The sequence below is a fragment of the Actinoplanes sp. G11-F43 genome, assembly GCF_050589265.1.
In the GTDB taxonomy this organism is placed as follows: Bacteria; Actinomycetota; Actinomycetes; order Mycobacteriales; family Micromonosporaceae; genus Actinoplanes.
Genome location: NZ_JBNZCE010000013.1, coordinates 152640 through 193325, shown reverse-complemented (window position 1 = coordinate 193325; position 40686 = coordinate 152640). Strand labels below are relative to the sequence as shown.

General features: G+C 72.1%; 45 protein-coding genes (1 of these 45 cut by a window edge). 20 read left to right on the top strand and 25 right to left on the bottom strand.

Annotation, left to right across the window (positions count from 1 at the left end):
* Positions 1 to 59 precede the first annotated feature (59 nt).
* Positions 60 to 725, bottom strand: coding sequence for a PilZ domain-containing protein (locus ACQ0O7_RS15320; protein ID WP_430782714.1), 666 nt, complete (start codon positions 723 to 725; stop codon positions 60 to 62).
* A 177-nt stretch (positions 726 to 902) separates the two neighbouring features.
* Here ACQ0O7_RS15320 and ACQ0O7_RS15315 point away from each other — a divergent pair, with 177 nt between their 5' ends.
* From ACQ0O7_RS15315 to ACQ0O7_RS15300, 4 genes are all read left to right on the top strand, one after another.
* Positions 903 to 1493: a transglycosylase domain-containing protein gene (locus tag ACQ0O7_RS15315; protein WP_430782713.1), complete on the top strand. Its 591-nt coding sequence runs from the start codon at positions 903 to 905 to the stop codon at positions 1491 to 1493.
* Between the two features lie 91 nt (positions 1494 to 1584).
* Positions 1585 to 2103 (top strand): SigE family RNA polymerase sigma factor, encoded by a 519-nt coding sequence (locus tag ACQ0O7_RS15310; protein WP_430782712.1) that lies wholly within the window; start codon positions 1585 to 1587, stop codon positions 2101 to 2103.
* Positions 2100 to 2954, top strand: coding sequence for a hypothetical protein (locus tag ACQ0O7_RS15305; protein ID WP_430782711.1), 855 nt, complete (start codon positions 2100 to 2102; stop codon positions 2952 to 2954). Before ACQ0O7_RS15310 ends, ACQ0O7_RS15305 begins: the two co-directional genes overlap by 4 nt.
* Entirely contained in the window at positions 2951 to 4000 is a 1050-nt protein-coding gene (locus ACQ0O7_RS15300) for an amidoligase family protein (RefSeq protein WP_430782710.1), read from the top strand. Before ACQ0O7_RS15305 ends, ACQ0O7_RS15300 begins: the two co-directional genes overlap by 4 nt.
* A 38-nt stretch (positions 4001 to 4038) precedes the next feature.
* Here ACQ0O7_RS15300 and ACQ0O7_RS15295 read toward each other — a convergent pair whose 3' ends face one another.
* The gene (locus tag ACQ0O7_RS15295; protein WP_430782709.1) at positions 4039 to 4809 is read right to left on the bottom strand and encodes an alpha/beta fold hydrolase; all 771 of its coding nucleotides are present in this window, start codon (positions 4807 to 4809) and stop codon (positions 4039 to 4041) included.
* A 167-nt stretch (positions 4810 to 4976) separates the two neighbouring features.
* Here ACQ0O7_RS15295 and ACQ0O7_RS15290 point away from each other — a divergent pair, with 167 nt between their 5' ends.
* On the top strand, positions 4977 to 5942 hold the full coding sequence (locus ACQ0O7_RS15290) for a LysR family transcriptional regulator (RefSeq protein WP_430782708.1): 966 nt from the start codon (positions 4977 to 4979) through the stop codon (positions 5940 to 5942).
* Here ACQ0O7_RS15290 and ACQ0O7_RS15285 read toward each other — a convergent pair.
* Positions 5926 to 6765 (bottom strand): TetR/AcrR family transcriptional regulator, encoded by an 840-nt coding sequence (locus ACQ0O7_RS15285; RefSeq protein WP_430782707.1) that lies wholly within the window; start codon positions 6763 to 6765, stop codon positions 5926 to 5928. The two genes, ACQ0O7_RS15290 and ACQ0O7_RS15285, sit on opposite strands and share 17 nt — an antisense overlap.
* Before the next feature lie 62 nt (positions 6766 to 6827).
* Between ACQ0O7_RS15285 and ACQ0O7_RS15280 the strand changes: the two genes are divergently transcribed.
* Positions 6828 to 7298, top strand: a complete 471-nt coding sequence (locus ACQ0O7_RS15280; protein WP_430782706.1) for a nitroreductase/quinone reductase family protein — start codon at positions 6828 to 6830, stop codon at positions 7296 to 7298.
* An 89-nt stretch (positions 7299 to 7387) separates the two neighbouring features.
* Here the strand turns inward: ACQ0O7_RS15280 and ACQ0O7_RS15275 are convergent, their stop codons facing one another.
* From ACQ0O7_RS15275 to ACQ0O7_RS15240, 8 genes are all read right to left on the bottom strand, one after another.
* Positions 7388 to 8593 (bottom strand): vWA domain-containing protein, encoded by a 1206-nt coding sequence (locus ACQ0O7_RS15275; protein ID WP_430782705.1) that lies wholly within the window; start codon positions 8591 to 8593, stop codon positions 7388 to 7390.
* On the bottom strand, positions 8580 to 9686 hold the full coding sequence (locus ACQ0O7_RS15270) for an SRPBCC family protein (protein ID WP_430782704.1): 1107 nt from the start codon (positions 9684 to 9686) through the stop codon (positions 8580 to 8582). The genes ACQ0O7_RS15275 and ACQ0O7_RS15270 overlap by 14 nt, the downstream gene beginning before the upstream one ends.
* On the bottom strand, positions 9683 to 10558 hold the full coding sequence (locus tag ACQ0O7_RS15265) for an AAA family ATPase (RefSeq protein ID WP_430782703.1): 876 nt from the start codon (positions 10556 to 10558) through the stop codon (positions 9683 to 9685). The genes ACQ0O7_RS15270 and ACQ0O7_RS15265 overlap by 4 nt, the downstream gene beginning before the upstream one ends.
* Positions 10545 to 11123, bottom strand: coding sequence for a nucleotidyltransferase family protein (locus ACQ0O7_RS15260; RefSeq protein WP_430782702.1), 579 nt, complete (start codon positions 11121 to 11123; stop codon positions 10545 to 10547). The genes ACQ0O7_RS15265 and ACQ0O7_RS15260 overlap by 14 nt, the downstream gene beginning before the upstream one ends.
* On the bottom strand, positions 11120 to 12076 hold the full coding sequence (locus ACQ0O7_RS15255; protein ID WP_430782701.1) for an XdhC family protein: 957 nt from the start codon (positions 12074 to 12076) through the stop codon (positions 11120 to 11122). Before ACQ0O7_RS15255 ends, ACQ0O7_RS15260 begins: the two co-directional genes overlap by 4 nt.
* 70 nt (positions 12077 to 12146) lie before the next feature.
* Positions 12147 to 14540, bottom strand: a complete 2394-nt coding sequence (locus ACQ0O7_RS15250) for an aerobic carbon-monoxide dehydrogenase large subunit (protein WP_430782700.1) — start codon at positions 14538 to 14540, stop codon at positions 12147 to 12149.
* Positions 14537 to 15028, bottom strand: coding sequence for a (2Fe-2S)-binding protein (locus ACQ0O7_RS15245; RefSeq protein ID WP_430782699.1), 492 nt, complete (start codon positions 15026 to 15028; stop codon positions 14537 to 14539). The genes ACQ0O7_RS15250 and ACQ0O7_RS15245 overlap by 4 nt, the downstream gene beginning before the upstream one ends.
* A gap of 2 nt (positions 15029 to 15030) precedes the next feature.
* The gene (locus tag ACQ0O7_RS15240) at positions 15031 to 15897 is read right to left on the bottom strand and encodes an FAD binding domain-containing protein (RefSeq protein WP_430782698.1); all 867 of its coding nucleotides are present in this window, start codon (positions 15895 to 15897) and stop codon (positions 15031 to 15033) included.
* A 126-nt stretch (positions 15898 to 16023) separates the two neighbouring features.
* Here ACQ0O7_RS15240 and ACQ0O7_RS15235 point away from each other — a divergent pair, with 126 nt between their 5' ends.
* On the top strand, positions 16024 to 17070 hold the full coding sequence (locus ACQ0O7_RS15235) for an XdhC family protein (RefSeq protein ID WP_430782697.1): 1047 nt from the start codon (positions 16024 to 16026) through the stop codon (positions 17068 to 17070).
* 39 nt (positions 17071 to 17109) lie between these two features.
* Here the strand turns inward: ACQ0O7_RS15235 and ACQ0O7_RS15230 are convergent, their stop codons facing one another.
* The 8 genes from ACQ0O7_RS15230 to ACQ0O7_RS15195 form a co-directional block, all read right to left on the bottom strand.
* Positions 17110 to 18006, bottom strand: a complete 897-nt coding sequence (locus ACQ0O7_RS15230) for an aminoglycoside phosphotransferase family protein (RefSeq protein ID WP_430782696.1) — start codon at positions 18004 to 18006, stop codon at positions 17110 to 17112.
* Positions 18007 to 18159: 153 nt separating this feature from the next.
* Complete coding sequence (locus tag ACQ0O7_RS15225) at positions 18160 to 18342, bottom strand: hypothetical protein (RefSeq protein WP_430782695.1); 183 nt, start codon at positions 18340 to 18342, stop codon at positions 18160 to 18162.
* Positions 18343 to 18434: 92 nt separating this feature from the next.
* Positions 18435 to 19253 (bottom strand): alpha/beta hydrolase, encoded by an 819-nt coding sequence (locus ACQ0O7_RS15220; protein WP_430782694.1) that lies wholly within the window; start codon positions 19251 to 19253, stop codon positions 18435 to 18437.
* A 2-nt stretch (positions 19254 to 19255) separates the two neighbouring features.
* Positions 19256 to 19468 carry a hypothetical protein gene (locus ACQ0O7_RS15215; protein WP_430782693.1) on the bottom strand — a complete coding sequence of 71 codons (213 nt, stop codon included), beginning with the start codon at positions 19466 to 19468 and terminating at the stop codon, positions 19256 to 19258.
* A 246-nt stretch (positions 19469 to 19714) separates the two neighbouring features.
* Entirely contained in the window at positions 19715 to 20536 is an 822-nt protein-coding gene (locus tag ACQ0O7_RS15210; RefSeq protein ID WP_430782692.1) for a DUF998 domain-containing protein, read from the bottom strand.
* Positions 20537 to 20556: 20 nt separating this feature from the next.
* Complete coding sequence (locus ACQ0O7_RS15205) at positions 20557 to 20928, bottom strand: immunity 22 family protein (RefSeq protein ID WP_430782691.1); 372 nt, start codon at positions 20926 to 20928, stop codon at positions 20557 to 20559.
* A gap of 5 nt (positions 20929 to 20933) precedes the next feature.
* A complete protein-coding gene (locus ACQ0O7_RS15200; RefSeq protein ID WP_430782690.1) occupies positions 20934 to 21719 on the bottom strand; it encodes an alpha/beta fold hydrolase in 786 nt (261 codons plus the stop codon).
* A 116-nt stretch (positions 21720 to 21835) separates the two neighbouring features.
* Entirely contained in the window at positions 21836 to 22132 is a 297-nt protein-coding gene (locus tag ACQ0O7_RS15195; RefSeq protein WP_092546110.1) for a metal-sensitive transcriptional regulator, read from the bottom strand.
* A gap of 81 nt (positions 22133 to 22213) precedes the next feature.
* Here ACQ0O7_RS15195 and ACQ0O7_RS15190 point away from each other — a divergent pair, with 81 nt between their 5' ends.
* From ACQ0O7_RS15190 to ACQ0O7_RS15180, 3 genes are read left to right on the top strand one after another with little or no spacing between them, the layout of a single operon-like run.
* The gene (locus ACQ0O7_RS15190) at positions 22214 to 22426 is read left to right on the top strand and encodes a heavy-metal-associated domain-containing protein (RefSeq protein ID WP_430782689.1); all 213 of its coding nucleotides are present in this window, start codon (positions 22214 to 22216) and stop codon (positions 22424 to 22426) included.
* Positions 22423 to 23343 (top strand): hypothetical protein, encoded by a 921-nt coding sequence (locus tag ACQ0O7_RS15185; RefSeq protein ID WP_430782688.1) that lies wholly within the window; start codon positions 22423 to 22425, stop codon positions 23341 to 23343. The genes ACQ0O7_RS15190 and ACQ0O7_RS15185 overlap by 4 nt, the downstream gene beginning before the upstream one ends.
* Positions 23344 to 23353: 10 nt before the next feature.
* A complete protein-coding gene (locus ACQ0O7_RS15180) occupies positions 23354 to 25537 on the top strand; it encodes a heavy metal translocating P-type ATPase (RefSeq protein ID WP_430782687.1) in 2184 nt (727 codons plus the stop codon).
* 51 nt (positions 25538 to 25588) lie between these two features.
* Here the strand turns inward: ACQ0O7_RS15180 and ACQ0O7_RS15175 are convergent, their stop codons facing one another.
* A complete protein-coding gene (locus tag ACQ0O7_RS15175) occupies positions 25589 to 26332 on the bottom strand; it encodes an AraC family transcriptional regulator (RefSeq protein WP_430782686.1) in 744 nt (247 codons plus the stop codon).
* 97 nt (positions 26333 to 26429) lie between these two features.
* Here ACQ0O7_RS15175 and ACQ0O7_RS15170 point away from each other — a divergent pair, with 97 nt between their 5' ends.
* The 7 genes from ACQ0O7_RS15170 to ACQ0O7_RS15140 are packed head-to-tail and all read left to right on the top strand — an operon-like array spanning position 26430 to position 34514.
* Positions 26430 to 27497: an ABC transporter substrate-binding protein gene (locus tag ACQ0O7_RS15170; protein ID WP_430782685.1), complete on the top strand. Its 1068-nt coding sequence runs from the start codon at positions 26430 to 26432 to the stop codon at positions 27495 to 27497.
* Between the two features lie 2 nt (positions 27498 to 27499).
* Complete coding sequence (locus ACQ0O7_RS15165; RefSeq protein ID WP_430782684.1) at positions 27500 to 28489, top strand: FecCD family ABC transporter permease; 990 nt, start codon at positions 27500 to 27502, stop codon at positions 28487 to 28489.
* Positions 28486 to 29544: a FecCD family ABC transporter permease gene (locus ACQ0O7_RS15160; RefSeq protein ID WP_430782683.1), complete on the top strand. Its 1059-nt coding sequence runs from the start codon at positions 28486 to 28488 to the stop codon at positions 29542 to 29544. Before ACQ0O7_RS15165 ends, ACQ0O7_RS15160 begins: the two co-directional genes overlap by 4 nt.
* A complete protein-coding gene (locus ACQ0O7_RS15155; protein ID WP_430782682.1) occupies positions 29541 to 30374 on the top strand; it encodes an ABC transporter ATP-binding protein in 834 nt (277 codons plus the stop codon). The genes ACQ0O7_RS15160 and ACQ0O7_RS15155 overlap by 4 nt, the downstream gene beginning before the upstream one ends.
* A complete protein-coding gene (locus ACQ0O7_RS15150) occupies positions 30361 to 31206 on the top strand; it encodes a siderophore-interacting protein (RefSeq protein WP_430782681.1) in 846 nt (281 codons plus the stop codon). Before ACQ0O7_RS15155 ends, ACQ0O7_RS15150 begins: the two co-directional genes overlap by 14 nt.
* Positions 31196 to 32782, top strand: a complete 1587-nt coding sequence (locus ACQ0O7_RS15145) for an ABC transporter transmembrane domain-containing protein (protein ID WP_430782680.1) — start codon at positions 31196 to 31198, stop codon at positions 32780 to 32782. The genes ACQ0O7_RS15150 and ACQ0O7_RS15145 overlap by 11 nt, the downstream gene beginning before the upstream one ends.
* Positions 32775 to 34514 carry an ABC transporter ATP-binding protein gene (locus tag ACQ0O7_RS15140; protein ID WP_430782679.1) on the top strand — a complete coding sequence of 580 codons (1740 nt, stop codon included), beginning with the start codon at positions 32775 to 32777 and terminating at the stop codon, positions 34512 to 34514. Before ACQ0O7_RS15145 ends, ACQ0O7_RS15140 begins: the two co-directional genes overlap by 8 nt.
* A 37-nt stretch (positions 34515 to 34551) precedes the next feature.
* Here the strand turns inward: ACQ0O7_RS15140 and tuf are convergent, their stop codons facing one another.
* From tuf to ACQ0O7_RS15125, 3 genes are all read right to left on the bottom strand, one after another.
* The gene (gene tuf, locus ACQ0O7_RS15135) at positions 34552 to 35742 is read right to left on the bottom strand and encodes an elongation factor Tu (protein ID WP_430782718.1); all 1191 of its coding nucleotides are present in this window, start codon (positions 35740 to 35742) and stop codon (positions 34552 to 34554) included.
* A gap of 350 nt (positions 35743 to 36092) precedes the next feature.
* On the bottom strand, positions 36093 to 36683 hold the full coding sequence (locus ACQ0O7_RS15130) for a redoxin domain-containing protein (RefSeq protein ID WP_430782678.1): 591 nt from the start codon (positions 36681 to 36683) through the stop codon (positions 36093 to 36095).
* 60 nt (positions 36684 to 36743) lie between these two features.
* Positions 36744 to 37097 carry a nuclear transport factor 2 family protein gene (locus ACQ0O7_RS15125; RefSeq protein ID WP_430782677.1) on the bottom strand — a complete coding sequence of 118 codons (354 nt, stop codon included), beginning with the start codon at positions 37095 to 37097 and terminating at the stop codon, positions 36744 to 36746.
* A 249-nt stretch (positions 37098 to 37346) separates the two neighbouring features.
* On the opposite strand from ACQ0O7_RS15125, the gene ACQ0O7_RS15120 reads away from it, so the two are divergent.
* Complete coding sequence (locus tag ACQ0O7_RS15120) at positions 37347 to 37979, top strand: DUF4360 domain-containing protein (RefSeq protein ID WP_430782676.1); 633 nt, start codon at positions 37347 to 37349, stop codon at positions 37977 to 37979.
* Between the two features lie 4 nt (positions 37980 to 37983).
* Here the strand turns inward: ACQ0O7_RS15120 and ACQ0O7_RS15115 are convergent, their stop codons facing one another.
* Both ACQ0O7_RS15115 and ACQ0O7_RS15110 read right to left on the bottom strand, forming a co-directional pair.
* A complete protein-coding gene (locus tag ACQ0O7_RS15115; protein ID WP_430782675.1) occupies positions 37984 to 38637 on the bottom strand; it encodes a response regulator transcription factor in 654 nt (217 codons plus the stop codon).
* Complete coding sequence (locus ACQ0O7_RS15110; protein WP_430782674.1) at positions 38634 to 39482, bottom strand: sensor histidine kinase; 849 nt, start codon at positions 39480 to 39482, stop codon at positions 38634 to 38636. The genes ACQ0O7_RS15115 and ACQ0O7_RS15110 overlap by 4 nt, the downstream gene beginning before the upstream one ends.
* A gap of 97 nt (positions 39483 to 39579) precedes the next feature.
* Between ACQ0O7_RS15110 and ACQ0O7_RS15105 the strand changes: the two genes are divergently transcribed.
* On the top strand, positions 39580 to 40290 hold the full coding sequence (locus tag ACQ0O7_RS15105) for an ABC transporter ATP-binding protein (RefSeq protein ID WP_430782673.1): 711 nt from the start codon (positions 39580 to 39582) through the stop codon (positions 40288 to 40290).
* On the top strand, positions 40287 to 40686 hold the 5' portion of the coding sequence (locus ACQ0O7_RS15100; RefSeq protein WP_430782672.1) for a hypothetical protein. The gene runs 347 nt beyond the window's last position; the window shows 400 of its 747 coding nt (coding positions 1–400); its start codon is at positions 40287 to 40289; its stop codon lies beyond the right edge, outside the window. The genes ACQ0O7_RS15105 and ACQ0O7_RS15100 overlap by 4 nt, the downstream gene beginning before the upstream one ends.

Below are 40686 nucleotides of genomic sequence, written 5' to 3'. Positions count from 1 at the left end.
CGTGTGGAGCGTTCCGGTGCGATTCGCACCGGAACGCTCCCCAGGGATGTGCGCGCGGCTCAGCCGGCCCGGCGGGTGCGGCGGCGTTCGCCGATCTCCCAGGCCAGGATGTACTGCCGGATGACCTGCGCCATCTCCTCCCCGGTACCGAACGTCAGGATCAGGTGCTGCCCCGGATCCCCGTGCGGCGCCTCCCGCACATCCAGGACGATCCCGCTCAGCTTCGCCTCCGCGGTACCCAGCCACACCGTGGCCTCCACCCGGTCACCCTGCCGCAACGAGGTCACCTCGTCGATCCAGCAGCGCAACCCGCCCTCACTGATGTCGAGCAGCACCCCTTCGGCGGGCTGCCCCTCCACCTCGGCCTCCAGGCGGACCACCGCGCCGGCGCCGCCCCGGACGTACTCCCGGCGGTTGTCGTGCCGGGCCGCACCGACCGGCACCAGCGTCCACCGCATCGGGGCGCTGCCGGACACCGCGACCAGCCGCACCGGCAGGATCACCCGGGTCCGCGGCGGCGCCCAGAACACCTCGAACTCCCGCCCCGGCTCGAACACCGACACGTCGGTGGTCTCCAGCGGCGCCGCGACGGTGAGCGTGTTCCCGTCGACGGCCTCGAGCCGAGAGCGAAGATTGACACCGTCCCCCAGTACGAGGAAGACCGCCGCACCGATCTCCGGCAACTCGGTCGCGGCCGTCCCTCCCTCCAGCCCGGGGACGGACATCAAACCAGCTGCACCGTTGATCATCATTCACCTCTGTGACACGCCGTTCAGGCAGTTCGGACTGGCCTTTGTATCGGCATCCCGGCACCCGACATGAAGGTCCCGCCGAACCTGTTCCGCCCCGTCTTCACACCCGGCCCGCTACCGGCGCGGGCGCCTGCCACCTACGGTGTGCCGATGACCATCACCGAACAAGCCGCCCCAGCCCGCCGCGGTCGCCGGATCGTCCTGGGTGTCGCGGCCGTCGTGATCCTCGGGGCCGGTGCAGCGATCGCGGCCACCACCTATTACGACAGCGTGGCGCTGGTGGAGAGCACCGTCAGCCACCCGGCCGTCGTGGTCGCGGACCTGCCGAGGCCGGTTTCCGACGCCTTCGTCGCAGCCGTCGACCCGGACTTCTACGAGTCCAACGACTCACTGCTCACCCGGCGGTACGTGGCGATCGAGGCGGACACCGGCGAGCAGAGCGGCCCCCGCATCTGGGTGATGGCCCGTAAAGCCGAGAGCACGTACGCCAAGACCGAGATCCTGGACCGCTACCTGAACCGGGCCGACTTCGGCGGCGCGATCGGCCTGGCCACCGCCGCCCAGGCCCGTTTCCAGAAGCCGGCCGCCCAGCTCACCGTCGCCGAGGCGGCCGTGCTCGCGGCCCTCCTGCACCCGGACGCCCCGAGCCCGCGGGCCGGCTGGGAGCAGATCCTGGACACCATGGCCGACAAGGGCTGGCTGACCGTCACCGACCGCAACGCGCTCACCTACCCCGGCTGAGATGTTCCGGAGCCGGGCCTGGTGGAACCGGCTCCGGAAATTTTCCGTGAATCGAGTGCACAACTCCGGCTCGGGATGCGTCGATGAGGTTGTGACCTTCGAGCAATTCGCGTTGGCCCGCCTGCCCAGCCTGCTGCGTTACGCGGTGGTTCTCACCGGTGACCGGGAGCTGGCGCAGGACGTGGTCCAGGAGGTGCTGGCCCGTGCCCAGGTCCGGTGGAAACGGATCAGCGACGCTGATTCCCCGGAGGCGTACGTCCGCCGCATGGTGCTCAACGAGTACCTGTCGTGGCGGCGCAGCTGGGCGGTCCGGCACGTGCACGCAGCCGGAGAACGGCTGATCGAGCTGGACGACGCCCGGGGCGGCAGCCGCGACCACGCCGACGGTGTGGTCGAGGCCGACGCCCTGTGGCATCGCCTGGCGACTCTCGGGCGCAAACAGCGGGCCGTGCTGGTGTTGCGGTACTACGAGCAGCTCGACGACGAACAGATCGCCGACCTGCTCGGGTGCGCCACCGCCACGGTGCGCAGTCACGCGTCGAGGGCACTGAAGACCCTCCGGCTCAATCACGAGTCGGAGCTACGAGTCCATGCACAGGAGAGGTCGTGACCGAGCACCAGGACCGGCTGCGCGAAGCCTTCACCAAATACGAGAACGACACGCCGGATCCCGCTGCGGTCTACGCCCGCGTCGAGGAGCTGGCCCGGAAGCACACCTGGCGCCGTCGTGGCGCCCAGGCCGCGGGCGGGGTGGCGCTCAGCGCCGGCCTGATCGCGGGCGTCACCCAGCTCCCGGCGATCCTGCCGGGCGGCCCGGTGGCCCCGGCCACCGCTCCGGCGTTCGAGGCGGCCGCGCCCGCCGCGACCCCGGGCGCACGGGCCACCATCCCGCCGGACACCGTGCTCACCGAGGCGCAGATCTCGGCGGGCATCGACGCCTTCTTCGAGGCGGGCTTCGGCTACGACAACGCCGTCGAACTGGCGGACCTGTGGAAGCTCGACTCCCGGCAGGTCGGCCAGATCAAGGGGATCGCCGGGCACAAGCTGCTGGCCGGGGAGACCCTGCCGGTGCAGCCGGTGCCGAACAGCGACAGCGGCGGCGAGGCGGAGCCGGTCGACCCGGAGGCGCAGAAGCAGATCTCCGAGTACTTCTACGCCGGGTACGGCTGGGAGGAGGCCGAGAAGCTGGCCGAGATCTGGAACCTCGCCGATCCGGGCGAGGCCAAGTACGAGGCCGGCAAGCGCCTGCTCGCCGGTGAGGAACTGCCGGTCAAGGTGTCGAAGGAGCAGGCCGCGGAGGGCAAGAAGAGCCGCGGGCTGGACAAGTTCTTCGAGGCCGGATACGACTACGAGGACGCCGTCGAGCTGGCCGGGATCTGGAAGCTCGACAGCCCCTACGACGCCAAGGTCGAGGGTGGCGTGCGGCTGCTCGACGGCAAGAAACTGCCGATCAAGCCGTGACCGCGTTGCGCCGGCGGATCGGCTTCGAGATCGAGCTGATGGCCCCGCCCGGGGTCAGCCGGCGCACCCTGGCCGAGGACCTGGCCGGACGCTGTGGGGGCAGCGTCCGGCCGGTCTGGCACCACGACAGCGAGCCGTCCCTGGTCCCCGGGCTGGGCCGGTTCCTGCACCTCACCCAGGGTTTCGAGGTGCTCCGCCGGGACGGCACCCCGCTCTGCACCCTGGTCGACGACGTGACGCTGATGGACGGGCTGGACCGGACCGCCCCGGCGATCCCCGGCTGGTTCCGGATCCTCACCGACGACGGCCGGCTGCTGCGGTTGATCGCCGCGCACAGCGATCCGGCCGGACGGCTGGACGACGTCCTGGATCCGGTCGCCCGCCTGTGGGACACCACGCCGTCGCGGCACGGCCCGGTCCGGCGGCTCGATGACGCGGCGGGCGCCACCATCGCTCTGGCCGCACCGGTCGGCGGGGAGCGGGAACGGCCCTGCGAGATCGTCACCCCACCACTGTCCGGCGACCACCACGAGGCTCTCGCCGAACTGCTCGGCCCGGCCGGTGAGCTGGGTTTCACGGTGCCCACCGAGGCCGCCGTGCACCTGCACGTGGACGGCGGGTCGTTCCGGGAGCCGGCCGCGCTGGCCAATGTGGTGCGGTTGTTCGCCCACTACCGTGAGCCGCTGCGGGCCCTGCTGGCCACCAATCCGGCCTGCCGCCGCCTGGCCCCGCTGCCGGAGCCGCTGGTCACCGCGGTTCAGGGCGCGCCGACCACGGCGGAGCTGCGCCGGGCGGCCGAGGCGGGCGGGCTGACCAAGTTCTTCGACGTCAACCTGACCCAGGTGCTGACCGACTCCCCGATCCGGGACACCGTGGAGATCCGGATCCTGCCGGGCGCGCTGGACCCGGCCGAGATCGTGCACCGGGCCGCCCTGGTCGAGTTGCTGCTGGACCGCTGCGAGGATCCCACTCCCCTGCCCCCGCCGGCCGGCGACCCGGTCGAGGCGCTGCTGGAGATCGCCGCGGAGTCACTGGCCCGCGGGTAGGTTCGGGTGCCGAGCCGCCACTCGGCACCCGAGCCGGGCTAGCCGCCGGTGTTCAGGAAGGCCAGCAGTTCCCGGGTGAAGGCGGGAGCCCGGACCGTACCCAGATGATCGCCGTCGACGACGGCCAGCCGGGCGTCCGGGATCGCCGTGGCCAGCACCTCCGGCCGGGTGGCCAGGCCGTCGTCCCGGCCGGCCAGGACCAGGGTGGGCGCGGTGATGGTGTGCAGCGGAATCGGTTCGGCGTGCAGCGCGGCGGCCTGAGCGGCGAGCGCGGCCCGGTCGGCGCCGGCCGCGTCGGCGTACGCGCGGAACCCGGCGGCCGCCCGGGAGACGATGGTGGCCGGATCGTCGGCGGTGAGGGCCTCCCGGAAGTCGGCGGACGCGACCACCCGGGTGTCCACCCCGCCGAGTTCGACGACGGCGGCGCCGACCCCGCCGACCGCCAGCCGGCGCACCCGCCGGTCCCGGGTGGCCAGGATCAGCGCGACGATGGCGCCCATCGAATATCCGGCCACGTCGGCGGTGGTGGCGCCGATCAGGTCGAGCAGCGTGGTGACGTCGCGGGCCATCCGGGTCTCGCCGTAGCACGCCGGGTCGTGCGGTTTGCCGGACCGGCCGTGCCCGCGGGCGTCGACGGCGACCACCCGGCGGCCGATGGCGGTCAGCGCGTCGACGACGCCCGGCAGCACCCAGTTGGCGCGGCCGTCGGCGATGAATCCGTGGTGCAGCAGCACGGGTGGCCGCCGCCCGTCGCCGTCCCACTGCTCCCAGTAGATCTCCACACCGTCGTCGGCCTCGAAGGTCGGCATGTCACGATCCCCTCCCGTCCGGTATCGACGGTCGACAGCCTAGGTGCCGATCACCGAGCTGGTATCGGTGAGATCGCCGGTGTGATCACCATGTGCGACGCGGGGAGTTCGCCGGAGAGCGATCGCGATACATTTCGGGTGCGACTTCTCAACCACTCCGTAGGGGGATGGACGACACTGTGACCCCGACTCAGTTGCGCGCCTATTCCGCGGTGGTCCGGTGTGGCTCGGTCAAGCAGGCGGCCGCTCAGCTGGAGGTCTCCGAGTCGGCGGTGTCGCTGCACATCGGACAGCTGCGCAAGGAGCTGGGCGATCAGCTGTTCTCCCGGACCGCGAGCGGGCTGTCGTTCACACCCGGCGGGCTGCGGCTGGCCAGCCGGGCGACCGAGCTGCTGGGTCTGCAGGACATCACGGTGCTGGAGGTGAGCGCGGCCGGGCAGGGCCGGCGGCTGCTGCGGGTGGGCGCGTCGTCGCTGTTCGCCGAGCACGCGGCGCCCGGGCTGATCGAGCTGTTCGCGAACCGGGCGGCCGATCTGGACGTCGAGTTGAGCGTACGCAATCCGGGGTCCTTCGCGGAGGCTCTCCTGGAGCGGAGCATCGACATCGCGATCGGACCGCCCCCGGCGCAGCCGATCCCGTCGGTGCAGTGCCGTCCGGTGATGTACTACAAGATCGTCACGGTGGCCGGGCCGGATCATCCGCTGGCCGGAGCCCAGCCGACGCCCCGCCAGTTGCGCGACCAGACGTGGCTGCTGGGCCCGTCCGCGGCGGCCGACCGGGGCGCCATCCCGACCCTGCTGCGGCGGCTCGGGGTGCCGGACGACCGGCAGCAGATCTTCCAGAGTCACGCGGCCGCGGTGGAGGAGGCCAAGCGGGGGCGTGGGGTGGCGGCGGCGCTGGCGTTCACGGTGGCGCCGGAGATCCGCAAAGGACATCTGGTGCCGTTCTGCGGGCCGCACACCGGCCTGGAGGAGGTGTGGCACTCGATGACGCTCGACGACGGGAAACTGTCGGCGTCGGCCGAGCTGGCCCGGTTCGCCTCCACACCGCGGGCGATCCAGGCCATGATGCGGGGTACGGGCGTGAACGTGGCCCGTTTCAAGCCGTCCATACACGTCACGCTGTGGAGTTGACCGCCCACGTATCAAGTGTGTTCCGCAGTACGGCCTCGTCCCAGTGGGCGTCCGGATCGGGCTCCAGGAAGGTCATCGCGGTGGCCGCGAACCCGAGCGCGGCCAGTGACCAGCGCTCCTCGGCGTGCGCCCCGAACGGCGCGGCCACCGTCTCCCGGCCGGCGATCTGCGGAGCGGCCGTCTCGGTGACGACCAGGCCGTGCATGGTGACGCCGAGGATCGCGGCGAGTGTCTCGAACCCGGCGTTCAGCTCCGGCCGCAGCCGGTATCCGAACGTCTCGGCCAGGGTCCGCCAGGCCGTCGCGACCCGGGTGATCCGCGCCTGCTCCGACTCGGCCAGCGCGGCACGCACCCGGTCACCCAGGTCGCCCTCCAGGCCGTTGGTCGTGGCGCAGAGCGCGTGGTAGGTGCGCCACGCCGGTGACGCCAGCACCGCCCGCAGGTCGTGCCGGGTCAGCCGGCGGATCAGCTCGACGACCAGGGCGTGCCGGGTCTCCGCGGTGGCCAGCCAGTCGGCGTGCTCGTCGACGATCTGCCGGATCAGCCCGATCTCGGCGTGCAGGACCGGCGGGACGGCGCCGCGGGCCAGCTCGGTGACCACGTCCCCGATGAACTGTTCCTTGAACTGCCAGTGCCGGTACGCGGTACTGCGCGAGACGTCGGCGGCGCGGATCACCGCCTCGAAGCTGATGTGGTCGAGGCTCACGGTCAGGCCGTCCCGGCTGATCATGTCGATCGCGGTCCGGAGCATCCGCTCGCGGGTCTCGGCGTCGGTGAGCCGCCGGCTGCGTCTGGTGATCCGGGGTTCTGGTCTGTGCTCCATCGCGCCCCAGATTAGTCCGCTTGGCACTTGAGACATGGAGTCTCAAGTCTCACGATGGGGACATGTTCTCCTCCCGACTTCGCGCGATGTACCGGGGCGGCCGCGGCAACACCACCGCCCGCCGCTACGCCCGCTTCTGGGCGGCCGTCTACGGCGCCGGGCTCTCCACCCGCCGCTGGATCACCCTGGAGGTGCCCGGCCGCCGCACCGGGCGCATCACCCGCTTCCCGCTCGGCATGGCCGACTGGCAGGGCGAGTGGTATCTGGTCCCGATGCTCGGCGGCGACTGCAACTGGGTCCGCAACGTCCGGGCCGCCGACGGGCGGGCCGCCATCCGGCACGGTCGCGCCCGCCCCTGCCGGCTGGTCGAACTGCCGGTGACCGAGCGCCCGGTCATCCTGAAGCGCTTCCTGCGGCAGATCCCCGGCGGCCGCCCGCACATCCCGGTCGACCGGCACGCCCCACTGTCCGAATTCGCCACCATCGCCGACCACTACCCGGTCTTCCGCGTCGAATACGACACGACCCCGTGACGACGGTGGTCGGCGGCGCGCTTCCCCCTCACCCGAGGCGCCTCCCCCTCACCCGAGGCGCTTCCCCTTCGCCCGCAGTGCGGACGGCTCTAGGCCGACTCCCGTAAGTGGGTGGCAGCCGCGGTTAGATCGGCGAAGGTCGCCGCGGGCAGCAGGGCGTCGCAGAACGGGAGGGCGGCGGCCATCGCGCCCACCTTCGGGGCGAAGCCGGAGGCGCCGGCACGCGGATTCAGCCACAGGATCCGGTAGGCGCGGCGGCGCAGGCGGGCCATCGCGGCGGCCATCCGGTCGGGAGGGTCGCTGTCCCAGCCGTCCGAGGCGATGATCACGACGCCGCCGCGGACCGAGTTGCCGTGGTGGGAGTCGAGCAGGGCGGTGATGTTCGCGGCGATGCGGGTGCCGCCGAAACGGTCGTCGACGGCGGCGCCGGCCTGGTCGATCGCCTCGCGCGGGGAGGTGTGCCGCAGCGGGACGGTCAGCCGGGTCAGCCGGGTGGCGAAAGCGAACACCTCGGCGTCGGCGACCGTGGTGAACGCCCGCATCAGCTGCAGGTAGGCCGCCGCCTGCGCGCGCATCGACTCGCTCACGTCGCAGAGCATCACCACCCGGCGCGGGCGGGGCACCGGGCGTTCCCGGATCACCGTGATCGCCTCCCAGCCGGTACGCCGGGCGCGCGCCACCGTCGGCCGCAACGCCACCCGGCGGCCGGTGGGGTCGGGCCGATGCCGGCGGCCCCGGCGGCGCGGCCAGTGGGTGAGAGCCTCGCGCAGGGCCTCGCCGAGTGCCGCGGTCTGCGCCTCGTCCAGGTCCTCGAACGGTTGCCCGGCCAGGGCGGCGAGCGCGCTGGGACGCAGTTCGGGCAGGTCCACACCGGTGTCGTCGGCGTCGTCCTCGGCACCCACCACGGACGGCAGGGTGGCCCAGGGCAGGCCCTGTCCGGGGGCGGTGGACTCGTCGCCGGTTCCCGGGACGGCGACGTGCACGCTGTCGTCGCGGGGCTTCGGCGGCACAGCGGACCGGCTCAACGGCAGCGGCGGGCTGTCGTCGAACACCGTCGCGAACACCCGCTCGAAGATCGCCAGGTCGGCGTGGCGGCGCACGAGGGCGATCCGGGCCGTCCAGTAGAGGGCGGTCCGGGAGGTGGGCGGGCTGGCCTCCAGTGCGCTGACCAGGTCGCCGGTCTCGGTGATCCCGGTGGGTAGCCCGGCCCGGCGCAACCGGGCCGCGAACGCGACGGCGAACGCGGCCCGGTCGATGCCTCGCAGCAGCACCGGGACGGCGTCAGCCCCGGGCAACGAACCAGACGATGACGGCGCCGACGACCAGGACCGTGCCGACCGCGACCGGGATGAGCCGCTTGTAGATCGACCCGCCGGCGACCTCGAGCAGGTCGAGCGGCTCCGGCTCCTCGCTCTCGATGGTGCGCTCGGCGGTGGCGGTGGCGGCCGGCTTGGTCACCGGAGCGGCGGCGGGCGCGGCGGACGTCCCGGAGGTCGCCACGACCGGCGTGGTGGCCGGCGCGGCCTCCGAGGTCGCGGCGGCGGGGGCGGCGTCGGCGGGAGTGGCGTCCGGGGTCGCGGCGAGGTCGGGGGCGGCGGTGAGGTCGGCGTCCGGCGTGCGCAACGGCGCCACCGGGTCCGGCGTGCCCTCCGCGACGGCGGTCCGGCCAGCGTCCGGCGTGACCACCCCGGCGGACGGATCCGGAACGACCGTCGAATCCGACTTGTCGGTAGCGGTGGAACCGTCAGCGGCCGTGGACCCCACCGCGACAGCGGTGCTGGGCACGGTGTCCACCGCGGCGGCCGAAGCAGCACCCGCGGCGGCCGGCGCCGCCACCGACGGCGCCGGGGCAGAGGCAGCGGGGGCAGCGTCGGTGGAGGTGGAGCCGGGGGTGGAGGTGGAGGTGGGAGCCGGAGTGGCCGCGGGGGCCGGGACGGCGGCGTCGGCGGCCAGCTTCTTCTCCAGGTTGGTGAGGAACTGGGCGATCAGCTTCGACGACACCTCCTTGATCATGCCGCTGCCGAACTGGGCCAGCTTGCCGCTGATCTTCAGGTCGGTGTCCACGTTGACCTTGGTGGTGGTCGCGTCGACGGCGGTCAGGAAGGCGGTCACGGTGGCGGAGGCGTTGCCGCCGGCGCGGGCGTCACGGCCCTTGGCGTCGATCACGGCCCGGTAGGCGGCGTCGTCCTTGGCGGTGAACTGGGCGGTACCGGAGAAGTCGGAGATCACCGGCCCGACCTTGATCTTCACCTTGCCCTTGTAGACCTCGCCCTCGACCCCGGTGAGCTGGGCGCCGGGCATGCAGGGGGCGATGCCCTCCAGGTCGGTGAAGACCTTCCAGGCCTGATCGATCGGGATCTGCACGGTGAATTCGTTGGTGATCTTCATTGGTCGCTCCGAGCACGAGGGGTGGTTACTGGGGTTTCTGCGATGAGGGCCCGGTCGTCGGGCGTCTTGGCGATGGTGCCGAGGGTGCGCAGCACGTCGCCGGAGGTGAGTTCGGTGACGCCGAGGGCGGCCAGCGCGGACACCCAGTCGATGCTCTCGGCTAGTCCGGGCGCCTTGTCCAGGTCGAGGCCGCGGACCGTACCGATGAATTCGGTGGCGCTGCGGATCAGCGGCGCGGTCGCGGCCGGGACCGCGCGCCGGACGATCGCGGCGGCCTGTGCCGGGGTGGGGAATTCGATCCAGTGGTAGAGGCAGCGCCGCCGGAGCGCGTCGTGCAGGTCGCGGCTGCGGTTGGAGGTGAGGACGACGACGGGTGGGCGGGTGGCGGCGAAGGTGCCGAGTTCGGGGATGGTCACCGACGCCTCGCCGAGGAATTCGAACAGCAGCGCCTCGAACTCGTCGTCGGCCCGGTCGATCTCGTCGATGAGCAGGACCGGCGGGGTGGGCCCGTCGTGGCGTACGGCGCGCAGGATGGGTCGTTCCTGAAGGAATTCGGTGGTGAACAGCGAGGCGTCGTCGACGTGCGCGCCCTGGGCTTCGGCGAGCCGGATGTGCAGCAGCTGCCGCTGGTAGTTCCACTCGTAGAGCGCCTCGCCGGCGGTCAGCCCCTCGTAGCACTGGAGCCGGATGAACGGCGTGTCCAAAGCCTGGGCGAGCGCTTTGGCGGCGGCGGTCTTGCCGACGCCGGGCTCACCTTCCAGGAGCAGGGGTTTGCCGAGGCGCAGGGCCAGGAAGACGGCCATGGCGAGGCCGTCGTCGGCCAGGTAGTCGACGGCGTCGAGGCGCTGGACGATCTCTTCAGGAGTGTTCAAGCGAGAGCAGCCGTTCGTAGTCGTCGATGGTGTCCACGTCGATCGGCACGGTACCGGCACAATCAATTTCGGTCACCGGGTACCGCCCGGAGTGCAGCAGCCGCCAGACCGCCTTGTCACCGTGCAGGGTGGACAGTTCCCCGAAGACGGGGCGGCGGAACAGGAAGGGATGGCCGGGGCCGTCGGTGTAGCGGCAGACGCCGACCTGCCCCTCGGCGGCGATCAGGCGGCGGACGTCGGCCGGGCGCACCAGCGGCTGATCCCCGAGGAGCAATACGAGAGTGTCCGAAGAATCCGACAAGAAACCCACTGTGGTACGCACCGAGGACCCACACCCACTGGAGAACTCCGGGTTCTCGATGACCCGTACACCAGCAAGGGAGACCGTGGCACGGACCTCCGCGGCCGAACCGCCCAGGGTGACCAGCAGCTCGTCGAATCCGCAGGCCCGCGCCACGTCGAGGGTGGCGTCCAGCAGGGTGCGCCCGCGGAACGGCAGCGACTGCTTGGGACGGCCCAGCCGCCGCGAGCCGCCGGCGGCCAGCACCACCCCGGTCACCGTCATCGACGAGTGTGCTTTTTCAGACAGCCGGGGCAGCAGAACCAGAAGTCCACACCGTCCACCACACCGTGCGGGGTGTCCGGTCCGATCACGACGGTCATCCCGCATACCGGGTCGATCGCCGTCTGCGCGATGATAGGCGTCGTGGCCGGCCCGACGGGCAGAGTCGGACCGGCCACGAACTCGGGTTCGGCCTTGGCGAGCGCGGCGGCCTCGGCATGCGCGGAGGCCCTCGTCGCGGCGGGCGCGTCCAGGCTGCCCTTGCGCAGCTCCTGGACGATCTCCGCCAAGACCGAAAGTGCGATTTCCTTGGGGGTACGCGCCCCGATGTCGAGACCGGCATGGGGCCGGATCCGGTCGCGTTCGCTGTCGGACAGCCCCATCGCGTCGAGCAGGATCACCGACCGGGTGTGGCTGGCGACCAGCGCGATCAACGGCACGCGCGCGTCCAGGGCGGCCCAGATGGCGCGTTCCTCGTCGCGGCCCAGACCGGCCACCACGACAGCTGCCGCGCCCTGGTAGTCGTGGCTCACCTCGAAGTCGAGGAAGTCGGCGAGCTCGGTGACGGCCGCACCGATCGGGCTGGTGCCGGACACCCCGATCAGCGGTTTCGGCAGCACCGGCCGCAGGAAGATCTCGATCGCCCCACCGGAGTGGCACGGGTTGACGACGACGAGCGCGCCGGGCGTCTCCGGGAACTCCGCGGAGTCCTCCGGCAGCACCCGCAGCAGCATGGAGTCGCCGTTGCGCAGCGAGTCCATGGCCGCGGCCCGCACCGACGTCTCCGCGCAGACCCCGCCGACGAAGCCCTCGATGGACCCGTCGGCCAGGATCACCGCGTCGTCGCCGGCCCGCGCCGAGGTGGGTTCCTGAGCGCGGACCACGGTGGCGTGCACGAACGGCCGGCGCGCGGCGGTCAGCTCACGGGCCCGCTCGGCGGTGCTCGTCGTCGTCATGTCGTACTCCTGTCGAAGGACGGCCGGGTGGAGTCCGGGGGGCCTGGACTCCACCCGGCCGAGGGAAACGCTAGATCGGCGGCGTGGCCTGGCCGCGCATCGCGTCCCAGACCCGGGACGGGGTGAGCGGCATGTCGGCGTGCCGGATGCCGAACGGCTTGAGCGCGTCGACGACCGCGTTCACGATCGCCGGCGGGGAGCCGACGGTCGCCGACTCGCCGATGCCCTTGGCGCCGATCGGGTGGTGCGGCGACGGGGTGACCGTGAAGCCGGTCTCCCAGTCGGGCACCTCCAGGGCGGTCGGGATCAGGTAGTCCATCAGTGAGGCGCCCAGGCAGTTGCCGTCCTCGTCGAAGGAGATCATCTCCATCAGCGCCATGCCGACCCCGTCGGCCAGGCCACCGTGCACCTGACCCTCGATGATCATCGGGTTGATCCGGGTGCCGCAGTCGTCCACCGCGATGAACCGGCGGACCTTCACCTCGGCGGTGCCCGGGTCGATGTCGACGACGCAGATGTACGCCCCGTGCGGGTAGGTCAGGTTCGACGGGTTGTAGCAGATCTGCGCCTCCAGACCGCCCTCCAGACCCTCCGGCAGGTCACCCGCGCCGTGCGCCTTGAACGCGATCTCCTGGATCGTCACCGACTTGCCCGGGTCGCCCTTGACCGCGTACGCGCCCTTGGTCCACTCGATGTCGGCGACCGAGACCTCCAGCATCGCCGAGGCGATCAGCTTGGCCTTGTCACGCACCTTGCGGGCCACCAGAGCAGCCGCGGCGCCGGACACCGGGGTGGACCGGGAACCGTACGTACCCAGGCCGAACGGGGTGTTGTCGGTGTCGCCGTGCACCACGTCGATGTCGTCCGGCGGGATGCCCAGCTCCTCGGCGATGATCTGCGCGAAGGTGGTCTCGTGCCCCTGCCCCTGGGTCTTCACCGAGAGCCGGACCACGGCCTTGCCGGTCGGGTGGATCCGCAGCTCACAGCCGTCGGCCATGCCGAGGCCGAGGATGTCCATGTTCTTGCGCGGGCCGGCGCCGACCGCCTCGGTGAAGAACGAGATGCCGATGCCCATCAGCTCGCCCTTGGCGCGTTTGAGAGCCTGCTCCTTGCGCAGCTCGTCGTATCCGGCCATGTCCATCGCCAGGCGCATCGTCGGCTCGTAGTTGCCCGAGTCGTACACCCAGCCGGTCTTGGTCTCGTACGGGAACTGGTCGGGCTGGATGAAGTTCTTCAGCCGCAGCTCCGCCGGGTCCATCTGCAGCTCGTACGCCAGCGCGTCGACGATCCGCTCGATCAGGTACACCGCCTCGGTGATCCGGAACGAGCAGGCGTACGCCACCCCGCCCGGCGCCTTGTTGGTGTAGACCGCTGTCATCTTGCAGTGCGCGGCCTTCAGGTCGTAGCTGCCGGTGAACACGCCGAAGAAACCGGCCGGGTACTTCACCGGGGCCGCCGTGCCGTTGAACGCGCCGTGGTCGGCGAGCACGTTGGTCCGGATGCCGAGGATCTTGCCGTCGTGGGTGGCCGCGATCTCCGCCTGCATGATGTAGTCACGGGCGAAACCGGTGCTGATCAGGTTCTCCGAGCGGTCCTCCATCCACTTCACCGGCTTGCCGGTGACGATGGAGCCGACGATCGACAGCACGTAACCCGGGTAGATCGGCACCTTGTTGCCGAAACCGCCGCCGATGTCCGGCGCGATCACCTGGATCTTGTGCTCGGGCAGGCCGGCGACGATCGCGTACAGGGTGCGGTGCGCGTGCGGGGCCTGGGTGGTCGACCACAGCTTCAGCTTGCCCTCGACCGGGTCGAAGTCGGCGACCGAGCCGCACGTCTCCATCGGCGCCGGGTGCACCCGCGGGTAGACGATGTCCTCTTTGACGATCACGTCGGCGGTGGCGAAGACCGCGTCGCACTCCGCCTCGTCACCGGTCTCCCAGTCGAAGACGTGGTTGTCGGCCTTGCCCTCCAGGTCGGTGCGGATGACCGGGGCGTCCGGGGCGAGCGCCTTGCGGACGTCCACCACCGGGTCCAGCACGTCGTACTCGACGTCGATCAGTTCCAGGGCGTCGCGGGCCTTGTACCGGTCCTCGGCGACGACGAACGCCACCTCCTGACCCTGGAACCGCACCTTGTCGGTGGCCAGCACGGCCTGCACGTCGTTGGACAGCGTCGGCATCCAGGCCAGGCCCAGACCCTTGAGCGTCTCGCCGGTGACGACCGCCTTCACACCCGGCGACGCCTCGGCCGCACTGGTGTCGATGCTGACGATGTTCGCGTGCGCGAACGGCGACCGCAGGATCGCCAGGTGCAGCATGCCCGGCAGCTGCACGTCGTCGACGAACCGGCCCCGGCCCCGGAGCAGGCGCGCGTCCTCCTTGCGCAGCATCCGGCCGAACCCGACCGGCTTCTGGTCGTTGTCGTCGAACTCGGTGAGCTTCTTGTCCTGCAGATCGGTCATGCCTGGGCCACCTCCTCTTCCTTAGACGACGCCTCGTGAACAGCGGCCCAGCGCACCGAGCGGATGATCGAGGAATACCCGGTGCAACGGCAGATCTGACCCGAGATGGCCTCACGGATCTCGCCCTCGGTCGGGTCCGGGTTCTTGTCCAGCAGGGCACGGCAGGTCATCAGCATGCCCGGCGTGCAGAACCCGCACTGCAGGCCGTGACACTGCCGGAAACCCTCCTGGATCGGGTCCAGCTCGGCGCCGTTGGCCAGGCCCTCCACGGTACGGACCTCGTGGCCCCCGGCCATCGCGGCCAGCACCGTGCACGACTTGACCGGCTCGCCGTCCAGCCACACCACACACACGCCGCAGTTGCTGGTGTCGCAGCCCCAGTGCGTGCCGGTCAGGCCCAGCACGTCGCGCAGGAAATGCACGAGGAGCATGCGGCCCTCGATCTCACGGGTGTACTCGGTCCCGTTGACCGTCATCGTGACCTGCATGCTCAGCTCCTCGCCCGTTCCACGGCCGTACGCAGGGTGCGCCGGGTCAGCTCGTCCGCCAGGTGGCGCTTGTAGTCGGCGCTGCCCCGGGTGTCGGTCGCCGGGTCACAGCTGCGCGCCGCGATCGCACCGGCCAGCTGGAACAGGTCCTCGCTCGGCTCGTTGCCGCGCAGCGCCGCCGAGATCTCCGGGATCCCGGTGGTGTTCGGGCCGACCGCGGCCAGGCCCACCCGGGCGTCCACGATCCGGCCGCCGTCCAGCCACACCGCGGCGCCGGCGGACACCACGGCCCAGTCACCGGCCCGGCGCTCCACCTTGGCGTAGGCGCTGCCCGCCTTGAAGGCCTTCCGCGGGATCCGGATCTCGGTCAGGATCTCGTTGTCCCGCACGGCCGTCTCGTACGGGCCGACGTGGAACTCCTCCATCGTGACCACCCGCTCGCCACCGGTCCCCCGGATGACGCAGCTGGCGTCCAGGGTGGTGCACACCGCCGACAGGTCCTCCGACGGGTCCGCCTGGCACAGCGAGCCGCCGAGCGTGCCACGGTTGCGCACGATCGGGTCGGCGATCACCTTCTCCGCGTCCCGGAAGATCGGGAACACGTCGGCCAGAATCTCCGATTCCAGCAGTTCCCGATGCCGGGTCATGGCACCGATGCGCACCTCGTCGTCGCCGAGGCGGATGTACCCCAGTTCGCCGTGCAGTTCGTTGATGTCGATGAGATATTCGAAATTGGCGAGCCTGAGCTTCATCATCGGCAACAGGCTGTGGCCACCGGCCACCAGCCGAGCCGAGCTGCCCAGACGTTCCAGCAGACCAATGGCGTGATCCACGCTTGTGGCACGTTCATATTCGAACGGAGCCGGCACCTGCACCCTGCACCTCCCGCGAGTCGCGGCAGACCCTTTCGCCCTCAGCCTCCAATGTCAACAGCGACCTAAGCGTTCTCTTAATCCGTCGTTGACTCCCCCGCAGAGATCACGGAAGGTGCTGGGATGCGTGAGATCGTGGACGGGCTGCTGGCCTGGCGGGCCGCCGGTGTCCGTTTCGCCGTGGCCACGGTGGTGCACACCTGGCGGTCGGCGCCCCGGCAACCGGGCGCCGCGATGGCCGTCAGCGAGCACGGCGAGGTGCTGGGCAGCGTCTCCGGAGGTTGTGTGGAGGGCGCGGTCTACGCCGCGGCCCAGGAGGTCCTGGAGACCGGGAAAGCACAGACGCATACGTACGGGGTCAGCGACGGTGACGCCCTCTCCGTCGGCCTGACCTGCGGCGGCACCATCGAGATCATGATCCAGCCGGACGTGGCGCTGCTGGACCTGGACGCGCTGCTGGCCGACATCGCCACCGGCCGGCCGGTCGCCACCGTCTCCCTCCCGGACACCCAGCTGGTGGTCCGGCCGGACCGCGTCGACGGCACCCTCGGTGACGACGAGCTCGACCGGATCGCCGGCGAGCAGGCGCGCGGCCTGCTCGCCCACGGCCGCAGCGCCATCGTCACCGCCTGCGAACGCGAGGTCTTCGTCCAGTCCTGGGCCGCCCCGGCCCGCATGATCGTGTTCGGTGCGATCGACTTCGCCGCCGCCGTCGCCCGGATCGGCAAATTCCTCGGCTACCAGGTGACCGTCTGCGACGCCCGCGGCGTGTTCGCCACCCCGGCCCGCTTCCCGGAGGCCGACAAGGTGGTCGTCCAGTGGCCGCACCGCTATCTCGAATCGACCGCCGTCGACGAACGCACCGTGCTGTGCGTGCTCACCCACGACCCCAAGTTCGACATCCCGCTGCTGGAGGTGGCCCTGCGCACCCCCGCCCGCTACATCGGCGCGATGGGCAGCCGCCGCACCTGCGAGGACCGGCTGACCCGGCTGCGCGAGGCCGGAGTTCCCGAGGAGGCCCTGGCCCGGCTGCGCGCCCCGATCGGCCTCGACCTGGGCGCCCGCACCCCCGAGGAGACCGCTGTCGCCATCGCCGCCGAGATCGTCGCCTCGTCCTGGGGCGGCTCCGGGGCCCCGCTCACCGGCCTGACCGCCCCCATCCACGGCTGAACCCCGCGTGGTGACTTCCGGGGCGCTCCGCGCCGGAAGTCACCACGCGGGATCTCGCAGCACCGCGTCGATCACCCGCCGGCAATCCGCGGCGGTCACCTCGGCCGGCGCGCCCTCCAGCACCAGCATCGCCTTCCACAGCGCCCAGCCGCGGGCCCGCGCCCACATGCCGTCGTCCTGCGCCACCGCGTCCACGAACGCGCGCCGGCTCTCCCCGTCGAACACCGTCCAGGCGATCACCAGGTCACAGGCCGGATCACCGACCCCCGACGTACCGAAATCGATCACCGCCGTCAGGCGGCCGTCCGCCACCAGCAGGTTGCCCGGCGCGATGTCACCGTGGAACCACACCGGATCACCCTTGAACTCCGCGGCCAGCGCGGCCTCCCACACCGCGGTGGCACGCACCGTGTCGAACTCGCCGCGCACAGCGGCCAGACACCGGCGCGCCTCGTCGTCGTAGTGGGCCGGCGAACACCCCCGCCACCAGCTGTGCTCCCCCGCCGCCGGCCCGCCCGAGGCGTCACAGGACCACAACGCCCGCAAGAATCCGGCCAACTCCACCGCGAAACCCGCCAGGTCGGCGAGACCGGCCCGGCCCGCCGTCACCCCCGGCAGCCAACCCCGGACCGACCAGGGGTACGGGTACCCCCGGCCCGGCCGGCCACGCCCCAGGATCGGCGGCACCCGCACCGGCAAGTGCGGGGCCAGCCGCGGAATCCAGGCGCTCTCCTTGTCCACCGCGGCGACATAGCCCTCGGCGGTCGGCAGCCGCACCGTCATCCGGTCGCCGAGCCGGTACGTCCGGTTGTCCCAGCCGTCCACCTCGACCGGCGTCACCGGCAGATCCGCCCACTGCGGAAACTGATCAGCCACCAGGCCACGCACCAACCCGACGTCGATCCCGGCCCGGCCATCCACAAAGGTCTCCGCCACCCGGCGATCGTGCCACACACCCAGGACACTCCAGGACGACGAACCTCACACCGAGCCGCCGCCCACCCCGGACAGGAAGCGGACACTCGCGCGGGGAATCGACCACTGTCCGGCCGCCGGCCGGGCAGCAGGCCGACCGTCACGGGCGGGCGGTCAGAGCAGGCCGCCGCGGTGCAATTCGTCGTGCGGGGCCCGGATCTTGTGCATCAGATTGTGGAACCAGCTGCCCGAATCGGCCGACGCCGGTGATGCCGCGGCCAGCACCGCGACCGCTGTGGCACCCGCCGTCACCGTGACCAGGGTGACGGTGCGCCGTACCCACCGTTTGCGATTCATCGTGTCCCCCCTCGATTCTTCGCGAACATATCGAGACTGGGCGATCAGCTCCAGGTTGCCGGCGGGCTTTTGCCTCAGGCGGCAATCGGCGGTCAGCGCGGGGGCGGTCTCCGGGCTTCGACGGCGGCCAGCACCTCGGGGCCATCCAGCCAGAGACGGTCGTTGTGGCCGGCGCCGGGCACCACGATCACCTGGGCCGGGCGGGCCACCGCGGCCGCCACCGCGGCGCTCTGCTCCGGTGGGACCACGGTGTCGGCGGTGCCGTAGAGCACGGTGGTGGGCACGCTGATCCGGGACACCGGTTCCGACACCGGGTAGCGGTCGCGCAGCAGTGCCCGTACCGGCAGAAAGGGGTAATGGAACCGGCCCGCCGCGGCCAGATCGGTGAACGGTGAGCGCAGCAGAAGCCCCGCCGGCGGATGCCGCACGGCCAGCCCGGCGGCGACCGCGGCACCCAGGCTCTCGCCGAAATAGATCAGCCGATCGGCGGCGAAACCGGCCTCCCCCAGCAGGTAAGCGCGGGCCGCGTCGGCGTCGCGGGCCAGGCCCTCCTCGGTCGGCTCGCCGGGATTGCCGCCGTATCCGCGATAGTCCAGCAGCAGCGTGGTGAGACCGCGATCGGCCAGCGCCCGGGCCAGCGGCAACCGCCCCGACCGGTCGCCGCCGTTGCCGTGCGTCACCAGCACCGCGATCCGGTGATCGGGCGCCCCCGGCGGCGGCGCGACCAGCCAAGCGGCCAGTTCGAGACCGTCGGCGGTGCGCAGAACGGCCTCCCGGACCGCATCGGGCAGCGGCGGCGCGGCCCGCTCCGGAAAATAGATCACCCGGCGTTGCAGGAACCAGGCCAGGACGAAAAGCAGCGACACCGCCAGCAGTACGGCCATCGAGCCCTTCAGCAGAACCGCTCTCACCCCTACAGTCTGCGCGCGACCGCCCCGAACATGTCGACGTCACCGTCGGCGGCGCCGTCCGGCCGCCACTCGTGCACCGGCTCGGCCATGTCAAGGCCGTCGAGGAACGCCAACGCGACCGCCCCGAACATGTCGACGTCACCGCCGGCGGCGCTGTCCGGCCGCAACCTGTGCACCGGCTCGGCCATGTCGAGACCGTCGAAGAACGCCGGCACGACCGCCCGGTCCCGGAAGATCAGCTTCTCGCCGAGCCCGTTGCACTCCCCGCCACCGCCGTCGGCGGAACCGGATCGAACTCCTCGGTGGTGATCGACATGGCCAGGAAACTGCCGGGCGTTAGCACGTCCAGTGCCTGCCGGACCCCCGCAGCGCCTCGCCGTGGCCTCCGCCCTCGCCCCCTCTGCGGTGCGGCCGGCCCCGCGCGGCTCCGCTGTGGAGCAGCGCACGTCCCGTAGACCGTCCTAGGACAAAGAGTCGGACGCCGGGGCGCGCCGGGCCGACAGCCGGAGGGCGCACACCACGATCAGCGGCCAGCAGGCCTGCGCTCCGGCGGCGAGACGTTCGGCCAGGCCGACCCGGTCACCGGTGGCGAGGGCCAGCGCGAACCAGCCGAGAAGACCGCCCAGCACCAGCGTCGCGGCGGCCGACACCGGCGGCCGGAGAACCCACGGGACAGCGGATCCACGCCGCCAGGCGAACGCCGGCCAGACGGATCCGCGACGCAAGGCGAACACCGACGAGGCGGACCCGCGACGCAAGGCGAACGCCGACGAGGCGGACCCGCGACGCAAGGCGAACACCGACGAGGCGGACCCGCGACGCAGGGCAAACGCCGACGAGGCGGACCCGCGACGCAGGGCAAACGCCGACCAGAAGGATCCGCGCCGCCGGGCGAACAACGGCGACGCGGACCGGCGACGCCAGGCGAACGCCGGCCAGACGGCCAGGGTGAGGAAGGCCAGGGTGGCGGTGATCGCGTGGGCCGGGGCGTCACCGGCCGCCGGCAGCGGGAACGCGGCCACCAGCGCCGTCGCCACTCCACCGAGGGCGAGGACGATCCGGCCCGGGAGCGCGGCCGGCGACAGGCCGAACGCGGTGACCACGTGGCAGAGTCCGACACCGATCAGCGCAGCGGTCATCAGCCAGCGGTCGGTGGCGTTCTCCGCGGCCAGCGCGCTGATCGTGCCCACCGTGCTGTCGAACCCACCCGGCTGCCGTCCCGCCGCCAGCGTCCACCCGCCGATCAGCAGCACCGGCGCGGCCGCCGAGGACCACACGGCCACCGGAAAACGCGGCGGGAACATCACGGCGCGGAAGTGAACGGCGCGGAAGTGAACGGAAAGGCGCCACGAAACTCCAGTGACGAGGTGTGCGGGCTGGTGAGCCGGTTCGGCGGGAAGACGCAGATCGCGCTGTCGGCGTGTTCGGCCGGGTCCAGGTGGGTGATCCACTGGTCGGCCCAGGACGCCTCGGCCAGCAGGTCCCGGACCGGGATCGCGGCGCCGGCGTGGACCGTCTCGACGCAGGACGGCTCGGCATCGGCCAGGCCGGTCTCCCGGGCGAAGACCGACGGCCTGGTGTCGCCGTCAGCGAGGTAGGACGGCTCGACGAAGTCGCGGAGCTCGCCGTCCGAACCGAACCGGCCGGTGCTCAGGAACACCCACACCACTGTCATGGCGGTCAGCGGGTGGCGGCGGAGGGATGGTGGGGTGCGGTCGTGGTGGCCCACCAGGCGATCACGTGGTCCACGACCGGGGCCGGTTTGCGGGCCCAGCCGATGTGGTCGTTGCTGGCGCCGGGTGGGACGTCGGCGTTCCGGTAGTGCCAGCGGGTCAGGGCCGGGGCGCTGAAGTGGCGGGTGGCGAAGGTGTCGACCGCCGGTTCCGGGGCCAGGCGGTCGCCCTCCAGCGAGACCAGCAGCGACGGGCTGGTGACCGGGCCCGGCGACGGGAAGGGGGTGCGGCCGGTGACCGCCATCCGGGCCCACTCGCGCATCATGGTGCGGGCGCCGGGACCGCCGAACGCCGGTTTCGGCAGGAAACCGAACAGGCCGGTCAGCGCCGGGACGATGGCCCCGGCCATCAGCAGGATCGGCAGGCCGCGCATCGGATAGTCGCGATGCCACGGCAGGGCGCTGCCGACCGTGACCACACCGTCGGCGGGCGGGTGGTGCAGCTGGTGGCCGACCGCCAGCTGGCCGCCCAGGCTGTGGCCGAGAAGGATCACCGGACGGCCGGGGGTTTCGGTGCGGGCCCGGGCCACCGCGCCGGCCATGTCGGTGATCTCGTCGTCATACGACCAGTCCCGGCCGCGGGCGGCCGGCGGCGAGTCCGGCTCGAAGCCGCGCCGGGTCAGCGCCCGGGCCGACCAGCCACGGGACTCGAACTCGGCGACCAGCAGCCGGTAATACCGGGAGCCGATGCCCATGGCGGGCGAGACGAGGACGATCGGGGCGGGCTGCGTCATGTCGGTCCTAGGGTCGCGCGGCAGACCGCCAGGTTACCGGCCGGTACAGCCCGCCGCCCGGCCTCCGGCCATGACACACATCACCCGGGGTGGGCGATCCCGAACCGGGGGCGGGGTCAGCCTCGTTTCATCAGGCGGCCGACGGCGGCCATCAGCTCGGAGGCCATCTCGTCGGCCCGGCCCTCCTGGGCGCCCTCGTGCATGCAGTGCCGGGCGTGCCCGTCCATCAGGCCGAGCGCCACCTTGTCGAGGGCGGCCTGGATGGCCGAGATCTGGGTGAGGATGTCGATGCAGTAGCGGTCCTCGTCGACCATCCGCTCGATGCCCCGCACCTGGCCCTCGATGCGGCGCAGCCGGGACTGCAGGTTGTCCTTGGTGGCCGTGTAGCCGCGAGTGGGGGCGGGGTTGCTCATGCCGACCATGCTACCGCCCCACGGTGGATACCCCTACCGGGTATCTGTATGGTGGAGGGACACCGAACGAAGGGAACCGCCATGCAGACCACGACCTACCCCGTCACCGGCATGACGTGCAGCCACTGCGCCGGCTCGGTCACCACCGAGGTCTCCGCGATCCCGGGCGTCTCCGACGTCAGCGTGGATCTGGCCGGCGGCACCGTCACGTTCAGCTCGGCGGGCCCGATCGACCGGGAGACCGTCCGGGCGGCGGTGGACGAGGCCGGTTACGAGCTCGGGGACGCCTCGTGACGGGGGCGGCCGGGTGGCTCTCGAAGACGCCGGCCAAGCTTTCCGCGTACACCATCGGCCTGGTCCTGATCTTCGGCGCGGCGGCGGGCGCGGGCCGCGTGATCAACCCGGACCGGAAGCCGGCGCCGGCGGCCCACTCGGAGAGCCACGCGAGCCCGGAGACGCCGCGGGCGGAGATCCCCGGCGGCCTCCAGGTGGCACAGGACGGCTACCGGTTACGGGCGGCTACCAGACAGCTGTCCGTCGGCACCGCGCGGCAGTTCCTGTTCCAGGTGCTGGGCCCGGATGACAAACCGGTCACCAGCTACACCGAGAACCACGACAAAGACCTTCACCTGATTTTGGTACGTCGTGATATGTCCGGATATCAGCATTTGCACCCCACGCGAGGATCCGACGGCACCTGGTCGATCCCGATCAGTGTGGATACCCCCGGGCAGTATCGAGTGCTGGCCGACTTCCAGCCCGCCGCTCACCACGAAGCCATCACTCTGGGTATCGACGTGCCCGCCCCCGGCGACTACCGCCCGGTCCCGCTGCCAGCCCCGGCGACCACCGCCGAGGTCGACGGCTACACCGTCACGATGACCGGTGAACTGTCCTCCGGCGAGCTGGGTTTCACGGTGAGCAGGGACGGCGGCCCGGTCACCGGCCTGGAGCCCTACCTGGGCGCTCTCGGTCATCTGGTGGTGCTCCGCGAGGGCGACCTGGCCTACCTGCACGTGCACCCGGCCGCCGAGGACGCCCTGGCGTTCGCCGCCGAGATCCCCTCCCCCGGGGCCTACCGTCTCTACCTGGACTTCCAGCACGGTGGAAAGGTGCGTACCGCCGAGTTCACCGCGGTCACCGCCGCCGGGGAGTACGTGGTGCCGGAGACTCCGGAGGGACACGCCGACGATGGCCACACGCACGATTGAGGAGGCCCCGATGACTCTGATCGAACTCGAGATCGGCGGGATGACCTGCGCCTCCTGCGCCAACCGGATCGAGAAGAAGCTGAACCGGATGGACGGCGTGTCGGCGACCGTCAACTACGCCACCGAGAAGGCCACCGCCACCGTCGACACCACCGTCACGGCGGCCGACCTGATCGCGACGGTGGAGAGGACCGGCTACACCGCGAGGCTTCCGGAGAGGGAGCCCGAGCCGGTGGCCGGCAATGATCCGCTGCGGACCCGGCTGATCACCTCGATCGTGCTGACCGTGCCGGTGATCCTGCTGGCCATGGTCCCGCCGTGGCAGTTCACCCACTGGCAGTGGCTGTCGTTGACGCTGGCCGCGCCGGTGGTGGTCTACGCCGGCTGGCCGTTCCACCGGGCCGCCGCGATCAATCTCCGGCACGGCGCGGCGACGATGGACACGCTGGTGTCGATCGGCACGATCGCCGCGTTCGGCTGGTCGCTGTGGGCACTGTTCTTCGGCACCGCGGGCGAGCCGGGCATGACGCACCCGTTCACGCTGAGCATCAGCCGCACCGACGGCTCCGGCGCGATCTACCTGGAGGCGGCCGCCGGGGTGACGATGTTCCTGCTGGCCGGGCGCTATTTCGAGGCCCGCTCGAAGCGGCGGGCCGGTGACGCGTTGCGCGCCCTGCTGGAGCTGGGCGCCAAGGACGTGACGATCCTCAAGGACGGTTCCGAGGTACGCGTACCGACCACCGACCTGAAGCCCGGTGACCGTTTCGTGGTACGGCCGGGCGAGAAGATCGCCACCGACGGGGTGGTGGACGAGGGCTCGTCGGCGGTGGACCGGTCGCTGCTGACCGGGGAGAGTGTGCCGGTCGAGGTGGGGCCGGGCGGCACGGTGACCGGCGGGACGGTGAACGCGGGCGGCCGGCTGATCGTCCGCGCCACCCGGGTCGGCGCGGACACCCAGCTGGCCCAGATGGCCCGGCTGGTGGAGCAGGCCCAGGCCGGCAAGGCCGAGGTGCAGCTGCTGGCCGACCGGATCTCCGGCGTCTTCGTGCCGATCGTGATCGCGCTGGCGGTGGGCACGCTGGGCTGGTGGCTGGGCAGCGGCGCGGGCGGGACGGCGGCGTTCACCGCCGCGGTGGCCGTGCTGATCATCGCCTGCCCGTGCGCGCTCGGCCTGGCCACGCCGACCGCGCTGCTGATCGGTACCGGTCGGGGCGCCCAGATCGGCATCCTGATCAAGGGGCCGGAGGCGCTGGAGTCGGCCCGCCGGGTGGACACCGTGGTGCTGGACAAGACCGGCACGGTGACCACCGGGGTGATGAAGCTGGTCGCCGTCACCCCCGACGATGACGGCGAGCTGCTGCGGCTGACCGGTTCGCTGGAGGCCGCGTCCGAGCATCCGATCGGCCGGGCGATCGCCGCCGAGGTGGGCGATCCGCTTCCGGTCGCCGGTTTCCAGGCCGTCGAGGGCTTGGGGGTACGGGGTGAGGTGTCCGGCCGGGTGATCGTCGCGGGCCGTCCGGCGCTGCTGGAACGGGAGGGCCTGACCGTTCCGGCGGAGATCACGGCGGCTGTCGCCGAGGCCGAGGCGAACGGGCGTACCGCAATCGTCTCCGGCTGGGACGGGGTGGCGCGCGGGATGTTCGCGGTCGCCGACACGGTGAAACCGGACAGCGCGACAGCGGTGGCCGGGCTGCGCGAGCTGGGTCTCACCCCGATCCTGCTGACCGGTGACAACGAGACGGTGGCCCGCACGGTCGCCGCCGAGGTGGGCATCGACCGGGTGATCGCCGGGGTGCTGCCGGACGGCAAGGTCGCCGAGGTGAAGAGCCTTCAGGCGGACGGCCGGGTGGTGGCGATGGTCGGCGACGGGGTGAACGACGCGGCCGCCCTGGCCCAGTCCGATCTGGGTCTGGCGATGGGCACCGGCACCGATGTGGCGATCGAGGCGTCCGACCTGACCCTGGTCCGGGGTGAGCTGACCGCCGCGGTGGACGCGATCCGGCTGTCCCGGCGGACTCTGCGGATCATCAAGAGCAACCTGTTCTGGGCGTTCGCCTACAACGTGGCGGCCCTGCCGCTGGCGGCGGCGGGCCTGCTCAACCCGATGATCGCTGGCGCGGCGATGGCGTTCAGCTCGGTGTTCGTGGTCGCCAACAGCCAGCGGCTGCGCCGGTTCCGGCCACTGCACGTCTAGTTCGCGTGCCGATCTGCGGCTCGATTCCGGCCGCAGATCGGCACCCGGAACTCAGCGTGGCGCCCGGTGCCGGTCCGCGTACTCGGTGGGGGACATCCCGAAGTGGTTCTTGAAGACGCGGCGGAAGGCGTTCACGTTGGTGTAGCCGACCCGGTGGGCGACGGCGCCGGGGGCCGCGTTCGAGCGGAGCAGCACGGCGGCCGCCTCCATCCGGTTGCGGATCCGCCACTGTCGTAGCGTCATCCCGGTCTCGGCCTGGAAGGCGCGTTCCACGGTGCGTGCCGAGGTGTGCACCGATTCGGCGAGCCGGTCCACGCCGCGGATGTCACCGGGGTTGAAGCGCAGCGCCTCGGCGATGACCCGGGCCGGTTCGCTGACCGGCATCGGCAGCACCGACAGCACCGGCCGGCCCTCGATCAGGGCGAGGATCTGGCGGGCCAGGTTCGGGGTCGGTTTGATGATGGTGTTCCACGACACCGTATACGCCATCATCAGTGTCCGCAGGTCCCGGTCCACGCCGACCAGGGTGGGGCCGGTCAGCGTGGTGGCGATCTCGTCGGCGTCGAAGAACAGCGGCATCGTCACCGCGTTGGCGCCGACGGTGAACTCGTGCCGCACCCCGACCGGCACCCACAGGGCGTGCCCGGCGGCCAGCGTGCGGGGCTCGCCCTCGACGGTGAGCGCGGTCTCCCCGGCCACCTGCCAGAGCAGCACGTGCAGGAACTCCTCCTGCCGGGCCGGGATGGTGACCGCCGGAATCCAGATGCGCCGGTACGCACCTTTCGTCTCCCCCACCTGTCGCATTCTGCGCTACCCCTGTCGGAATCGGTGCACCAGATCAACTTAGGTTCGCCTAACCTAACGGCGCAACGCCCCCTCCGAGAGGAACCTCATGATCAGCCCCACGTGGCGCCGAGCGTCGGCGGTCGCGCTGGCCGCACTCCTCGCGCTCACCGGCTGCGCGTCGACCGGCGGCGCCGAACCCGCCACACCCTCGTCCAGCGGCCCCACCGGCCCGATGCCCGCGGCCGAGGGCACCACCGCCTACCCGCTGACCCTGACCACCTGGGCCGGGGAGACGGTGCTGACGAAGCGCCCGGAACGGATCGCGGTCCTCGGGACCTCCCCCAACATGGACGCGCTCCAGGCCCTCGGGGTGACCCCGGTCTACGCGCTCACCGAGGACCCGTACCCCTGGCGGGACGCCGCCTGGGCCGGGCGGATCGAGAAGACGGACACCGCCACCCGCAAGGACCCGATCAACTTCGAGGGGATCGCCGCCACCGAACCCGATCTCATCGTCGCCATCGGCGCGCTCTGGGAGAAACCCGAATTCACCAAGCTGGCCGAGATCGCGCCGGTGCTGGAGGGCCCGGAACAGGCCGAACTGCCCTGGCAGGAGATCCAGCGGACCATCGGCCGGACCGTCGACCTGGCCGCCGCCGCCGACCGTGCGGTCACCACCGCCGAGCAGGCGATCACCGCGGCCGCCACCGCCCATCCGGAGTTCAAGGGCCGGACCATCACCATCGCCAACGACTACGGGCCGCAGTACGGCCTCTCCTTCTACAACGTGGCCGGTGGCACCGCCGAGAACATCCTGTCCGGGCTCGGCTTCGCCACCAACCCGCGGGCGGCGAAGTTCGTCGAACAGGACGTCGTCTCCGACGAGAACCAGTCGCTGCTGGACGCCGACATACTCGTGGTGGTCTACGTCGACGAGCAGTCCCGGACCACCCGCGAGGCGAAACCGCTGTTCAAGGCGGTACCGGCGGTCGCCGGCGGCCGGTACGTCTCACTCGCCGCGTCCAAGGAGAACCCGGACAAGGTCGTCGACGCGGCCGGCAGACCGCTGGACAACGCGACCTGGGTGCTGCGGGCCGGAGCCAGCGCGGTCAGCCTGCCGTGGGGTGTCCAGGTGGTCACCGACCAGTGGCTGGCCGGCGCGAAGCTGCCCTGACCGTGACACCGCCCCGCCGCCGCGCCGCCGGCCTGCTCGCCGTGGTGGCCGCGCTGATCATCACCGGTCTGCTCAGCCTCGCCTTCGGTTCCAACACGCTGTCGCTCGGAGCGCTGTGGGGGCCGGACCGGGCCGAGGCGATGACCATCGTCTCGACCGTCCGCCTCCCCCGTACCCTGCTCGGTGTCCTGGTCGGGGCGGCGTTCGGGGTGGCCGGCGCGGTCATCCAGGCACTCACCCGCAACCCGCTCGCCGACCCGGGCATCCTGGGCGTCAACGCCGGCGCCGGATTCGCGGTCACCCTCGGCGCCGGGCTGTTCGGCCTGACCGGTGTCACGGGATACGTCTGGTTCGCGTTCCTGGGCGCCGCCGCGGCCACCGCGCTGGTGCACCTGATCGGCTCGGCCGGCCGCGGCCCGGCGAACCCGGTCACCCTGGTGCTGGCCGGGGTGGCGCTCGGTGCGGTGCTCGGCGGGTTCTCCTCGTTCCTCAGCCTGATCGACGAGGACACCTTCCGGATCCTGCGCAGCTGGGGGCTCGGGTCGATCGCCCGCACCGGGCTGGACGAGACGCTGGCCGTCCTGCCGTTCCTGGCCGCCGGACTGCTCCTGGCGACCCTGCTCGCCGGATCCCTCAACGCGGTGGCGCTCGGCGACGACCTGGCCGCCTCCCTGGGCACCAGCGTGCGGCGTGCCCGGCTGCTCGGGGTCCTCGCGGTCACCCTGCTGGCCGGTGGCGCCACCGCCCTGACCGGCGGGATCGGCTTCGTCGGTCTGATGGTGCCGCACGTGGTGCGCTGGTTCACCGGCCCGGACCAGCGGTGGATCATCCTGTTCTCGGCACTGACCGCGCCGGTGCTGGTGCTGGCCGCCGACGTGCTCGGGCGGGTGGTCGCCCGGCCCGCCGAGATCGAGGTCGGCATCGTCACCGCCGTGCTCGGGGCGCCGGTGCTGATCGCGCTGGTCCGGCGCCGGATCGCGAGCGGCCTGTGAGCATCGACTTCGGCCGCCCGGTGCGCGGCCTGCGGACCCGCTGGTTCTCCGGCCGCCTCGACCTGCGGGTGCTGGCCGTGTCGGCGGTGCTGTTCCTGGCCGCGGTGCTGCTGGCGACGGTGGCCCTGACCCACGGCGACTACCCGCTGACTCTCCACCAGGTGTTCGCCGCGCTGGCCGGTGGTGGTGACGACCCGTTCCAGCACACCGTCGTGATCCGCTGGCGGCTGCCGATCGCGGTCGCCGCCGTCGTGTTCGGCGCGCTGCTCGGCATCGGCGGGGCGATCTTCCAGTCCCTCACCCGCAACCCGCTCGGCTCCCCCGACGTGATCGGCTTCGACGCCGGCTCGTACACCGCCGTCGTCGTCGCCATCCTGCTGTTCGGCACCGGTGACTACTGGACCGTCGCCGCCGCCGCGGTCGCCGGTGGACTGGCCACCGCCCTCGTCGTGTACCTGCTGGCGTACCGGCGCGGGGTCCAGGGTTTCCGCCTGATCATCGTGGGCATCGGCGTCTCGGCGATGCTCGGCTCGGCCAACGCCTACCTGATCTCCCGCGCCCGGATCGAGGACGCGATGACCGTCGGTTTCTGGGGCGCCGGCTCGATCACCCGGGTCTCCTGGCCGCCGATGGTCCCGGCACTGCTCGCCGCGGCCGCGATCGGGACCGCCGCGGTGCTGCTCACGCCCGCACTGCGCCGCCTGGAACTCGGCGACGACGCCGCCGGCACCCTCGGCACCCGGCCCACCGCCGCCCGGCTCGCTCTGATCGTGACCGGGGTGGCGACCGTCGCCGTGGTCACCGCCACCGCCGGGCCGGTCGGGTTCGTCGCGCTGGCCGCGCCGCAACTGGCCCGGCGGCTGACCCGGTCGGCCGGGGTCAGCCTGCTCGCCGCAGCGGCCATGGGCGCGGCGCTGCTGGCCGGGGCACACCTGCTGTCGTTGCTGATCGCCCAGGCGTACCGGCCGGTCCCGGTCGGGCTGATCACCGTGTGCCTGGGCGGCCTCTACCTGATCCAGCTCCTGATCCGCGAAACCCGCCGGAGGACGACGTGACCGATTCCGATCCCCGCGTGACGGTGCGGGACGCCACCCTCGGCTATGACCGGCGAACCGTCGCCGAACGCCTGACCGTGGACATCCCGGACCGGTCGTTCACCGCGATCATCGGGCCCAACGGCTGCGGCAAGTCCACCCTGCTGCGGGCGCTGTCCCGGGTGCTCATCCCGAGCAGTGGGACCGTGCTGCTCGACGGGCGGGCGATCCACGCGTACCGGGCGAAAGAGGTGGCCCGGCGGCTCGGGCTGCTCCCGCAGACCTCGACCGCGCCGGACGGCATCCGGGTCGCCGACCTGGTCGCCCGCGGCCGGGCCCCCTACCAGAACCTGATCCAGCAGTGGCGTGCCACCGACGAGGCGGCGGTCGCCGCGGCACTGGCCGCGACCCGGCTGACCGACCTGTCCGGGCGGCTCGTCGACGAACTGTCCGGTGGGCAGCGCCAGCGGGTCTGGGTGGCGATGCTGCTGGCCCAGGACACCCCGATCATGCTGCTCGACGAGCCGACCACGTTCCTGGACATCGCCCACCAGTACGAGCTGATGGAACTGTTCCGCACCTTCCACCACCAGGGCAAGACCATCGTCGCGGTACTGCACGACCTCAACCAGGCCGCCCGGTACGCCGGCCACCTGATCGTCATGCGCGACGGCCGGATCGTCACCACCGGGCCCCCGGAACAGGTGATCACCGCGGATCTCATCGAGACCGTGTTCGGGCTGCGCGCCCTGGTCGTGCCCGACCCGGTGACCGGCACCCCGTCGGTCGTCCCCCTCGACCCGCGCACCGCGGGCATCACCCCGACAGGAGCCCACGATGAGCATGCGTGACCTGCCCCGATTCAGCGGCCCGAACCGCACCGGGGAACTCCGGCTCAACTACCTCGACCGTCTCGCCCGGCGCGAACTGCGGGTCGCCCGATGCCACGACGTCACCCCCCGCTACCGGCGCGTCGTGCTCACCGGAGAGGACCTTCAGACCGGATTTCCGTACGCGGTGTTCGCCCCCGATCACGTCCGCGTCTTCTTCCCGCACCCGGAGACCGGCGTGCTCGTCGCCCCACGGGAGACCCCGGACGGCTGGGTCAGCGACGGCGAGCCGATCCACCGCGACTACACCGTCCGCGCCTGGGATCCGGCACGGCACGAGCTGACCCTCGACTTCGTACTGCACGGGCACGGCGTGGCCAGCCGGTGGGCGGAGTCGGTCCAGCCCGGTGATCAGCTGGTGGTGAACGGGCCCAGCGCCAACTGGCTGCTCCCCGAGGACTGCCCCCGGTACCTCGCCCTCGGCGACGAGACCGCACTGCCGGCGATCGCCCGGATCATCGAGGAGGCCCCGGCCACCGCGCACGTCACCGCCCTGATCGAGATCGCCGGGCCGGCTGAGGAACAGGACCTGACCGGGCCGGCCACCCTCGACCTGCACTGGATCCACCGCGGTCCGGGCAGTCTGGAGCAGGGCCTGCGCGCGTGGACACCCCCGGTCGACGTGGCCGGGTTGTTCGTCTTCGCGGCCGGGGAGACCAACGCGCTCAAACCGATCCGCCGCTACCTGCGCAACGATCTCGGCCTGACCCGGGACCAGATCGTCGTCGACGGCTACTGGAAGCGGGGCGTGGCCGACTTCGATCATCACAATTACGAGCTCGATGACAACTGAACAAGGGTGGTTCGCGGCCCCGTCCAGCCCGGGAGCCACTCCGCGGCTGCGGGTCGACGCATCCGTGTCACCCGCCGGGCTGACCCGCGCGATCATCGTCTCGGTGCGCGGGTACGCCCTCGGTGGCGCCGCCCTGCGTACCCTCTACAACGTCACCGCGGTGCTGCTGCCGGTAGCCGTGGGCCGCCTGATCGACACGGTGGTCGCCCCCGCCGCGGCCGGTGCCTCCGCCGGCGCGATCGCCGTTCCGCTGGCCACCGGGACGGGCACGCTGATCGTCCTGTACGCCCTGATGAACATCGGTTTCCGCTTCGGCGGCCGGCTGGGCTGGTACGGCGTCCAGCGCTCCCGTTTCGAACTGGCCCAGCACACCCTGGACCGGATCCTGCGCGCCGCCGGAAGCCCGGCCCCCGGGCACCCGCCGGGCAGCCTGCTGTCGCTGGTCACCTCCGATGCCGGGCGGGCCTGCCAGGCGGTGTATGTCGCCGTCTATCCGCCCGGCGAGATGGTCGGCCTGCTGGCCGCGGCGGGTGTGCTGTTCTGGATCCATCCCCTGCTCGGGGCCGGCGTCGTGCTGGCGCTGCCCGCCGTGCTCGGCCTGATGCACCTGGCCGCCGGGCCGCTCCGGCGGCGCGGCCGTGCCGAACAGGCCGGGCTGGCCGACGCCGCCGGAGCCGCGGCCGACCTGGTGACCGGATTCCGGGTGATCCGCGGACTGCACGCCCAGCACACCGCCGCCGCCCGTTACCGCCGGGTCAGCCGGGACGCGCTGCGGGCCACCCTGTCCGCCCGGGACGCCGAGGCCGCGTTCGACGGTGCCAGCGCGGCGATCGGCAACCTGTTCGCGGCCGGGGTGACCGTCGCGGCGGCGGCCCTGGCCTTCGACGGGCAGGTCACCGCCGGGCAGCTGGTGATGGTCGCCTCGATCGCGGTCACCCTGATCGGCCCGCTGGACGCGCTGATCGGCGCGCTCGGCTCGATCTGGGCGACCTCCCAGGCCTCCGCGGAGCGTCTGCTGGCCCTGCTCCGCGACTACGGGGGCACGGAGCAGGGCGAGCAGGCCCGCCGCGCCCCCACGATCCGGATCGGGCCGGCGGAGTTCGTCGTCGCCGACCTGCTGCCGGCCGACCGCACGGCACTCGCCGACAGCCTCCGGGGGCGGGCCGGCGTCCTGGTCGCGCCGCACGCCCCCGGTCTGCTGCCCGGGACCGTGCTGGACAACGTCCGGGCCACCGGCGGCGAGCCGCTGCCGGCCGATACCGCCCGAGCCGCCTTGGCAGTGGCGGCGCTGCCCGAGACCGAACTGCCCGGCGGATACGACACCGTCACCGGGTACGGCGGCCGGCGGCTCTCCGGCGGCCAGCGCCAGCGCGTCGCCCTGGCCCGCGCGATCGCCGCCGATCCCGGACTGCTGATCCTGGACGAGCCCACCACCTCGGTCGACGCAGTCACCGAGCACGCCATCGCCGCCGCCCTGCACGCCCACCGGCGCGGCCGGGCCACGCTGGTGCTGACCTCCGCCCCGGCGTTCCACGCGGTCGCCGACCGGATCACCGCCGGAGCCGCCGATGCCTGAGATCCCTCCCGCACCACCGGTGGCCGGGGCGCTTCCGGTGGCCGGCGCGCGTACCGTGGCGGGCCGTCTGTGGCGACTGCTCGCCGGGCGCCGTCCGGCGCTGGCCGGGGTCGCGTCACTGTTCCTGGCCGAAGCCGGGCTCGCCCTGGTGTTTCCGCTGGTCATCGGCGACCTGGTGGACGCGGGCGGGGCGGGCCGGGGCGTACCGGACGGCTTCGTGGGACAGGTCGCGCTGCTGGGTGGGACCGCGGTGGCCGCCGCCGCGGTGGCCTGGCTGGCCACCCGGACGCTGGGGCGGCTGGCCGAGACGGTGGTGGCCGAATTGCGGGAGGAGTTCGTCGAGGCGGCACTCGACCTGCCCCGGGCCACCATCGAGGCGGCGGGCACCGGTGACGTGGTGACCCGGGCCTCCGACGACGTCGCGCAGATCTCCGGCACGCTGCCCGACGTGTTGCCCCGGCTGTGTGTGGCCGGCCTGACGATGGTCCTGGTCGCGATCGGCACGGCCACTCTGAACCCGTGGTTCCTGGCCGGATTCGCGGTCACCGTTCCGTTCTACGCCGCCACCGTACGCTGGTATCTGCGCACCGCCCCGGGTGTCTACGCCGCCGAACGTACCGCCGAATCCGCTCGTGGCCATGACGTCCTCGGCACCTTGACCGAGCTGCCGACGGTGACCGCCCACCGGCTGGCGGCACGTCAGCTGGCCCGGATCCGGGACGCCGCGTGGCGGACCGTGGTGTGGGCGATGCGCACCCGGATCGTGCAGAACCGGCTGTTCGGCCGGCTCAACGTGATCGAACTGATCGGCTTGCTGGCCGTCCTCGGGATCGGTGTGCGCCTGGCCCTGTCCGGTGCGGTGACCGCCGGTGCGGTGACCGCCGCGGTGCTGTTGTTCCTGCGAACCACCACGCCGATCGGCGAACTGCTGTTCCTGATGGACGAGCTGCAGTCGGCGATGGCCGCGCTGGCCCGGCTGACCGGTCTGCCCCGGCCCGCCCCGGCCCGGCCGGAGCCCGAGCGGGACGGCCCACCGGTGGAGCTCGACCGGGTGGGTTTCGCCTACCGCCCGGACCGGCCGGCGCTGTCCGCGATCTCGCTGCGGATGGCGCCGGGCGAGGTGCTGGCGGTGGTGGGCGCGACCGGTTCCGGCAAGTCGACGCTGGCGGCGCTGATCGCCGGCGTGTACGAGCCGTCCGCCGGCACGCTGGTCCGCCGGGTGCCCGCACACCGGATCGTCACGGTCACCCAGGAGGCGCACGTGTTCGCCGGTACGGTGCGGGACAACCTGACCATGGCCGCCCCCACCGCCACCGACGGCGAGGTGACCGCGGCTCTGCGCCGGGTGGGCGCGGACCGGTGGGCCGGTGAACTGCCGGACGGTCTGGACACCCGGGTCGGCGCCGGCGGCCGTCCGCTGACCGCCGCGCGGGCGCAGCTGCTGGCCCTGGCCCGGGTGGTGCTGGCCGATCCACCGCTGGTGGTGCTGGACGAGGCCACCGCCGAGGCGGGCTCGGCGGACACGGTGCGCCTGGACCGGGCGGCCGCGGCGGTGGTGCGGGGGCGTACCGCGGTGGTCATCGCGCACCGGCTGTCGCAGGCCCACGCCGCGGACCGGATCGTGGTGCTGGCCGGTGGCCGGCTGGTCGAGGCGGGCACCCACGACGAGCTGATCGCGGCCGGTGGCCGGTACGCGCGGCTGTGGGCGGCATGGCGGCCGGCACCCGGGTAGGCGCGCCGCCTCACGCGGCGCACCTACCCGGCGGTACTCAGTCGTGGACCGCGGTCACCGTGCCGGCGGCGACCGTCCGGTTGCCCTCCCGGACCGCGAAGCCGAGCCCCACCTCCAGGGCGATCGGCTTGCCCAGCGTCACCCGCACCTCGTCCAGGGTGTCACCGGGCATCACCAGGTCCCGGTCACCCAGGTCCATCCCACCCGGCACGTCGGTGGTGTGGAAGTAGAACTGGGGCCGGTAGTCGGCCGCGAACGGCGTGTGCCGGCCGCCCTCAGCGCTGGTCAGGGCGTACATCCGGGCGGTGAAGACCTGGTGCGGGCGCACGCTGGCGGGCGCGGCGAGGACCTGGCCCCGCTGCACCTGCTCGCGCTTCACCCCCCGCAGCAGGACGGCGGCGTTGTCACCGGCCTGCGCCGACTCCAGCACCTTGCCGAACATCTCCAGCCCGGTGGCGACACTCGTCACCGTCGGGCCCAGGCCGACCACCTCCACCGGCTCACCGGCGCGCAGCTCACCGCGCTCCACCTTGCCGGTCACCACGGTGCCGCGGCCGGAGATGGACAGCACGTTCTCGATCGGCATCAGGAACGGCTCGCCCAGCTCGCGCGGCGGGATCGGCACGTACTCGTCGACCGCCGCGAGCAGGTCCCCGACCGACCGCACCCAGCGCGGGTCGCCGTCCAGGGCCCGCAGCGCGCTGACCCGCACCACCGGCACCTCGTCACCGGGGAAGCCGTACTGCGAGAGCAGCTCACGGACCTCCAGCTCGACCAGGTCGAGCAGCTCCGGGTCGTCCACCATGTCGCTCTTGTTCAGGGCGACCACCAGGTACGGCACCCCGACCCGCCGCGCCAGCAGCACGTGCTCGCGGGTCTGCGGCATGGCCCCGTCCTGCGCCGACACGACCAGGATCGCGCCGTCCACCTGCGCCGCCCCCGTGATCATGTTCTTCACGTAGTCGGCGTGGCCGGGCATGTCGACGTGGGCGTAGTGCCGGGACTCGGTCTCGTACTCGACGTGGGCGATGGTGATGGTGATGCCCCGCTCGGCCTCCTCCGGGGCCTTGTCGATCCCGTCGAACGCGACGAACCGGTTGGCCACCGGGTCGCGGTCGGCGAGGACCTTGGTGATCGCGGCGGTCAGGGTGGTCTTCCCGTGGTCGACGTGCCCCATCGTGCCGATGTTGAGGTGCGGCTTGTTGCGGACGAACCGGCTCTTGGCCATGGTCTTCTCAGTCCTCACTGGATCCTCACTGGATGCGAGGCATAGGTGTCACACGTCCGTCGCCAGGCGGGGCGTGTCAGAACCCGGGCAGTGCGCGGCCACCCTTCCCCGGGGTTCTGCTGCCGGTGGGGAAGGGTCAGAGTCGGGTATCAGCGCCGGGGAACACGCACACGGGAGCCACCGCGAGGGGCAGCTGCAGACCGGGCGTGTACATGGTGAGCACGTTAGCCCTCAACCACGAACCCCGCGATCGAATTCCGGCGTGCCCCGGGATCACCGCCGTACCGCGTCCGCCCGTCTCGTCCGGGACGGACCGCCGCTCCGCCGGAGCGGTCCCCTGGTGCAGCCCGTCAGGTCGCCGCGGTGATGCCGGGGAGGGACTGGACGGCGGCGATCAGGCGGCCCGGTGGGACCGGGTCGGACCAGTTGGGGCGGACCTCGGCGAAGCGGACCACGCCGGTGCGGTCGACGACCACCGCGGCGGCGAACGGCAGGACCGAGCGGCCGGTGCCGAGGACCACGTCGGCGCCCGGGTTGCCGAAGCCGATGTTGAGCGCGTCGATCAGCACGTGCCGCGGGTCGGAGGTGACCAGGTAGCCGAGTTCCTCGCGGTGTTTGACGGCGGCCAGCCGGTTCGGGGCCTGCGGGCTGACCGCGACCAGGTGGGCGCCGAGCCGGTCCAGTTCGGGCTGGAGGTGGCCCTGGTAGGAGCGGAGCGCGGCGTCGCAGGCCGGGGATCCCGCGTAGCGGACGAAGACCAGCACGAGTGGTCCGGTGGCGAGCAGCCGGGCCGGGTGGACCGGGCCGAGGTCGACCTCGTACAGCGGGTGCGGCGGCAGCCGGTCCCCGGCCGCAACCATCCGTTTCCAGATCGCGTTGCGGTCGAGGAGCTGCTGGAACGCCTCGTGGTCGACACGTCGCAGGTCATGCACGGTCGTCATCGTCTCTCCAGTCGTCAGGGTGCGCCCATCATACCCATTAAACCGGTAGGAGATGTAGGTTCAGGCGGGCACGGTCGGGCGGCTCACGTCCCAGTGCTCGACGATCAGGCCGTCCTCGAAGCGCCAGATGTCGACCACGTCCTCGGACGGGCCCTCCGGCGGGATCAGGGTGTAGTGGGCGACCACGAACCGCGCGTCCGCGATGACGTGCCGCAGGTCCAGTTCGGCGCCGGCGATCGGCGAGCCGACGATGAACTCGATCCAGGCGTCCCGCCCGGCCGGGGCACCCGGGGTGTGCGACACGAAATCCGCCCGGATGATCTCGCGCAACACCTCGACATCACCGGCGGCGAAGCGGCCGAAGGCGTCGAGAAACCGTCTCTTGTTCTCTTCCGCGACATCGATGTCAGTCATGTCCCCACCGTTGCACCGGCGGGCTCCGCTGTCGAGGTTCCTAGCATTGATCGAATCCGGACGTGCCGGTTTTCGCCGATTCTGTCCGGACGGCCGGTCGCGGTGCGCCCGGACGGTCAATAAACCCTCCCGGACCCCCACCGGCGGGCGTTTCCCTCGGGCTATCCCCTGCGCTCTCCGACCACCGAAAGTACGTTTTTCAACGGCGCGATTCCGTGCACTTTCTCATCACCTTTCAGGAGGCACACCATGCTGAGCGCGTTCACTGCCGGAACCATGCTGCTCACCTCCCTGGGCGGGCCGGCCGCCGGATGGCACAGCGCCCCGCCACCCGACCACATGACGATCGGGGTGGTCGCGGCGAACGGCTCCGGCTGTCCGAAGGGCACCGCGGTGGTGTCGGTGTCGCCGGACAACAAGGCGTTCACCGTCGCGTACAGCCAGTTCGTCGCCCAGGTCGGGCCGGAGGCGAAGGCGACCGACTTCCGCAAGCAGTGCCAGCTCGCGCTGGACGTCAAGGTGCCGGAGGGCTACACCTACGCGGTGGCCGGCGCCGACTACCGCGGATACGCGCGGCTGGAGAAGGGCGCCTACGCCACCGGTACGGCGTACTACTACTTCCAGGGCGAGTCGCACACCACCAGCAGCCGGCGTCAGTTCGACGGTTTCATGGATCAGGACTGGCAGATCAGTGACAAGGTGGCGATCCAGTCGATGTCGTGGCTGCCGTGCGGCGAGAAACGCTATCTCAACATCAACACGGAACTGCGCGTGCAGGCGCCCAAGGCCCCGAAAGGCACGACCAGTTTCATCACCATGGACTCGTCCGACGGCAATCTGGAAACGGTCTACCGGGTGTCCTGGGCGAAGTGCCCGGGCTGACGATTCAGCGCGGGCGCACCAGACCGGCGTTGAACGCGGCGATCACCAGCTGGGCGCGGTCGCGAGCGGACAGTTTGGCCAGCAGATGGGTGATGTGCGTTTTCACCGTCTTCACCGCGATACCCAGAGCGAGGGCGATCTCGTCGTTGGCGAGACCGTTTCCGATCAGCGCGAGAACATCCACCTCACGCTGGGTCAGGTCCCGCACCGCCCCGGCCGGGCGCTCCGGCCGGGGCGCGGCCACATAGTGCGCGATCAGCCGGGTCAGGATCGACGGCGCGAACAGCGACTCGCCGCGCCCGGTCCGCCGCACCGCGTCGACAAGCTCCTCCGGCGGCGCGTCCTTGAGCAGAAACCCCGACGCTCCCGCCTGTAATGCCTGGTAGACGTACTCATCCAGCTCGAACATGCTGAGCACCAGGACCCGGGTGCCGCCCAGGACCGGGTCGGCACAGATCCGCCGGGTCGCCTCCAGGCCGTCCACGCCAGGCATCCGGACATCCATCAGCACCACGTCCGGCTGGGTCGCGCGGGCCCGCAGAACCGCCTCCGCGCCGTCCCCCGCCTGCCCCACGACGGTCAGGTCCGGTTCGTGGTCCAGGATGACCGCAAGGCTCTGCCGGAGCAGTTTCTGATCATCAACAACCACGATCTTCATTGGGTACGCCCACCGTCCGGTATCCGTGCCGACAGGCGGAATCCACCGTCCACCGGTTCGGCCAGCAGCGTGCCACCCAGGCTGCCCACCCGCTCCCGCAACCCGGCCAGCCCGTGCCCCGCACCCGGCACCGGGCGCCAGCCCCGGGCCGGCCCGCCGTCGGCCACCGTCACCACCACGTGCCCACCGTCCCGGCGCACCCGCACCGTCACCTCGGCCGGACCCGCGTGCCGGGCCACGTTCGCCAGGCCCTCCCGCACCGTCCGGCAGACCGCCACCTGCACCCCCGGCGCCACTGCACCGAGCGGCCCGGACTCCAGCACCGCGCGCACCCCGGCGGTCCCGGCCGCCCGGACGATCTCCGGCAGCGTGTCCAGGCTGTCCGCCGGGGCGAGTGGCACCGCGTCCGGCTCGCGCAGCACGGTCAGCATCCGGCGCAGCTCGGCGGTGGCGTCCCGGCTGGTCCGCTCGATGTCGCCGAGCGCGGCCCGGACCTCCGCGGGCTCCCGCAGATAACGGCCGGCCACCGCCCGTACGGTGATCAGGCCGAGTCCGTGCGAGACCAGATCGTGCAGGTCACGGGCGATCCGTAGCCGCTCGGCGAGGACCGCCTCGGTGGCCGCCCACTCGGTGAGGCGCCGCTCGTACGCCAATCGGTCGGACCGCCACCGGCGCACCGCCCAGGCCGCCGCGGTGACCGCGACCAGGCCGATCACCGCGGGCAGGATCCGGGCCGCCGGGCCCTCCGCGCCGACCGTGCACAGCAGTAGCAGCAGCACTCCGGCGAACCCGCCGACCACCGGGACCGTGCGATTGCTCCAGGACGGCCGGGAACGCTCTCTCACCGCGCCGACACTACTTCTCAGACCTGGGTCCTAGACCGGCACCGAATTCGGACCGTGGTCCGATGTGGGCGGCCGGGGGCGGCGGTTGACTGGGCGCATGATTGTGATCGACGGCCTCACCCGGGTCCGGGGTAAGACCCGGATCCTGCACGAGGTGACCTTCCACGCCCGGCCGGGGCGGGTCACCGGCTTCCTCGGGGCCAACGGGGCGGGCAAGACCTCCACCCTGCGGCTGCTGCTCGGGCTGGACCGGCCACAGGCCGGCACCGCGCTGGTCGACGGGCGGCCCTACGCCTCCTGGGACCGGCCGCTCACCGTGGCCGGTGCCCTGCTCGACGGCAGCGGGGCACACCGGTCCCGGACCGCCCGCGCCCACCTGCGCTGGGTCGCCGCCAGCAACGGGCTGCCCCGCCGCCGGGTCGACGAGGTGCTCGAGGTGGTCGGGCTCACCGGTGACGCCGGCAAGCGGGCCGGGCGCTTCTCCCTCGGCATGAGCCGGCGGCTCGGCCTGGCCGCCGCCCTGCTCGGCGATCCCCGGGTGCTGATCCTGGACGAGCCGATCAACGGGCTGGACCCGTCCGGGATCCGGTGGACGCGCACGTTCCTGCGGGAGGCCGCCGCCGAGGGGCGCACCGTGCTGCTCTCCAGCCACCTGATGGGCGAGCTGGCCGAGACCGCCGACGACGTGGTGATCATCGACCGTGGCCGGGTGGTCGCCGACGGCACCCTGGCCGAGGTGGTCGCCGGGCATCCCACCCTGGAGGACGCGTTCCTCGCCCACACCGCCGGGGGCGGTGCCTCGTGGTGAGCCTGGTCCGGGCCGAGCTGCTCAAGCTGCTCGGGCTGCCGACCGCCCGGGTGGGCCTGCTGCTGGCCGGCGTGATCGCCCCGGTGCTGGTGCTGGTCAACGCGGCACCGGTCCGGGAGGCGATCGCGGACGGGAGCTACGGGTTCACCGATGATCTGGCGTACAACAGCCTCCAGATCGTGATGCTGGGCGCACTGATCCTCGGCGTGGTCGCGGTGAGCAGTGAGTTCACCCCGGCCGGGGAGGATTCGCCGGGCGGCCGGCAGCTCACCACCACCCTGCTGGCGGCGCCCCGGCGGGGGCGTCTGGTGGCGGCCAAGGCGATCGTGCTGAGCGTGGTGGTGATCGTGCATGGGGCGCTCACCATGGCACTGACCGTCTGGCTGACCGAGATCG

What these genes read in the sequence shown, in the direction of transcription:
- ACQ0O7_RS15320 (WP_430782714.1), bottom strand. Translation starts at nt 725, where the DNA reads ATGTCCGTCCCCGGGCTGGAGGGAGGGACGGCCGCGACCGAGTTGCCG.
- ACQ0O7_RS15315 (WP_430782713.1), top strand. Translation starts at nt 903, where the DNA reads ATGACCATCACCGAACAAGCCGCCCCAGCCCGCCGCGGTCGCCGGATC.
- ACQ0O7_RS15295 (WP_430782709.1), bottom strand. Translation starts at nt 4,809, where the DNA reads ATGCCGACCTTCGAGGCCGACGACGGTGTGGAGATCTACTGGGAGCAG.
- ACQ0O7_RS15290 (WP_430782708.1), top strand. Translation starts at nt 4,977, where the DNA reads ATGGACGACACTGTGACCCCGACTCAGTTGCGCGCCTATTCCGCGGTG.
- ACQ0O7_RS15285 (WP_430782707.1), bottom strand. Translation starts at nt 6,765, where the DNA reads ATGGAGCACAGACCAGAACCCCGGATCACCAGACGCAGCCGGCGGCTC.
- ACQ0O7_RS15280 (WP_430782706.1), top strand. Translation starts at nt 6,828, where the DNA reads ATGTTCTCCTCCCGACTTCGCGCGATGTACCGGGGCGGCCGCGGCAAC.
- ACQ0O7_RS15270 (WP_430782704.1), bottom strand. Translation starts at nt 9,686, where the DNA reads ATGAAGATCACCAACGAATTCACCGTGCAGATCCCGATCGATCAGGCC.
- ACQ0O7_RS15260 (WP_430782702.1), bottom strand. Translation starts at nt 11,123, where the DNA reads ATGACGGTGACCGGGGTGGTGCTGGCCGCCGGCGGCTCGCGGCGGCTG.
- ACQ0O7_RS15255 (WP_430782701.1), bottom strand. Translation starts at nt 12,076, where the DNA reads ATGACGACGACGAGCACCGCCGAGCGGGCCCGTGAGCTGACCGCCGCG.
- ACQ0O7_RS15250 (WP_430782700.1), bottom strand. Translation starts at nt 14,540, where the DNA reads ATGACCGATCTGCAGGACAAGAAGCTCACCGAGTTCGACGACAACGAC.
- ACQ0O7_RS15245 (WP_430782699.1), bottom strand. Translation starts at nt 15,028, where the DNA reads ATGCAGGTCACGATGACGGTCAACGGGACCGAGTACACCCGTGAGATC.
- ACQ0O7_RS15235 (WP_430782697.1), top strand. Translation starts at nt 16,024, where the DNA reads ATGCGTGAGATCGTGGACGGGCTGCTGGCCTGGCGGGCCGCCGGTGTC.
- ACQ0O7_RS15225 (WP_430782695.1), bottom strand. Translation starts at nt 18,342, where the DNA reads ATGAATCGCAAACGGTGGGTACGGCGCACCGTCACCCTGGTCACGGTG.
- ACQ0O7_RS15205 (WP_430782691.1), bottom strand. Translation starts at nt 20,928, where the DNA reads ATGACAGTGGTGTGGGTGTTCCTGAGCACCGGCCGGTTCGGTTCGGAC.
- ACQ0O7_RS15200 (WP_430782690.1), bottom strand. Translation starts at nt 21,719, where the DNA reads ATGACGCAGCCCGCCCCGATCGTCCTCGTCTCGCCCGCCATGGGCATC.
- ACQ0O7_RS15195 (WP_092546110.1), bottom strand. Translation starts at nt 22,132, where the DNA reads ATGAGCAACCCCGCCCCCACTCGCGGCTACACGGCCACCAAGGACAAC.
- ACQ0O7_RS15190 (WP_430782689.1), top strand. Translation starts at nt 22,214, where the DNA reads ATGCAGACCACGACCTACCCCGTCACCGGCATGACGTGCAGCCACTGC.
- ACQ0O7_RS15180 (WP_430782687.1), top strand. Translation starts at nt 23,354, where the DNA reads ATGACTCTGATCGAACTCGAGATCGGCGGGATGACCTGCGCCTCCTGC.
- ACQ0O7_RS15170 (WP_430782685.1), top strand. Translation starts at nt 26,430, where the DNA reads ATGATCAGCCCCACGTGGCGCCGAGCGTCGGCGGTCGCGCTGGCCGCA.
- ACQ0O7_RS15150 (WP_430782681.1), top strand. Translation starts at nt 30,361, where the DNA reads ATGAGCATGCGTGACCTGCCCCGATTCAGCGGCCCGAACCGCACCGGG.
- ACQ0O7_RS15145 (WP_430782680.1), top strand. Translation starts at nt 31,196, where the DNA reads ATGACAACTGAACAAGGGTGGTTCGCGGCCCCGTCCAGCCCGGGAGCC.
- ACQ0O7_RS15140 (WP_430782679.1), top strand. Translation starts at nt 32,775, where the DNA reads ATGCCTGAGATCCCTCCCGCACCACCGGTGGCCGGGGCGCTTCCGGTG.
- tuf (WP_430782718.1), bottom strand. Translation starts at nt 35,742, where the DNA reads ATGGCCAAGAGCCGGTTCGTCCGCAACAAGCCGCACCTCAACATCGGC.
- ACQ0O7_RS15130 (WP_430782678.1), bottom strand. Translation starts at nt 36,683, where the DNA reads ATGACGACCGTGCATGACCTGCGACGTGTCGACCACGAGGCGTTCCAG.
- ACQ0O7_RS15125 (WP_430782677.1), bottom strand. Translation starts at nt 37,097, where the DNA reads ATGACTGACATCGATGTCGCGGAAGAGAACAAGAGACGGTTTCTCGAC.
- ACQ0O7_RS15120 (WP_430782676.1), top strand. Translation starts at nt 37,347, where the DNA reads ATGCTGAGCGCGTTCACTGCCGGAACCATGCTGCTCACCTCCCTGGGC.
- ACQ0O7_RS15115 (WP_430782675.1), bottom strand. Translation starts at nt 38,637, where the DNA reads ATGAAGATCGTGGTTGTTGATGATCAGAAACTGCTCCGGCAGAGCCTT.
- ACQ0O7_RS15105 (WP_430782673.1), top strand. Translation starts at nt 39,580, where the DNA reads ATGATTGTGATCGACGGCCTCACCCGGGTCCGGGGTAAGACCCGGATC.